Annotated in this window: 45 protein-coding genes and 2 pseudogenes (2 of these 47 only partly in view); 27 read left to right on the plus strand and 20 right to left on the minus strand. The window is 64.5% G+C overall.

Going from position 1 to position 57,671, the window contains the following annotated elements; translation table 11 throughout:
- A protein-coding gene (locus tag OUZ45_RS03240; RefSeq protein WP_266168478.1) for an SDR family oxidoreductase crosses the window boundary here: on the minus strand, nucleotides 1-523 show its 5' portion. It extends 185 nt beyond the left edge of the window; only the first 523 of its 708 coding nucleotides appear in the window; it begins with the start codon at nucleotides 521-523; the stop codon falls past the left edge of the window.
- 126 nt (nucleotides 524-649) lie between these two features.
- Between OUZ45_RS03240 and OUZ45_RS03245 the strand changes: the two genes are divergently transcribed.
- The 6 genes from OUZ45_RS03245 to OUZ45_RS03270 all read left to right on the plus strand — a co-directional run bounded on the left by OUZ45_RS03245 (nucleotide 650) and on the right by OUZ45_RS03270 (nucleotide 6,174).
- Entirely contained in the window at nucleotides 650-1,270 is a 621-nt protein-coding gene (locus tag OUZ45_RS03245; protein ID WP_266168479.1) for a TetR/AcrR family transcriptional regulator, read from the plus strand.
- A gap of 126 nt (nucleotides 1,271-1,396) precedes the next feature.
- Nucleotides 1,397-2,587, plus strand: coding sequence for an acetyl-CoA C-acyltransferase (locus tag OUZ45_RS03250; protein WP_266168480.1), 1,191 nt, complete (start codon nucleotides 1,397-1,399; stop codon nucleotides 2,585-2,587).
- Nucleotides 2,588-2,783: 196 nt separating this feature from the next.
- On the plus strand, nucleotides 2,784-3,656 hold the full coding sequence (locus tag OUZ45_RS03255) for a LysR substrate-binding domain-containing protein (RefSeq protein WP_266168567.1): 873 nt from the start codon (nucleotides 2,784-2,786) through the stop codon (nucleotides 3,654-3,656).
- A gap of 154 nt (nucleotides 3,657-3,810) precedes the next feature.
- Nucleotides 3,811-4,749, plus strand: coding sequence for a CmcJ/NvfI family oxidoreductase (locus OUZ45_RS03260; RefSeq protein WP_266168481.1), 939 nt, complete (start codon nucleotides 3,811-3,813; stop codon nucleotides 4,747-4,749).
- Nucleotides 4,750-4,790: 41 nt separating this feature from the next.
- The gene (locus OUZ45_RS03265) at nucleotides 4,791-5,375 is read left to right on the plus strand and encodes a 2-hydroxychromene-2-carboxylate isomerase (protein WP_266168568.1); all 585 of its coding nucleotides are present in this window, start codon (nucleotides 4,791-4,793) and stop codon (nucleotides 5,373-5,375) included.
- Nucleotides 5,356-6,174, plus strand: coding sequence for a GNAT family N-acetyltransferase (locus OUZ45_RS03270; protein WP_266168482.1), 819 nt, complete (start codon nucleotides 5,356-5,358; stop codon nucleotides 6,172-6,174). Before OUZ45_RS03265 ends, OUZ45_RS03270 begins: the two co-directional genes overlap by 20 nt.
- A gap of 111 nt (nucleotides 6,175-6,285) precedes the next feature.
- Here the strand turns inward: OUZ45_RS03270 and OUZ45_RS03275 are convergent, their stop codons facing one another.
- Nucleotides 6,286-7,197, minus strand: a complete 912-nt coding sequence (locus OUZ45_RS03275) for a LysR substrate-binding domain-containing protein (RefSeq protein WP_266168483.1) — start codon at nucleotides 7,195-7,197, stop codon at nucleotides 6,286-6,288.
- 125 nt (nucleotides 7,198-7,322) lie between these two features.
- Here OUZ45_RS03275 and OUZ45_RS03280 point away from each other — a divergent pair, with 125 nt between their 5' ends.
- Both OUZ45_RS03280 and OUZ45_RS03285 read left to right on the plus strand, forming a co-directional pair.
- A complete protein-coding gene (locus OUZ45_RS03280) occupies nucleotides 7,323-7,919 on the plus strand; it encodes a LysE family translocator (RefSeq protein ID WP_266168484.1) in 597 nt (198 codons plus the stop codon).
- 18 nt (nucleotides 7,920-7,937) lie between these two features.
- A complete protein-coding gene (locus tag OUZ45_RS03285; protein WP_266168485.1) occupies nucleotides 7,938-8,564 on the plus strand; it encodes an NADPH-dependent FMN reductase in 627 nt (208 codons plus the stop codon).
- 211 nt (nucleotides 8,565-8,775) lie between these two features.
- Here OUZ45_RS03285 and OUZ45_RS03290 read toward each other — a convergent pair whose 3' ends face one another.
- Together OUZ45_RS03290 and OUZ45_RS03295 are read right to left on the minus strand one after the other, a co-directional pair.
- Complete coding sequence (locus OUZ45_RS03290; RefSeq protein WP_266168486.1) at nucleotides 8,776-9,789, minus strand: YncE family protein; 1,014 nt, start codon at nucleotides 9,787-9,789, stop codon at nucleotides 8,776-8,778.
- Nucleotides 9,790-9,921: 132 nt separating this feature from the next.
- The gene (locus OUZ45_RS03295; protein WP_266168487.1) at nucleotides 9,922-11,232 is read right to left on the minus strand and encodes a sensor histidine kinase; all 1,311 of its coding nucleotides are present in this window, start codon (nucleotides 11,230-11,232) and stop codon (nucleotides 9,922-9,924) included.
- 355 nt (nucleotides 11,233-11,587) lie between these two features.
- Here OUZ45_RS03295 and OUZ45_RS03300 point away from each other — a divergent pair, with 355 nt between their 5' ends.
- Nucleotides 11,588-12,109, plus strand: a complete 522-nt coding sequence (locus OUZ45_RS03300; protein WP_266168488.1) for a DUF3617 domain-containing protein — start codon at nucleotides 11,588-11,590, stop codon at nucleotides 12,107-12,109.
- A gap of 12 nt (nucleotides 12,110-12,121) precedes the next feature.
- On the opposite strand, the gene OUZ45_RS03305 is transcribed toward OUZ45_RS03300, so the two are convergent.
- The 6 genes from OUZ45_RS03305 to OUZ45_RS03330 all read right to left on the minus strand — a co-directional run bounded on the left by OUZ45_RS03305 (nucleotide 12,122) and on the right by OUZ45_RS03330 (nucleotide 19,687).
- The gene (locus tag OUZ45_RS03305; protein WP_266168489.1) at nucleotides 12,122-12,796 is read right to left on the minus strand and encodes a LuxR C-terminal-related transcriptional regulator; all 675 of its coding nucleotides are present in this window, start codon (nucleotides 12,794-12,796) and stop codon (nucleotides 12,122-12,124) included.
- A 167-nt stretch (nucleotides 12,797-12,963) separates the two neighbouring features.
- The gene (locus OUZ45_RS03310; protein WP_266168490.1) at nucleotides 12,964-14,865 is read right to left on the minus strand and encodes an ATP-binding response regulator; all 1,902 of its coding nucleotides are present in this window, start codon (nucleotides 14,863-14,865) and stop codon (nucleotides 12,964-12,966) included.
- 649 nt (nucleotides 14,866-15,514) lie between these two features.
- Nucleotides 15,515-16,234, minus strand: coding sequence for a TVP38/TMEM64 family protein (locus OUZ45_RS03315; RefSeq protein ID WP_266168491.1), 720 nt, complete (start codon nucleotides 16,232-16,234; stop codon nucleotides 15,515-15,517).
- Nucleotides 16,231-16,788, minus strand: coding sequence for a nucleoside deaminase (locus tag OUZ45_RS03320; RefSeq protein WP_266168569.1), 558 nt, complete (start codon nucleotides 16,786-16,788; stop codon nucleotides 16,231-16,233). The genes OUZ45_RS03315 and OUZ45_RS03320 overlap by 4 nt, the downstream gene beginning before the upstream one ends.
- Before the next feature lie 7 nt (nucleotides 16,789-16,795).
- Nucleotides 16,796-18,559, minus strand: coding sequence for a glutamine--tRNA ligase/YqeY domain fusion protein (locus tag OUZ45_RS03325; RefSeq protein WP_266168492.1), 1,764 nt, complete (start codon nucleotides 18,557-18,559; stop codon nucleotides 16,796-16,798).
- A gap of 84 nt (nucleotides 18,560-18,643) precedes the next feature.
- A complete protein-coding gene (locus OUZ45_RS03330) occupies nucleotides 18,644-19,687 on the minus strand; it encodes a diguanylate cyclase (protein ID WP_266168493.1) in 1,044 nt (347 codons plus the stop codon).
- Between the two features lie 152 nt (nucleotides 19,688-19,839).
- Between OUZ45_RS03330 and OUZ45_RS03335 the strand changes: the two genes are divergently transcribed.
- The 3 genes from OUZ45_RS03335 to msrA all read left to right on the plus strand — a co-directional run bounded on the left by OUZ45_RS03335 (nucleotide 19,840) and on the right by msrA (nucleotide 21,471).
- Nucleotides 19,840-20,118 carry a putative signal transducing protein gene (locus OUZ45_RS03335; protein WP_266168494.1) on the plus strand — a complete coding sequence of 93 codons (279 nt, stop codon included), beginning with the start codon at nucleotides 19,840-19,842 and terminating at the stop codon, nucleotides 20,116-20,118.
- Between the two features lie 86 nt (nucleotides 20,119-20,204).
- Nucleotides 20,205-20,723, plus strand: a complete 519-nt coding sequence (locus OUZ45_RS03340) for an adenine phosphoribosyltransferase (protein WP_266168495.1) — start codon at nucleotides 20,205-20,207, stop codon at nucleotides 20,721-20,723.
- A 91-nt stretch (nucleotides 20,724-20,814) separates the two neighbouring features.
- The gene (gene msrA, locus OUZ45_RS03345) at nucleotides 20,815-21,471 is read left to right on the plus strand and encodes a peptide-methionine (S)-S-oxide reductase MsrA (RefSeq protein WP_266168496.1); all 657 of its coding nucleotides are present in this window, start codon (nucleotides 20,815-20,817) and stop codon (nucleotides 21,469-21,471) included.
- A gap of 33 nt (nucleotides 21,472-21,504) precedes the next feature.
- Here the strand turns inward: msrA and oxyR are convergent, their stop codons facing one another.
- Entirely contained in the window at nucleotides 21,505-22,455 is a 951-nt protein-coding gene (oxyR, locus tag OUZ45_RS03350; RefSeq protein ID WP_266168497.1) for a DNA-binding transcriptional regulator OxyR, read from the minus strand.
- Nucleotides 22,456-22,754: 299 nt separating this feature from the next.
- Here oxyR and OUZ45_RS03355 point away from each other — a divergent pair, with 299 nt between their 5' ends.
- From OUZ45_RS03355 to OUZ45_RS20810, 5 genes and pseudogenes are all read left to right on the plus strand, one after another.
- Nucleotides 22,755-25,439 (plus strand): M1 family metallopeptidase, encoded by a 2,685-nt coding sequence (locus tag OUZ45_RS03355; RefSeq protein WP_266168498.1) that lies wholly within the window; start codon nucleotides 22,755-22,757, stop codon nucleotides 25,437-25,439.
- A 361-nt stretch (nucleotides 25,440-25,800) separates the two neighbouring features.
- Nucleotides 25,801-29,991, plus strand: a complete 4,191-nt coding sequence (locus tag OUZ45_RS03360; RefSeq protein WP_266168499.1) for a hypothetical protein — start codon at nucleotides 25,801-25,803, stop codon at nucleotides 29,989-29,991.
- On the plus strand, nucleotides 29,984-30,826 hold the full coding sequence (prmC, locus tag OUZ45_RS03365) for a peptide chain release factor N(5)-glutamine methyltransferase (RefSeq protein WP_266168500.1): 843 nt from the start codon (nucleotides 29,984-29,986) through the stop codon (nucleotides 30,824-30,826). The genes OUZ45_RS03360 and prmC overlap by 8 nt, the downstream gene beginning before the upstream one ends.
- Nucleotides 30,827-31,306: 480 nt before the next feature.
- Nucleotides 31,307-31,915 (plus strand): annotated as a pseudogene (locus OUZ45_RS20805) (Ig-like domain-containing protein); the annotation flags it as partial.
- Between the two features lie 99 nt (nucleotides 31,916-32,014).
- Nucleotides 32,015-33,226, plus strand: a pseudogene (locus OUZ45_RS20810) (glycoside hydrolase family 18 protein); the annotation flags it as partial.
- Between the two features lie 130 nt (nucleotides 33,227-33,356).
- Here the strand turns inward: OUZ45_RS20810 and dxs are convergent.
- Together dxs and OUZ45_RS03380 are read right to left on the minus strand one after the other, a co-directional pair.
- A complete protein-coding gene (gene dxs / locus OUZ45_RS03375) occupies nucleotides 33,357-35,240 on the minus strand; it encodes a 1-deoxy-D-xylulose-5-phosphate synthase (protein WP_266168502.1) in 1,884 nt (627 codons plus the stop codon).
- 149 nt (nucleotides 35,241-35,389) lie between these two features.
- Nucleotides 35,390-36,013, minus strand: coding sequence for an HNH endonuclease (locus OUZ45_RS03380; protein WP_266168503.1), 624 nt, complete (start codon nucleotides 36,011-36,013; stop codon nucleotides 35,390-35,392).
- A gap of 254 nt (nucleotides 36,014-36,267) precedes the next feature.
- Between OUZ45_RS03380 and OUZ45_RS03385 the strand changes: the two genes are divergently transcribed.
- Nucleotides 36,268-37,023, plus strand: a complete 756-nt coding sequence (locus tag OUZ45_RS03385; RefSeq protein ID WP_266168504.1) for a SapC family protein — start codon at nucleotides 36,268-36,270, stop codon at nucleotides 37,021-37,023.
- Nucleotides 37,024-37,241: 218 nt separating this feature from the next.
- On the opposite strand, the gene OUZ45_RS03390 is transcribed toward OUZ45_RS03385, so the two are convergent.
- Nucleotides 37,242-37,739, minus strand: a complete 498-nt coding sequence (locus tag OUZ45_RS03390; RefSeq protein WP_266168505.1) for a RidA family protein — start codon at nucleotides 37,737-37,739, stop codon at nucleotides 37,242-37,244.
- A 229-nt stretch (nucleotides 37,740-37,968) separates the two neighbouring features.
- Between OUZ45_RS03390 and OUZ45_RS03395 the strand changes: the two genes are divergently transcribed.
- The 5 genes from OUZ45_RS03395 (at nucleotide 37,969) to OUZ45_RS03415 (ending at nucleotide 46,513) form a co-directional block, all read left to right on the plus strand.
- Nucleotides 37,969-39,402: a TolC family protein gene (locus OUZ45_RS03395; protein WP_266168506.1), complete on the plus strand. Its 1,434-nt coding sequence runs from the start codon at nucleotides 37,969-37,971 to the stop codon at nucleotides 39,400-39,402.
- Nucleotides 39,403-39,416: 14 nt separating this feature from the next.
- Nucleotides 39,417-40,340, plus strand: coding sequence for an efflux RND transporter periplasmic adaptor subunit (locus OUZ45_RS03400; RefSeq protein WP_266168507.1), 924 nt, complete (start codon nucleotides 39,417-39,419; stop codon nucleotides 40,338-40,340).
- A gap of 3 nt (nucleotides 40,341-40,343) precedes the next feature.
- Nucleotides 40,344-43,445 (plus strand): efflux RND transporter permease subunit, encoded by a 3,102-nt coding sequence (locus tag OUZ45_RS03405; RefSeq protein ID WP_266168508.1) that lies wholly within the window; start codon nucleotides 40,344-40,346, stop codon nucleotides 43,443-43,445.
- 490 nt (nucleotides 43,446-43,935) lie between these two features.
- Nucleotides 43,936-45,234, plus strand: coding sequence for a linear amide C-N hydrolase (locus tag OUZ45_RS03410; RefSeq protein ID WP_266168509.1), 1,299 nt, complete (start codon nucleotides 43,936-43,938; stop codon nucleotides 45,232-45,234).
- Between the two features lie 535 nt (nucleotides 45,235-45,769).
- The gene (locus tag OUZ45_RS03415; RefSeq protein WP_266168510.1) at nucleotides 45,770-46,513 is read left to right on the plus strand and encodes a DUF1906 domain-containing protein; all 744 of its coding nucleotides are present in this window, start codon (nucleotides 45,770-45,772) and stop codon (nucleotides 46,511-46,513) included.
- 94 nt (nucleotides 46,514-46,607) lie between these two features.
- Here the strand turns inward: OUZ45_RS03415 and OUZ45_RS03420 are convergent, their stop codons facing one another.
- From OUZ45_RS03420 to OUZ45_RS03435, 4 genes are all read right to left on the minus strand, one after another.
- Entirely contained in the window at nucleotides 46,608-46,940 is a 333-nt protein-coding gene (locus OUZ45_RS03420) for a hypothetical protein (RefSeq protein ID WP_266168511.1), read from the minus strand.
- A gap of 248 nt (nucleotides 46,941-47,188) precedes the next feature.
- Nucleotides 47,189-47,662: a GNAT family N-acetyltransferase gene (locus OUZ45_RS03425; RefSeq protein ID WP_266168512.1), complete on the minus strand. Its 474-nt coding sequence runs from the start codon at nucleotides 47,660-47,662 to the stop codon at nucleotides 47,189-47,191.
- A 128-nt stretch (nucleotides 47,663-47,790) separates the two neighbouring features.
- A complete protein-coding gene (locus OUZ45_RS03430; RefSeq protein ID WP_266168513.1) occupies nucleotides 47,791-49,566 on the minus strand; it encodes an acyl-CoA dehydrogenase C-terminal domain-containing protein in 1,776 nt (591 codons plus the stop codon).
- 69 nt (nucleotides 49,567-49,635) lie between these two features.
- Nucleotides 49,636-50,118 (minus strand): hypothetical protein, encoded by a 483-nt coding sequence (locus OUZ45_RS03435; RefSeq protein WP_266168514.1) that lies wholly within the window; start codon nucleotides 50,116-50,118, stop codon nucleotides 49,636-49,638.
- Between the two features lie 175 nt (nucleotides 50,119-50,293).
- On the opposite strand from OUZ45_RS03435, the gene OUZ45_RS03440 reads away from it, so the two are divergent.
- Nucleotides 50,294-50,767: an SET domain-containing protein gene (locus OUZ45_RS03440; protein WP_266168515.1), complete on the plus strand. Its 474-nt coding sequence runs from the start codon at nucleotides 50,294-50,296 to the stop codon at nucleotides 50,765-50,767.
- 524 nt (nucleotides 50,768-51,291) lie between these two features.
- Here OUZ45_RS03440 and OUZ45_RS03445 read toward each other — a convergent pair.
- Nucleotides 51,292-51,795, minus strand: a complete 504-nt coding sequence (locus OUZ45_RS03445; protein WP_266168516.1) for a GreA/GreB family elongation factor — start codon at nucleotides 51,793-51,795, stop codon at nucleotides 51,292-51,294.
- 150 nt (nucleotides 51,796-51,945) lie between these two features.
- A complete protein-coding gene (fusA, locus tag OUZ45_RS03450; protein ID WP_266168517.1) occupies nucleotides 51,946-53,985 on the minus strand; it encodes an elongation factor G in 2,040 nt (679 codons plus the stop codon).
- A gap of 241 nt (nucleotides 53,986-54,226) precedes the next feature.
- Here fusA and OUZ45_RS03455 point away from each other — a divergent pair, with 241 nt between their 5' ends.
- The 3 genes from OUZ45_RS03455 to OUZ45_RS03465 form a co-directional block, all read left to right on the plus strand.
- Nucleotides 54,227-55,261: a hypothetical protein gene (locus OUZ45_RS03455; protein WP_266168518.1), complete on the plus strand. Its 1,035-nt coding sequence runs from the start codon at nucleotides 54,227-54,229 to the stop codon at nucleotides 55,259-55,261.
- Nucleotides 55,239-56,108 carry a methanethiol S-methyltransferase gene (mddA, locus tag OUZ45_RS03460; RefSeq protein WP_266168519.1) on the plus strand — a complete coding sequence of 290 codons (870 nt, stop codon included), beginning with the start codon at nucleotides 55,239-55,241 and terminating at the stop codon, nucleotides 56,106-56,108. The genes OUZ45_RS03455 and mddA overlap by 23 nt, the downstream gene beginning before the upstream one ends.
- Nucleotides 56,109-56,196: 88 nt before the next feature.
- A protein-coding gene (locus OUZ45_RS03465; RefSeq protein ID WP_266168520.1) for a hypothetical protein crosses the window boundary here: on the plus strand, nucleotides 56,197-57,671 show its 5' portion. The gene runs 496 nt beyond the window's last position; the window shows 1,475 of its 1,971 coding nt (coding positions 1-1,475); the start codon lies at nucleotides 56,197-56,199; the stop codon falls past the right edge of the window.

The following is a 57,671-nucleotide window of genomic DNA, read 5'->3' on the forward strand; positions in this document are numbered from 1 at the left end:
ACCCCGCATGGACCGCGACGACTTTTGTCCCGTGCTCACGCAGTTCATTGCGAAGCCCGTTCGTAAGCGCCCAGGCGGCGGCCTTGGAGATCGAATAGGTTGCCGTGCTCGGAAGGCTGGCCCAGCTCAGCACCGAGAGCATGTTCACGAGTGCGCCGCCGCCATGGCCGCGCAGCACGGGCGCGAACGCCTGGCTGACGTTGAGCATGCCGAAGAGGTTAGTTTCCAGCTGCTTGCGAATGGCGTCGGCGCCTTGATCGGAAAGCAACATTGCACCGAGGGCAATGCCCGCGTTGTTGATCACGATGCTTACATCCTGCGCGATTTTCGCTGCTGCAAAGACATCGTCAGCGCGGGTGACGTCGAGCTTGATCGGGGTGGCACCGGCGAGCGTAACCGTGGATGGATCGCGGGCTGCCGCGTAGACCTTCGTTGCACCGGCTTCGAGCAGGGCCTTGGCAAAGGCTTGGCCGAGGCCGCGGTTGGCGCCCGTAACGAGGGCTGTCGTGCCTTGAATCTTCATGGCTTTGGGTCTCTTGAAGGTGGGTGCATGTGCCAGTCGCTGGCGGCATGGTGGATGATGGTTATGTTTTTACATGATGTAGGTAATACCATATGATGCGCATCATGTTGCGTCAACGATGCATGCATGAGCCAGACAACGCAGGAGTCCGTTATGCGCTATGACGCCGAACAGAAGAGCAAGACCCGCGAGCGTGTCCTCAAGCAAGCGGCGAGGGCCATTCGTGTCGAAGGTCCGCATTGCGTGAGCGTTGCGGCCGTCATGAGCAGCGCAGGACTGACCCATGGTGGTTTCTATGCGCACTTCGATTCGAAGGACGCCCTGATCGCCGCTGCCATCGAGCAAATGTTCGCCGAGAGCTGGGAGCACTGGCTGGCAGAGACGAAGCGCGTGCCGCCCGCCGAGGGTCTGGCCAGTTTCATTGATCTCTACCTTTCCACACGCCATCGGGACGCTGCCGGGCGCGGTTGCCCAATGGCCGCACTGGCGGCGGATATACCTCGGCTGACATCGGCGTCACGCCGAGCGTTCGCCGCTGGCGTCGGACGGCTGACAGCGTCGATGAAGGCGTTGTTGGAGCAACTCGGGATCGAGGACGCCGAGTCGATGGCCGCTTCGGTGCTGTCCGAGATGCTCAGGGCTTTGTCGCTGGCGCGTGCCGAGCCCCATCGCGCCAGCGCCGATGCTTTGCTCGGCGCATCGCGCCAGGCGCTGAAGCGCCGGCTAGGCCTGCCGCTCCAACACTAAGTTCCAGCGCGTGACGGGCGCCGTCACTTGCTTCGCGCGCCATGCAGGCAAGCGAAGCCAGCCGCCCGGGCTCGTGCTGATTTGCGTTCGCTGTTTCCCATCCCTACGTAGCTTCAAGGAGTCACCATGCAAGCTCTCGATCCCATCGTCATCGTATCCGCCGCACGCACGCCACTCGGACGCTTCCAGGGCGCGTTGGCGAGCCAGGCTGGGCATGCGCTGGGTGCCGCGGCCATCCGGGCCGCCATCGAGCGCGCCGGCATCGACCCTGCACGCGTCAGCGAAGTGTTCATGGGGTGCGTGCTGCCAGCGGGGCAAGGCCAGGCGCCTGCCCGCCGCGCGGCGCGTGGCGCCGGTCTCTCCGATGCCATCGGCGCAACCACCGTCAACAAGGTCTGCGGTTCCGGCATGAAGTCGGTGATGCTGGGCCATGACCTGCTACGCGCGGGCTCGGCCGAGGTGATCGTTGCTGGCGGCATGGAATCGATGTCCGGCGCGCCCTACCTGTTGGCCAAGGCACGTGATGGTTATCGCGCAGGCCACGACCGCATTTTCGACCACATGATGCTCGACGGCCTGGAAGACGCCTACGAGGCGGGACGTCCCATGGGCGACTTCGGCGAAATGGCGGTGCAGGCTTACGGCTTCAGTCGCGAAGACCAGGATGCCTGGGCCGCGGAAACGCTGACCCGCGCGCGCGCGGCCATTGCCTCGGGTGCGTTCGCCGAGGAGATCGTGCCGGTCGAGGTGCACGGCAAAAGTGGCGCGACGCTGGTTGAACACGATGAGCATCCGCTCAAGGTGTCGCCCGAAAAGATCCCCTTGCTCAAGCCGGCCTTTCGCGCCGACGGCACCATCACGGCCGCCAGCTCCTCCGCGAACGCGGACGGTGCCGCCGCGCTGGTGCTCACGCGGCGATCGGTGGCCGAGCGCGAAGGCTGGCCCGTCCTTGCCACGATCAAAGGCCATGCCACCCACTCGCAGGAACCCGCGTGGTACACCACGGCGCCGATACCCGCGATCCGCAAGCTGCTCGACCGCGTTGCGTGGAATGTCGAGAGCGTGGACCTGTTCGAGATCAACGAGGCTTTCGCCGTGGTGCCCATGGCGGCGGCAAAGGATCTGGGCATACCGCGCGACAAGATCAACGTGCACGGCGGTGCGTGTGCGCTGGGCCATCCCATCGGTGCCACCGGCGCACGCCTGATCGTCACCTTGTTGCATGCGATGCGCCGCAACGGTGTGCAGCGGGGCGTCGCGGCGCTGTGTATCGGTGGCGGCGAAGCCACCGCTGTTGCGATCGAGCGCGAGGGCTGAAAGCGCAGGCGCATGCTCGTCGAGCAGGTGGTGGGCAACGATCCGGTATCTTCCGAATAGCGGCGGCATTGATTTACGGGGCAAACGCTTCATGCTTGCCGGCGCGGCCTGGTGGGAGAGCGCCCAGCGACCGGATCGATTCGTTCAACCGCGAGTACAAAGCATGCCAGCGTCCCTTGTATCGCTATCGTCCCTGATGGATCCCCTTCGCGGATTTGTCGCCGTTGTGCGGCGGATGAGCATCACGCGCGCCGCCGCCGACCTTTGCTTGACGCAGTCCGCTGTCAGCCGGCAGATCCACACGCTGGAGTCGCGGCTGGGCGTCAAGTTGCTGGTGCGCGGACATCGCTCGATCGCATTGACCACCGATGGCGAACGACTGTTTCGGAGTGCGGACCAAGCCTTGCAGCAGTTGCAGGATGCGATCGGTGACATCGGCGGCAACACGGAACAACGCCCGGTCACTCTGACGGCGAGCATTGGTGTGACCGGGCTGTGGCTGCTGCCCCGGCTGGGGCGCTTCCAGCAATTGAACGCCGGTATCGATCTTCGCGTTGCCGCCAACAATCGGCTGGTCGATCTGCCGAGCGAAGATATCGATCTGGCGATTCGCTATTGCTCGAAAGCGGCGGCGCCGGCCGGGGCTACTCATCTCTTTGATGAAAGCATCGCGCCGGTAGCTCACCCGCTGCTCGGCCTGCATTCGCCTCTCGACCACGAGCAACTTGCAAAGCACGTTCTGCTCGAATTCGACGATCCGCATCGGCCCTGGCTGCAATGGAGCGAATGGTTGAAGGCCATGGGCTGGAGCCATGTGAAACCCAAGAGTGTGCTTCGCTTCAATCAATACGACCAAGTGGTGCAATCGGCCATGGCCGGGCAGGGCATAGCCCTGGGCCGGCTCGCCTTGCTCGGGCCGATGCTGGCCGAACATCGCCTGACGCAGCTGTCTTCTGCCCACACGCCTCGCGGGACGGACCACGGCTACTGGCTCCTCCAGGCGGACGAGTCGCCGCGCGCAAACGTGAAGGTAGTGATCGACTGGCTGATCGCCGAAGCCAACGCCTGACGTGATTCGTGTCGTGGAGTCTGGCCCGGTCGATGCACCTCATCCATGCGCCACGCTCATGCGTGGCATGCGCAAATCCCGTTTGAACCGGTGAGCTTTCGGGCGCCCAATGCGTCGCGTGGCGTTGCTCCGACGCCGACATCCGGTGGTATTCATGACCAACGAAAGCCAGCACCAACCGCCGCGGCACCGCGACGGTATTTCCGAGGTGAGCGACGTCTTCCTCGCGTCGTTCGACCGCGGCTATGCCCCTGCGGCACCCATAGCGCCCTTCGTCACGGCCAACCTCGGCTACCTGCTGCCGATGGACGAGCGGCCCTACCAATACGCGTACCCGCCGCCGGCCGGCACGCCTTGGGAAAATGGTGCCTACGACGTGCGTGATATCCGCATTGCCGATGCGCGGTATCGCTCGGAGCGAAGCTCCGTTCACCACGAAGGCTTCGAGCTGTGGGATGCCCCATCCGCACTGCGCGATTTCTCCGACAAGGAAGCCATCATCGGGCTCTACTACCCGGAGGTCGCCGAACTGGCCTGCGCGGCGACCGGGGCCACGCGCGCCTATGTCTTCGATCACCTAGTGCGCAAGCGCGAAGCCGACCGTGGCGCGCTTACCTTTGGGCGATCCGGCAAGGGTAGCCCTGCGGCAGCCAATGGCCGTATTCATAACGACTACACGGAAGAGTCCGGTCGCAGGCGGCTGGGGCTGGTGCTTGGCGAATGTGCCGCGCAAACGCCGGTCGAGCGCTACAGCATCGTCAACGTGTGGCGCTCCATCAAGGGGCCGGTGCTGGATACGCCGCTCGCGGTTTGCGACGCACGAACGATCGCGGCGACCGAGCTGGTTCATGCCGACGTGCACTATCCCAAGCGCAAGGGAGAGATTTACCTGGCACTTCACGCGTCCCGCCATCGCTGGTCGTACTACTCGGCGATGGATCGCCACGAGGCCCTGGTATTCAAACAATACGACTCGCAAATCAGCGGTGTCGCGCGATACACGCCCCACGCGGCGTTCGATCTCCCCGACGTGCCGGCGGATACGCCGCTGCGCGAAAGCATCGAGGCTCGTTGCCTCGTCATCTACGATTGAGCTGCGCACCGCGGCTGCTTCAACCTCTAGAGAGACCACCCATGATTGAGTTCTGGTTCGAGTTCGGCAGTAACTACAGCTATCTGAGCGTGATGCGCATCGAGGAGCTTGCTGCCAGCCGCGGCGTAGCGATCGCATGGCGGCCATTCCTGCTCGCCCCCATTTTCAAGTCGTTCGGGTGGGAAACGTCGCCGTTCGTGCTGCAAAAGGAAAAAGGGGAATACGTTTGGCGCGATATGGCACGCCGATGCGAAAAGTACGGGCTGCCCTGGCAGCGACCGACGACGTTTCCGCGGCGCGCACTTCTCCCGATACGCGTGGCGATGGTCGGTGCCGATCAGCCGTGGATCGGCGCCTATTGCAAACAGATCATGCTTATGAATTTTGCCCAGGACCGCGACATCGACAGCGTCGAGGCAGTGAGCGAAGCGCTCGATAAGCTCGGCCTGCCGGTGGCGGATATCATGGCTGCCGCGCAGTCGGAGGAGAACAAGCTCAACCTGCGCCGGCAAACGGAAGAGGCGCAAGCGCGAGGCATCTTCGGTGCACCGATGTTCTTTGTCGGGAGCGAAATGTTCTGGGGCGACGACCGCTTCGAAGATGCGCTTGCGTTTGCAACGCGGTGATGGAGAACACATCCGTTCGATATCGCTGATTTACAAGTACAGAGAGAGGCTCGTCATGGACCGGGAGAACGGTTTGGATTCAACCATCAACGAATTCATGCAGCCGGTTGGTACGCCGCTTCCTCACTGGCATGGCGCCAAGGAGCCGGCCCGCATCGCGCTGCATGGCGCGTATGTGCGCCTGGAACCCGTCGATGTGGACCGTCATGCCCGCGAGCTATACGAAGCCTACCGCGAGGCTCCGGATGCGAGCGCGTGGACATATCTCTTTGTGGGCCCCTTCGACACATTCGACGCCTACCGGGACTACTTGCAAGCAGCGGCGGCGTCAGACGATCCCATGCATTTTTCCGTCATCGACCTGGCAAGTGGCAGGGCCGTTGGCACGCTGGCTCTAATGCGGATCGATAGCAAGAACGGGGTTATCGAAGTAGGTCATGTGATCTATTCACCCCGACTGCAACGGACACGTCTTGCCACCGAAGCTATTTATCTGCTCGCCAGGTATGTGTTCGATGAGCTTGGCTATCGGCGTTTTGAATGGAAGTGCGATGCGCTCAACGCGCCTTCGCGGACGGCCGCGCTGCGCAACGGCTTCCGTTTTGAAGGCATTTTCCGCCAGGCCGTGATCTACAAAGGGCGGAGCCGCGATACCGCGTGGTACTCCATGATCGACATCGAGTGGCCGGCGCTTCGACGTTGTTACGAGCGATGGCTGGAGCCGCAGAACTTCGACGCGGATGGGGTGCAGACAGAGCGACTGTCCGAGCTGATTCAAGCCAGTCGTTGCGCCAGCTAGCCAGCGACACCAACGCACCCCGGAAAGCGGAACGGAGTTAGTTCATGGCGGTCTTGCGGTGACGCCAGTTCATTGCATGCTTCCATGCTTGCTCCCGCGAGCATTCGAGCCTTACCTCAGGCGGCTTCCCGTTGGTGCCTCAGCCTCGCGCCGCAACCACCGCATGACCGTCTTGGCCGACTCCCGCACGGCAACATGCTCCGGCGTCACCAGCCAGTAAGCCGTATCGAGTTCCACCGAAAGATCCCCGAACGGCTGTATCAACGCCCCGCTAGCCAGGTCGTCCTGCACCAGCCTGTCACGTGCGAGCGCCACGCCCATGCCCTGTGCCGCGGCGCGCAGTATCAGGTCGGTGGAGGCGAATCGCGGCCCGCTGCGTACATCCAGATCCGCAGGGCCATGCGTTTGCCGCCAAAGCTGCCAACTGGCGGAGGCGTCGCGATCGTGCAGCAGGCGGAGCCGTCGCAGTTGGTCGGGGTGCTTCGGCTTGCCCGAAGCCTCCCAGAAGGAGGGGCTCATCACGGGATACAGCGCGTCGCGCATCAATGGCTGCGCGACCACGCCAGCCCAGGGACCGGCGCCGGTGCGTATCGCGAAATCGCAGGGCATCGCGCGCGGATCGTCCAGGCGCTGGTCGATCACCAGCGACACTTCGAAGCGTGGATAGGCGCGTTCCAGCGCCGGCAGCCGCGGCAGCAGCCAGCGAGCCGCAAACGACGGCGTCGTCGAAATCGTCACCGCGTACGGCGAGCGCTGTTCACGCACGGCGTCCGCAGCGTGGTCGATCGCGCGTAGCGCCTCCAGTGTCGCGGCGGCCAGCTTCGCGCCTTGCGCCGTTACGGCCAGGTCGCGCTGACCTTCGCCGCGCTCGGTCACCGGTATGCCAAGCCAGCGTTCGAGCTCGGCCAGGTGGCGGCTGATCGCCGAGTGGGAAACCTCCAGCTCACGCGCGGCGGCGCGGACACCGCCGTGGTGGACAGTCAGGGCAAAGGCGCGCAAGGCATTCAAGGGCAGGGTGTTCATGGTGACTAAATTAGACCAAGTAACGACGAATCATCACCGCAATGGCCGGCCAGAATGTGTCTGATGGCCGGAGGCCTTCCGGCCATCGGTCACAAAACCTGATCCATAAACTCACGAGTGTCCCTATGCAAGCGCTACCTGCCGTCGCCATGTTGATCTTCGTCTCGGCGATCACGCCGGGTCCGAACAATCTGGTCGTGCTGCGCGCTGCGCTCGGCGGCGGCCTGCGCGCAGCGTGGCCGGCCATGGTGGGCATTTTGCTCGGCGGCGTGGCGATGATCGCGCTGGCGCAGTGGGGGCTGGCTTCCTTGCTGGAGGGACGTCCGTACCTGCGCACGGCTGTCGTCATGGGCGGCAGCGGCTATCTGGCATGGCTGGGGCTTGCCTTGGTGTGGCGTCGCGGCGGAGCGGACCGCGAGGTCGATGCAAATCAGCCGAACGGTGCAGCTGGCGTGTTCGTGTTCCAGTTCGCCAATCCCAAGTCGTGGACCCTGGTGCTCACGGCGGTCAGTGCCTTGCATGGCGACACTTACGGCATCCCCGCCACCATCCTGTTGATGCCTATCTTCGTGCTGATCTCGGCCGCTTGCCTCGCGGCGTGGGCCGCGCTGGGCCGCGTCGCCAAGCGCTGGCTGTCCGACGCCGTCGCCAGGCTGCGTTTCGACCGTGCCATGGGCGCACTGCTGCTTGTTTCCTCGGCCGCCTTGCTGGCCTCTCACTGATTCACCGGAGCAACGACCATGGCCGATTCGATCCCTTCTCGCACCCATTGCCCGCACCGCATCCTGGCCATCGCCGGCAGCCTGCGTCGCGATTCCATCAACCGCTTGTTGCTGCACGCCGCCGCGGCGTTGGCGCCGCAGGATGTGCAGGTCGAGGTCTACGACGGGCTGGGCACGATTCCGATGTTCGACGAGGACAACGAGGAGGCCGTGGCCATCGCCGGGCCGGTGCACACGCTGGCCAGGAAAGTGGCGGCGGCCGATGCCTTGCTCATCGCCACGCCGGAGTACAACCACTCGATGCCCGGCGTACTCAAGAACGCGATCGACTGGCTTTCGCGCGGCAGCGTCGGCGACGTGCTGGTCGGCAAGCCGGTGGCGGTGATCGGCGCCAGCACGGGGCGCTGGGGTACGCGCCTGGCTCAAGCGGCGCTGCGGCAGGTGCTGTTCGCTACCGAGTCGGTAGTGCTCAATGGTCCGGCCGTCTATCTGGCCAACGGAGGGGCTGCGTTCGATGCACAAGGCCGCCTGATCAACTCCGCCGCTCGCGCGTCGCTGGAACAGGTGCTGGGGATGCTGCGCCAGGTCCCGATGGCGCGACTTGCGGGATCGCAGCCCGAGCCGGTTCCGCTGGCCGATGCTTGATGGCGGTTGCTATAGCTGGATGTTCTGACGGCGTAACCGACGCGGCATCAAGAGGCGGCCTGACCCATTCGGGCCCGGCCGCCCACAACGTGACGTCCACAAATTCAAACCATGCGGTGACAGTTGGAATCTGTCACTGCCAGCTGATGCAACGCCCGCCTGGTTTGATCCAAGCGGGCTCTCTACGCCTGACGTGGTGCGATGTGTCTACTTAGTGCGCCCCGGCCACCAGCACGGTGAAGCCGGTCACCGGCGCACCCTTGGCGGCGGGGTTGGCGGCGACCAGGTAGATGCGGTGCTGTTGGGCATCGAGCGCCATGGTGCGGGCGCCCTTCTGCGTCGGTACGTTGGCGGCCACGGTGTAATGGTCGGCATCGGTCTGCTGTATCACGGTCAAGGTGCCGTCACTGTTGGAGCTGAAAGCCAGCTTCGCCTGCGGATCGAACTCCGCCGCATCCGGTCCCTTGCCGATCGGCAGCTTGGCCACTTGATGGCCGTCGCGTGCGTCGGTCACCACCATCAGCTGGTTGTCGCACACCGAGAACAGGCGCTGGTTAGCGGCGTCGTAGGCGAGGCCACTGGGTGAGTCGCAGGGCGCGAGTTTCCAGGTGTCAGCGACCTTGCCGGCCTTCAGGTCGACGTGCACCAGCTGGCTGGTGTCCTCGAGGTTCACGAAGAGATTCCCCTTGCCGTCGACGACGGCGAACTCCGGCTTACCGGAGAGCGCGATGGTGGCCACCTCCTTACCGGCGGCGGGATCGATCACACTGATGTTGTTGCTGCGGCCGTTCATGGTCAGCACGTGGCCGCTGTTTCCGTCGAACACGATGGCGTCGGGATTCTTGCCGCTCACCGGAATCTGGCCAACGACCTTCAGGGCGTCGAGATCGATCACGCTGACGTTGTCGCCCTTGCCGTTGCTGACGTAACCGCGATGTTGCGCGGCCGCCAAGGCCACGCCGTGCGCATGCTGCATGCCGGGAATCTCGCCGACCAGCTTGCCGGAGTTCGCATCCACCACCATCACGCGGTCGTTCCGGGCGATGAACAGGCGGTGCGAGGCGGAATCAAGGCTGAGGTAATCCCAGCCGCCTTCGCCGCCCAGCTCGTGGCGTTGCTGGATCGCGTAGCTCGGCGTGGCCGCGTGGGCCGGGATGGCGGCAGCGATGCCGATGGTCAACAAGGTGGCCGACAGGGCGGCCGATAGAACGGAAGATGTCGTCATCACAAGCTCCGGAACCAGGTGGTTGAATGAGCGCCCCCTTTGGCTAGATCAGAGGTGCGCGCCGGCACGGAGCATGGCCCCGGATCATTAGCGGTTGCTGTGGGTCGATGGCGGTGAAGGGCCTGAAGCCGCTCAGCTGGCTCGCCGCCAGACGGGTGCCTGCTTGTGTCCGCGCGGCGCATGGTTGCGTTCCGCCACCGGTGACTCGGGCAGGTCGAACCAGAAGGTGCTGCCGCGCCCCGGCTCGGAGCGCAGGCCGATGCGCGTGCCGAGCAGGCGCGCGAGCCGGTCGCCGATGGCCAGGCCAAGCCCGTAGCCGTCGCGGTGCAGTGCTTCGGCGGCCGGCAGCTGCACGAACTCCTCGAAAATGTGTTGCTGCTGATCGATCGCGATGCCGGGGCCGTTGTCGCGTACTTCGATGCGGATGGCATGGCCGCGCCGTCGTGCCGCGATCAGCACCCGTCCCAGCGGCGCATTGGCGATGGCGTTGCTGGCCAGCTGCAGCAGCAGGCTGGCAGCCAACTCCGCGTCGCCGTGCAGATGATGGTGACCGCCGCCCCACACCACGATCACACCGCGCCTGGAGGCTTCGTCGCTGAGCCACTTCCGATCGTGCAGAAACAATTCGGCGGCGCTGAAATCCACCGGTTTGACCGCGACCACGCCAGCGTCCAGTTGGGACATGACCAGCAGCGCATCAAGCAGCCGGGTCATCTCGGCGATGCTGTTGCGCATTTGCGCCAGCGACGCCTGCTGGTCGGGATCGGTGCCGGGATGAAGGTTGGCGGTGAACAGCTGCAATGCTTGCAGCGGCTGGCGGAAATGGTGATTCACCAGGGCGATGAAACGCGCCTTGGCGCGAGTGGCCACATGGCTTTGGCGCATCGTGTCAAACGTGTCGTATCCACCGGCTGCCATGGCTGGCGTCGAGTGGTCGAGTGCATCTTGCAAGGGTTGCGCGGCCTCGCGGCGCAGCATCCACGGCGCCATCCAGGCGAGCAGCACGATGCCTACCGCGCACAAGCTCCCGAGCAACCAAGTCACGATCTGCGCTCGATGCAGTGGCCGCAGATCCGCCTGCGCGATCAGCGAAAGGCGACCACCATCGATCGAAGGAAGGTCGCGCCGATAGTTGCCGGCACGTTGGCCGGGCGCCGCCACACCGCTGCTCCAGTGGCGGCCATCGGGACGTTGCAGTTCCACGTGCCGCAGCCCACCGTCGCGCAGCGCGCTATCGAGCAGGGGTTGCGGCGCGTCCACCCCGCCGGTGGCCAGGGCGCCAGCCAGCTGTTCGACGCGCAAAGCGACCTGGGCGTCCAGGCGTTCGCTCTGATTGTTCGCCACTTGGATGGTCAAGGCCAGAACGAGCGCCAGCGCGGCTAGGGTCACCGGCAGTACGGCGTCGAGGGACAGGTGGCGGAGGAGTTTGGCCTGTGGGTCCATGCGCTAGCCTCCGGCGATCGGGCATAGGCGTGTCTCCCCGGCAGGCACGATGGTGAGGGTCCGCTGGTGTGAGCTGACGGCACGAGTCTTCGGCATGTCGCTGCCATGGGTCGTTGTGGGTAAAGCGCGCAGGCGCCGTCTGCCGTCCTTGGCACGTTGTGGATTCACTTTAGGAGAGTCCGTACAGCCGTTCGATACGCTCTTCGAACTAGCTATCTCGGTTGTAGAGCGAACGGTCTATGTGTCTGTTCGAGCCACCACGCATGACGCCGTCATGATTTGTCGCTACCTTGCGCGGGCAGCAGCCCGGTGCGGGCTGCGCCACATCGCCGACCAGGCCCCAAGGGAGATCGCCATGTCCGTTCGTTTCCGCCCGTTGCTTGCCCTGTCCTTGCTGGGGCTTGCCGGTTCCGTGCTCGCTGTCGACCTTCCCTCGAACCTGCCGAAGCGAAAGCCCGGCCTGTGGGAGATGCAGATGGGTGCCGCGGGTGGGCAGCCGCAGATGATGAAGTTGTGCATCGACGAAGCGACCGATCAGGCCATGTACCAGATGGGCGCGCAGATGAGCGGTTCGATGTGCAGCAAATTCGAGCTCAGCGTGAAAGGCAATACGGTGATCGCGGACGGCGTGTGCTCGGTGCCGGGGCCGCAGGGCAACATCACCATGACCAGTCACAGCGAGACCCGCTTTGATGGCGATACCTCCTACCATACGGACGGCCATATCCAATACAGCCCGGCGCTGATGGGGCGCTCCGAAGCCACGGTAAGCAGCGGCGGCCGCTGGGTCGGTTCCTGTACGGCGGGACAGAAGCCTGGCGACATGACCCTGCCGAACGGCCAGGTGATGAACATCAAGGACATGGGCGGGCATTGAGCCCGTCCGTTCTCAAAGACCGCCGATGCGGCGCGACGCCACGACGGCTTCGACCCGGTTGCGCACGTTGAGCGCGCGAAAGATGGCGGCGAGGTGGATTTTCACCGTGCCTTCACTGATGCCCAAGTCGCGTGCGATCAATTTGTTGGGCTTGCCTTGCGAGAGCAGTCTCAGCACGTCGATCTGCCGCTCAGTGAGCAGTTTGCGCAGCCGTTCCTCCAGTGAGCGCGAGGCTTCTGCAAGCGTGCTGCCGATGCTGGATGGCGCCAGTGTGGCGACATGGTTTTCCTCCAGCATCATCGGCGGCACGTAGTTGCCGCCGGAAAGCACCAGACGCACAGCGGAGAGCATCACTTCGGGCGAGTAGGCTTTGGGAATGAAGCCGTGCGCGCCCATCGCAAGCAGTTCTTTCATCAGCGCCGGGTCTTCCGAGCCGGACAACACGATCACCCGAAGCCCGGGCAGGGTCTCGATGATGTCGGCGAGATGTGCCGCGCGCTGTCCGCCGGGCATGGCGAGGTCGATCAAGGCGAGGTCGAAGCGGCTGGCGCCGTCGCTGTGGATGATCTGGCGGAGCTGCTCCACGTCCATGGCCTCCACAAACTCAGTGTCCGGCCCGAGTTCGGCCAGCTTGAGCTTGACTCCCTCAACGATCAGTCGATGGTCGTCCGCGATCAGTATCCGCATGTCGCTCCCCAGGGCGTCCGCATAGATCCCCTGCTGCGGTATTACGCTCGGAAACATAGTCTTAGGCAGCGCCGACGGCAACAGGCCCGGGGCTCGCCATACGGCCTAGGCTCTAGGTGATAGGGGTAAGGGAGTGTGAAAAGCGCTGAGAGCCTTTGAACAGGCGCTCAGGCGGCGTGCTGTGCGGCCGTCCAAACCGACACCATCGCCTCCCGTAGCTGCTCCGGTGACACTGGTTTGTGCAGCACCGTAATTTTTGCAGCCATGATCTCGCGCAGGCTGTCGCTACGGGTCTCGCCGGTGATCAGCAGGCGGGGGAAGGGCGGGACGCCGTCGCGCAGAAAGTGCCGATCCAATGCGGCGAGCACATCCAGACCGCTTTCGTTGTCGCGCAGCCGAAGGTCGGAGATCACGATGTCCGGCGCTCGCGACCAGGACTCTACCGCCTCCAGCGCTTGAGTACGGTCCGCGGCCACCGCCACGTCGCAACCCCAGCTGCGCAGCAGGTAACGGATACCGGAAAGGATGGCCGGTTCGTCGTCGATCACCAGCACCCGCATGCCGGACACGTCCAGGGCGGCCTCGTCGATGGCCCTGTGCGGCAAGTGCTGCGCCGGTACCTCCGGCAAGTGGAAGCTGAATACGCTGCCGCGTCCCGGTGTGGATTTCAATTGCACGCGCGTATCCAGCAGCTCCGCCAGGCGCTGCACCGTCGCCAGGCCCAGGCCCAGGCCGCGGCGTGGGCCGGAGCTGTGCTCGCCGGTGCCGTTGCGGTCAACCCGGTAGAACTCGTCGAATACGCGCGCCTGGTGCTCGGGCTCGATGCCGCTGCCGGTGTCCCATACGTCTACCCGCACGGTGTTGTCCAGGCGACGGCGCGCCACCACCAGCACGCCGCCCTGGAGGGTATAGCGCAGCGCGTTGCTGACCAGGTTGTTGAGGATGCGCGCCAGCATGGTGCGGTCGCTGCGCACCCACAGATGCGTGGCGCGCATGATCAGCCGCAGGCCATGCTGCTCGGCGATCATGCGGAAGTTCCGGCTGACCTCCTCGAATACCTGGTCGAGCGAGAACTCGCTGATATCGATCTGCATGGCGCCGGTCTCCAGTCGCGACAGGTCGAGCAGTTCGCTGAAGAGATGATCCAGCGCCGCCACGCATTCCTGGATGTGGGCGATGCGTTCGAGTCGTACCGGATCGCGCTCGTCCACCGCCAGCGAGGAGGAGAACAGGGTGAGCGCGTAGAGCGGCTGGCGAAGGTCGTGCGAGGCCGCGGCGAGGAAGCGGGCTTTGGCTACGCTGGCCGCCTCCAGTGCCGCGTTCTTGCGCGCCAGCTCCACGGTGGCATGTTCGATCTCCTGTTCCATGCCTCGCTGCACGTCATAAAGCGTTGCGGCGGCGGCATTGAAGCCGCGTTGCAGCTCGCCGATTTCCCTCTGATCCGTCACCTCCACTTCCACTCGGCGGTCGCCGCGGCCGAGCCGTTGCATGGCGCTGGCGAGGTGGCGCAGCGGGGCGCTGATCCAGTGCGCGGCCCGCCAGCCGATCACGCCCGTGATAAACAACGCGAGTGCGAGCGCGATCAGCGCATTGCGCAGACTGGCGCGCTCTGTGGCGATGGCCTCCCGCATGCTGACGTCGACCACCACCGAGCCCAGCGTGGGCTGCAACGGTTGATCGCTACCCTTTACATCGCGTACCACCGTCAGTACGTCGTTCGGGCGCCCGCTGCCATTACCTTTGCTCTCGGCGAGGATCTCGCCGTCGCTGGCGCGAATCTGCACATGCGTTACGTGCGGCAGCTGGCCGATCGATTCGGCGATGCGCTTGAGGTCGCGCCGCTGCATATTGCGAATGGGGTCGGCCGAGATGGACGCCGCCTGGATGGCGATGGTGTCGGCGGTAATCTGCGCCAGGCTGCGCAGGTTGATCAGTTGGTACCGGGTGAGCATCACCACCAGTAGCACGGCGGTGACCAGGGTGGGCACGAGGGCGATGAAGGCAAGTCGCTGCATCAGCGACGTATGCCCCCACAAACGTACCGCCCAGGAGTTTGCCCCCGTACTCATCGGCCGAGTCCCCGTGCGGCGCGTCTCGCGCCTGCAGCGCGAGCCTAGCGCGAAAACGGATGGGTGGCAGCTAGGCCATAAGGTGATGGGGTTGTGATGGCGTGTTCGCGTTCTTGCTGTTTTGTTTTGGTCGTTAGTGCTGCGCGCAAGAACGCGCTGCGCTTTCTGCTCCCTCTCCCCTCAGGGGAGAGGGTTGAGGTGAGAGGCGGGTGCTCGCGATAACCTCACACTGTCGTCACCCCGGCGTAGGCCGGGGTCCAGTGTCTTTGCGCTTCGATTGTCGCGTCTGCGTGTTCGGGCTCGCCTGCCGCGGGCTTTCGAACCGCTGCCGCGGTCCGAGTCACTTTTCTCTGTTTGGCCAGAGAAAAGTAACCAAAAGAGAAGCCACCCCGGTTACGCGCCCTCCGGCTTCGCCTGCGGGTTCGTGAGGACTGGCCGGGCTTTTCGACACGACGTCCCTGTCGTGTCGAAAAGGCATCGACGTCCTGTCGATGCCCCCTTCGGGGCCTGATCGTCCAGCCCTCACCGCTGCACAGGGGACCCTTCACGGGCTCGCTTACGCATCGCCGCTGCATTGCTCCCTCTCCCCTCCGGGGAGAGGGTTGGGGTGAGGGGTGGGTGCTCGGTACGACGCTGCTATGCAGCGCCCTTATCTCGCTGCGTTGCCACCCGACCTGCGACGGCGGGTGATTCGCTCGATCACGATGGGGAGTAGTGCCAGCAGGCCGATGGCGCCCAGCGGCAGCAGGATTTCGCGCTGCATCAGCAGGGAGGCTTCGAAGTGGCCGCTGGTGCGGGCCAGGGCGTTGCTGAGGCCGGCGCCGATGGAGGTTTCGAAGAGCAGGGCTACGGTGCCGCCGAGCCAGCTGGCGCCAAGGAACAGCCATAGCGGGCAGCGTAGCCAGGCCAGGCAGATGGTGATGAGGCCGAACGGCGCCACCGGCACGAAGCGCAGGAACAGGGTGTAGCTGACGGGGTGGCGCTCGAAGCCGTGGTGCAGGCGTTTGACGAAGGCGGGCGGGTGTTTGCTGCCTGCGCCGAAGGCGTAGCGGCTGGCAAGGAACAGGATCAACGTACCCAGGGTCAGGCCGATCGAGGCATAGGCCGTGCCCTCGACGACGCCAAAGGCGAAGCCGCCGGCCAGGATAATCACCACGGTGCCGGGGATGCCGGTGGACATCGCCAGGGTGAGCAGGCCGATGTACGCGGCGCGGCTGAGCCAGGGGTAATCGGTGATTTGCGTGTGCAGCTGAGATTGATGCCGCACCAGCTGCTCGGGATGCAGCTGGTCGAGTGCGCCCGAGGCGAACAGTGCGATGCCGGCGAGTACCAGCAGCACCAGTGGCAGCACGGCGCGCAGGCGGCTCAATAGCTTTGTCCGCGTGCGCCATAGGTGGCCAGTACGCCGCGTGCCTGCTCACGCAGGATGTCCCTGCGCACAGCGATGCCGCGGCGTTCCAGCTCACCAATCCAGTCGGCCGGCAGTGGGCCTTCGTCGAACTCGGTGAGTTCCTCCACATCCTCGGCACGGGCGCCGATCAGCAGTTCGTCCACGCCGGCCCACACGGTGGCGCCGTAGCACTGGCAGCACGGCTGCGCGCTGGTGGCGAGCGTGTAACGGCCGCCGTCGGCGTTGATGCGGTAGCTGGCCAGGCGCTGCTGCGCGCTCATGTAAGCCATCATTTCCGCGTGGGCCACCGAGCACGTTTGCGGAACCACCCGATTCACGCCGACCGAAACGAGGCGCCCTTCGGCATTGAATACCGCCGCGCCGAACGGGCCGCCATGGCCGTGTTCGATGTTGTGACTGGATAGCGTGATGGCGAGGCCCACACGCTCTTCGTCAGTGACATAGCGCTTGCTGGTGTCGACGATCTCACCCAGCCACGGCGGCAGGGTGAGATGGATCTGCAGCGGCAGCAACATATGGTCAGCCTCCTTGCTTGGCCCAGGTGTCGCGCAGCGTGACGGTGCGGTTGAACACGGGTTTGTCGGCGTGATGCTCGAGGCGGTCTGCCACAAAATAGCCCAGGCGTTCGAACTGAAAGCGCTGCTCAGGCACCGCGATGGACGCAGCCGGCTCCAGCCAGGCCTGCACCACGCGCTTGGCGTCCGGATTGATGTGCTCGATCCAGCTCTTGCCGTCGCTTTCGTCGTCCGGCGCCGCCACGTTGAACAAGCGATCGTACACGCGCACTTCGGTCGCGACGCCGTGGCGCGCACTGACCCAGTGGATGGTGCCTTTCACCTTGCGGTCGGCGCCCGGCATGCCGTGGCGCGACTCCAGGTCGAGCGTGCAGCGCAGTTCGATCACCGCGCCGGCTGCATCCTTGACCAGTTCCTCGCATTTCACGATGCCGACACCGCGCAGGCGCACTTCGCCTTCCGGCTTGAGGCGATGGAAGCCCTTCGGCGGTACTTCGGCGAAGTCGTCGCGCTCGATCCACAGTTCGCGCGAAAACGGCACTTCGCGCGTGCCGAAGCTCTCGTCCTTCGGATGGTTGGAGAACACCAGCGATTCCTCGTGGTTCTCCGGCAGATTGGTGATGACCAGCTTGAGCGGATCGAGTACGGCCATGCGGCGCGCCGCGCTGGCGTCGAGATCCTCGCGCACGCAGTTCTCGAAGATGGCGTAGTCGATCACGCTGTTCTGCTTGCTCACGCCCAGGCGCTCGATCAGCAAGCGGATGGCGGCTGCCGTAAAGCCGCGGCGGCGCAGGCCGCGCAGCGTGTTCATGCGCGGATCGTCCCAGCCGTCCACCAGGCCTTCGTTCACCAGCTGAGCGAGCTTGCGCTTGCTGGTGATGGAATAGCTGAGGTTGAGGCGCGAGAACTCGATTTGTCGCGGCTTGGCCGGCTCGGTGCGGAAGCCGGCATCGTGCAGGTGCTTCCACAGCTCCGGATGGTTCGGCAGGTCCACCTTGTCGACGAACCAGTCGTACAGCGGGCGGTGATCCTCGAACTCCAGCGTGCACAGCGAATGCGTGATGCCTTCCAGTGCATCCGACAGGCAGTGCGCGTAGTCGTACATCGGATAGATCGGCCATGCGTCGCCGGTGTTCTGGTGGGCGATCTTGCGGATGCGGTAGATCGCCGGGTCGCGCATATTGATGTTGCCGGCGCTCATGTCGATCTTCGCGCGCAGCGTCTTGGCGCCGTCGGCGAACTCGCCCTCGCGCATACGGCGAAACAGGTCGAGGTTCTCTTCCACGCTGCGGTCGCGGTACGGCGAGTGGCGGCCCGGCGAGGTCAGTGTGCCGCGGTATTCGCGCATCTCGTCGGCGTTGAGGTCGTCGACGTAGGCGACGCCGTCCTCGATCAGCTTGACCGCGGCGCGGTAGAACACTTCGAAGTAGTCGGAAGCGTGGCGCAGGTCGTGCCAGTCATAGCCCAGCCAGCGCACGTCATCCTTGATGCCCTCGACGAACTCTGGGTCTTCCTTGCCCGGGTTGGTGTCGTCCAGGCGCAAGTTGCACCAGCCGGTGAATTCGGCAGCGATACCGAAGTTCAGGCAGATCGCTTTGGCATGGCCGATGTGCAGGTAGCCGTTCGGCTCGGGTGGAAAGCGCGTGCGGATGGCGTGGTGTTTGCCGGTGGCCAGGTCGTCGCGAATGATCTGGCGCACGAAGTCACGTTGCCCCTCGGCCGGCGCGACGGTGGTCGTGGATTCGGCAGTGGGATTTTCGGTCGACATCGGACGGGGCTCGCAAACGGTGGCTGAAACAGCCGAGTTTACCCTGTCGCCGCCCGCCGTCGCTGCAAGGCCGCTTGGGGCCTTTCAAACCGGCGTGGGTCGCTTGGCAGGGCCGCCGCGCCCGGACGCCACGCTGACCCGGTTGCGGCCTTGCGACTTGGCCCGGTACAGGGCCAGGTCGGCTTGATGCATCCAGGCCCGCACGTCCTGAATACCTTCGTCCACGGCGGCTACGCCCAGACTCACCGTCCACGGGATGCGCTGGCCGGAATGTTGGGGCTGGCTGTTCTCGGCCAACAGACGGATGCGTTCGGCCACCGCGCTGGCGCGTTCGAGGTCGGTTTCCGGCAGCACGATGCCGAATTCGTCGCCGCCGAGACGGCCTGGCGTATCCATCTCGCGCAGGCCGCGCTGCAGCAGGCGGGCGAGATCGCTCAGCAGCTGATCGCCAGCGGCGTGGCCGTAGCGGTCGTTGATCAGTTTGAAGCCATCGATATCGAGCATGATCAGTGCAGCCGGACGCTGGTTGCGCTGGTAGCGCGACCACTCGTTGTCGGCGGCTTCCAGCCAGTGGCTGCGGTTGCACAGGCCGGTCAGCACGTCGGTGCGGTTGAGCTGGTCGAGTTGACGGTTTTGCTGGCGCACGCGCTGGGCGAGCGCGTAGTTCACCAGGCTTAGCCACACCGGATAAATCGCCAGCATCGGCACGCAGGCGATCACGTTGAGCATGGTGGTGGTGGGTTGCAGGCGGAAGCCATTGAGCCACCAGGTGGCGAGGCATACGGCGATCAGCAGTGCGAGCGACTTGCTCATCAGTCGCCAGCCGCCAGCGCTGTTGCGGTCCATCGCCAACATCGCGATCAGCAGGGTGCTGGGCAGGAGGTTGAACTGCATCAACGCGACCCACATGCCGCCCAGAGCGGCATCGACGGCCAGGTTCACGTATTCCGTTTGGATGGGCTTGGCCGAGCGCATGGATTGGAGGTAAGCGACATGCGGCCATACGAAGGCGTTGAGGAGCAGTACCGCCCATAGCCACAGCCCTGCGTGCACCTGATACAGCACGCTGGCCACGGGCAAGGCGCCCAGTGCCAGTCCCAGCATGCGCAGGCGATAGACCCGCGTCACGAATCTCAGGTGTCCTTCCCGATCTTTCGTCGCCATCCCCGCCCCATCCCCAAGGAGAGCCGTTCTCCGGCAAGACCATAGTGCACGGCCCACAGGCTTGCCACTGCCTGCAACTACTTGCGGCGCACCTGGGGTGGGATTAGCGTGCAGCTATGCGCATCGTCTACCGTGCAGAAACCCTGATCGACGCCCATCTGATGAAGGATGCGCTGGAGCGCGTCGAGATTCCCGCCTTCATCTCCGGCGAATACCTCACTGGCGCCGTAGGCAACCTGCCGGCGCTGGACTATGTGGCCGTGTTGGTGCCCGAGGCGAGCCTCGCCACGGCCGAAGGCGTCGTGCGCGGCGTCGAGCGGCAATTGGCCGATGCGCGCCAGGCCATGGGCGAACTGGACGACGGCCCGGACACACCGGCCTTCATCTACGGCTGACTTCGCCGCGACATGGGGCGCTATCCTGCCCAACCTGCCGCGGTATGCGCGGCGATCCCGAGTTGTCTCCGCCGATGGAATCCACGATGAAACAGATCGCGGCGCTGATCCGCGCCGTACCGGACTTCCCCAAGCCCGGCGTCGTCTTTCGCGACATCACCCCGTTGCTGGCCGATGCCGGCGGTTTCGCGCGCTGCATCGATGCGTTGGCCGAGCCGTGGCAGGGCAGCGGCGTGCAGGCGGTTTGCGGTATCGAGTCGCGCGGTTTCATTTTCGGCGCGGCGCTGGCGCAGAAGCTGCACGCCGGCTTTGTACCGCTGCGCAAGCCGAACAAACTGCCGCCACCGGTGGTGTCGGTGGATTATGCGCTGGAATACGGCAACGACCGGCTGGAAGCACGTAACGACGCGCTGCGCCCAGGCGAAAGGGTGTTGATCGTCGACGACGTGCTCGCCACTGGGGGCACCCTGGATGCCGCCTGCCGGCTCATCGACACACTGGGTGCCCTGCGGGTGGGCGCCAGCGTGGTGATCGAGCTGGAGGCCCTGCAAGGCCGTCATCGCTTGCCCACCGGCACGCCGCTGCACGCCTTGTTGCGCTATTGAGGCCCCGGGTTCCAGGTCGACTGACGTTGACAAGGCAGCCACCCGGCGCCATGTCAGTCACCCATAGACAGCACACAGCAGGAGATAGGCCATGCTCGGTATTGGTGCCTGGAAACAACGTATGCCGCGTCGCGAAGATGCCTTGCCGGGACGCGAGCAGGCGATTGCGCCGGCCCATGCCCACCATGTGCATGGCCGTCCCTTGCAGGCGGAAGCGTTCCCCGGCAGCGAAGTGCTGCTGCTGGGTATGGGCTGCTTCTGGGGCGCGGAGCGCAAGTTCTGGAATCTACCCGGTGTACTGACCACCGCCGTCGGTTACGCCGGTGGCTACACGCCCAATCCCAGCTATCGCGAGGTGTGCTCCGGTCAGACGGGACACGCCGAAGTGGTGCAAGTGGTCTACGACCCGAAGCAGATCGATGTGGATGCCTTGCTGCGAACCTTCTGGGAAAGTCACGACCCGACCCAGGGCATGCGTCAGGGCAACGATGCCGGCACGCAATACCGTTCGGCCATCTATACGTCCCATAACGGACAGTTGGATGCGGCCAAGGCTACCGCGCGCCACTACCAGGCCGAACTCGACCGCGCCGGCTACGGCGCGATCACCACCGAGATCGCCGCAACGGGGCCGTTCTATTTCGCCGAGGACGAGCACCAGCAGTACCTCTCCAAACATCCGGATGGATACTGTGGCCTGGGCGGTACTGGCGTGAGTTGCCCGATCGGGCTCGGTTCGTCGAACTGACGGAAGGCGCTTTCGCAGCGCCTGTCTGCCGAATCAGGTCGTCGTGCGCTGGCGCGTTGCGGGTTTCGGCTCCGCGATGTCCGGGTGCAGCAGGTCGGCCGGCATGCTGCGGATCACCTCGGCGAAGCGCTTGAGGAAGTTGCCCATCGACGAACTCTTGCGCCACACCAGCGCAATGCGGCGGCTGGGCGCGTGGCCGGCGAATTCGATCAAGTGCACGTTGTCGGTGCGCGATACCGGCGGCTTGATCGCCAGTGTCGGCAGCAAAGTGATACCGACATTGGCCGCCACCATCTGCCGTAGCGTTTCCAGGCTGGTGGCGCGAAAGCCGGATCGCTCCCCGGCGCCGGCCAGATGGCAGACTTCCAGCGCCTGGTCGCGCATGCAGTGGCCGTCTTCCAGCAGCAACAGGCTTTCGTCCACGAGGTCGCTGAGCTTCAGCCGGCTTTTCTTGCGCGCGAGCGGGTGAGCCTCCGGCACGGCCAGCACGAAAGGCTCCTCGAACAGGAACTCGGCGTGCAGGCTGTCTTCGTGCAGAGGCAGGGCGAGCACGCCGACATCCAGCGAACCCTCACGCAGCATCCTGATGACCTGTTCGGTTTTCTCTTCGACCAACAGCAGCTCCAGTCGTGGAAACCGCTGACGCACCAGCGGCACCAGATGCGGCAACAGGTAGGGGCCGAGGGTGGGGAAAATGCCCAGGCGTAGCGTGCCCGATTCCGGGTCGCGGGTGCGTTGGGCGATCGCCTTGATCTCGTCGATCTCGGCCAGCACTCCGCGTGCGCGGCGAGCGATCTCGCGGCCGGTTTCGGTGAGCAGTACTTTGCGCGGCGTGCGTTCCACCAAGGGCACGCCCAGCTCGTCTTCCAGCTTCTTGATTTGGGTCGAAAGGGTGGGCTGGCTGACGAAGCTGGCTTCGGCCGCCCTGCCGAAGTGGCGGTGCTCAGCCAGGGCCACCAGGTATTGCAGGTCGCGCAGATTCATAGCGGGCGTCCAGGCACAATTGATAGTTACTATCTATGATTCCGATGATAACAATCAATTGGAGCAATCTTGTGGCGCGGCGTAGCCTCCTCGTCTGACACCTGATTGCACGAACCGCGCGCCATTGCCCCTCCCCCCGCCGGCGCGCGGTATTCCCAACGGTGGCGAAGCCCGCTTCGCCACCGTTTTTTTGTCTGCGACAACAGGAGGCGGCGAGCCCTGTATGCCTTCTGGCACTGTGACCAATGTCACGGCTCCGCCTAGGTTGGCTGCTCTATTTGTCCCCCGGGGAACTTTTCATGCGTCGTCTCGTCCGTCCGCTCGTGCTTACCGCGCTTGCCGCTTGCTGCAGTGCAGCCCTGGCTGTCACCCCCGCCTCCGATCAGCCGCAAGGCAAGCTGCCGCGCTGGGCGATGCCCGAGTCCTACCAGCTGGCTTTCAAGGTGGACCCGAAGCAGCAGGACTTCTCCGGCACCACCACCATCAAGCTGAAGCTGACCCAGGCCTCTGATCACATCTGGCTGCACGGTCGCGAGCTGAAGGTGTCGAAGGTGACCGTCACCGACGCCAAGGGCAAGGTGCACGCCGGCAAGTACGAGGATGTGGCGCCGAAGGAAGGCGTGGTGCGCATCGATTTCGGTGGCACGCTGCAGCCGCAGGAACTGAGCGTGGCGATCGACTACACGGCGCCGCTCAACCAGCAGCTGCAGGGTCTGTACAAGGTCAGCCACGAAGGCCAGCCGTATGCGATGACGCAGATGGAGCCGATCAGCGCGCGCTTCGCGTTCCCCGGCTTCGACGAGCCGTCGTTCAAGACGCCGTTCGACCTCACGCTGACCATCCCCAGCGATGAAGTCGGCATCGCCAACACCAAGCAGGTGAAGGAAGAAAAGGCCGGTGCTGGCTGGAAGACGCTGACCTTCGACACCACGCAGCCGCTGCCGACCTACCTGGTCGCGTTCGGCGTGGGTCCGTGGGATGTGGTGAATGGACCGACCATCCCGGCCTCGGAATACCGCGCACAGGCCACCGAGCTGCGCGGCATCGCCGCCAAGGGCGAAGGCCATCGCATGCAGCACGTGCTGAGCGAGACGCCGACCATCATCAAGACGCTCGAGGACTACTACGGCTTCGGCTATCCGTTCGGCAAGCTCGACCTGCTCGCCGCGCCGGACTTCTCCGCCGGTGCTATGGAGAACCCGGGCCTGGTCACCTTCCGCGATTGGCTGTTGCTGCTCGACAAGGATTCCGCGGCGCAGTACGTGCGCGGCTCGTTCAACGTCACCGCGCATGAGTTGGCCCACCAGTGGACCGGCGATACCGTGACCATGGGCTGGTGGGACGACCTGTGGCTCAACGAAGCATTTGCCACCTGGATGCAGCAGAAGGTGACGCAGAAGGTGCACCCGGAATACCGCGCCGATCTCGATCGCGTGCGCGGTGCGCAGGGCGCGATGAACGGCGACAGCCTGGTCACCACGCGCAAGATCCGCCAGCCGATCACCGGCAACGGCGACATCGAAACGGCGTTCGACGGCATCACCTATCAGAAGGGTGCGGCCGTGCTGGGCATGTTCGAAGGCTACGTGACCGAGCCGGTGTTCCAGAAGGGCATGCGCGCGTACATCCAGGATCACAAGTTCGGCAACGCCACCGCGGATGACCTGGTCGATTCCATCGCCAAGGCCGCCGACAAGGGCGCCGACTTCAAGGAGGCCTTCAAGAGCTTCCTCAATCAGCCGGGCGTTCCCTACCTGCAGACCAAGCTGGTGCAGGAAGGCGGCAAGACCGTGCTGCATCTGAGCCAGAGCCGCTACCTGCCGATCGGCAGCACCGGTGACGCGAACCATCTGTGGGGCGTGCCGGTATGCGTGCGTTATGGCACCGCCGACGGCAGCAAGGTCAGCTGCGAACTGTTGAACAAGGCGCAGGGCACCATGGTGCTGCCGGGCGCTACCGCACAGAGCTGGGTGATGCCGAATGCCAATGGCAGCGGCTACTACCGCTTCAGCATGGAGAAGGCCGACCTGGGCAATCTCGGCAAGCAGATCGGCAAGCTCGACGATGCCGAGCAGTTGGCCTACGCCGACGCGATCAACGCGTCGTTCAAGCGTGGCGATGTCGATGCCAGCACCGCGCTTGCCGCGTTGAAGCCGCTCACCGGTTCCAAAACCCGCGAAGTGTCGACCGCGCCGCTGGGCACGTTCAACTGGATCTACCACCACCTCGCCGACAACGATGCGCAGCGCGCGAAGCTGGTGGCTTGGGCGAAGTCGTCGTATCTGCCAAGCCTGCAGCAGCTGGGTTATCACCGTAAGGAAGGTGAGCCCGATGGCGATTCTCTGCAGCGCGCCACCTTGGCCGGCTTCCTGGGCACGGATGTGAAACTGCCGGAGGTCCGTGCCGAACTGCTCAAGCAGGGCGATGCCGTACTCAAGCCGAACGCCGATGGCCGCCTCAACTTCGCCGCCGCCGACTCCAACCTGCTCGGCGCCGCGCTCGGTGTGGCGGTGCAGGAGCGTGGGAAGGCCGCCGTCGACGCGCTGACCGCCGAGTTGCCCAAGACCAGCGATCCGGCGCAGCGCAACGCGATCCTGGCCGGCCTGTCGGAGACCGAGGATCAGGCATTGGCCGAGCAAGTGCGCAACCTCTCGCTGGACAAGCAGGTGAAGGTGGGTGAGATGGCCGCACTGCTGATGGGCAACCGCGATACCCAGGCCGGTCGTGACGCGGTGTGGAAGTGGTCGGTGGCGAACTACGACAAGATCGTGGCGCGTACCGGCAGCTTCTCCGGCGGCCGTCTGCCAAGCCTGATGGGTGGTGGCGGCTGCTCGCAGGCGGAAGCCGATCGTCTGCAGGCGTTCTTCAAAACGCACGCCAAAGACGTGACCGGCGCGGAGCGTGGTCTGGCTCAGACCAGCGAGTCGACCTTGCTGTGCTCCGCGCTCAAAGCCAAGCAGGGCTCGGCTGCGATCCTGCGCTGATTGCATAAGCTGTTGTGATGAGAGCCGGGCGGTGCGAACCGCCCGGCTTTTTTTGTGCTTCGCCTGTGTGGCGTTGTCGCAAGGGCTTACCCTCCTCCCAGCCTCCCCCTGTCCCACGGGACTAGCTTCGCGTCGCAAGCAAGGGGAGGAGCTAAAAGCTTGCGACACCGTGCCCCCTCCCTTGCTTGCAGGGGAGGGTTGGGGAGGGGTAAGCCCTTGAGCAAACCTTTCCAACCTCAAAGCTCTTTTCAACCCCATTCGCCTTCATACCCCGTTGCATCACCCAGCAGTGCCTTTTTCTAGAACCCGCCGATTCCACCTACACTGCATGGCGGCCACAGATGGCTACGGGGAGACAGGTATGCGTCGATGGGGATGGTTGTTCGGTCTGTTGCTTGCCGCCACACCGTTATGGGCGCAGGACGTGCCGCCGCCACTGCGCGATTGGAAGGACTGGGTGCTGCACGACGTGCCGCAACATGCCTGTCCCTTCTTCGCCAATCAGGGGCCGAACGCCGGCAGCTATCAATGCATTTGGCCCGGCCGGCTGACACTGGACGCCGGAAAGGATGGTGGCCGTTTCGGTCTGGACGTGCATGTCGATGCCCCCAGCTGGGTGAGTCTGCCCGGGGACGAGCGTAGCTGGCCGCAGCAGGTCACTGCGGGCGGCAAGCAACTGACTGTGCTTCATCGCAACGGGCAACCCATGTTGTGGCTAGAGCCCGGCGATTACGCCCTGCATGGCGTGCTGCCTTGGGAGACACGGCCGGCGCGTGTGCGTGTGCCGAATACCATCGGCCTGGTTTCGCTGAGCCTTGATGGTGCCGCCGTCAGCCGCGTAGAGCGCAACGGCGAACAACTGACGTTGGGTGAAGCGGCTGCCGCGCAGCGCGCCGCCGATGCCTTGTCGCTGCGGGTGTATCGCCGCCTGGAGGATGGCCAGCCGGCCACGTTGGAAACGCGATTGCAGTTGAACGTTACCGGCAGCGCGCGCGAACAGCTGCTCGGGCCGGCCTTGCCGAAGGGTTTTGTGGCGACGTCGCTGAGCAGCGATCTGCCGGCGCGCCTGGAAAGCGACGGACAGTTGCGCATTCAGCTGCGCCCCGGACAGTGGACCTTGAATCTGGCGTCGCGCAGCACCGATACCTTGCAGCAAGTCGCCCTCAAGCTGCCGGCCGAACCTTGGCCGCGCCAGGAAATCTGGAGCTATGCCGACGCGCCTGGTTTCCGCAGCACGCGTGTGCAAGGACGCGCGACGGACGCCGCTCAGGTGGGCGTACCTTCCGACTGGCAGGCATTGCCGGCCTTCGCACTGGACGACAACGATGGCCTGGCTATCGAGCAGGGCACGCGCGGCGGTGAAGGCGGGCAAGGCGATCAGGTGCAGGTACAGCGTCAGATCTGGCTGGATTTCGACGGTGCCGGCCTCAACGTCAGCGATCATCTGAGCGGCACGCTGCGGCAGCGCCAGCGTCTGGACGTCACGGCGCCGTGGTTACTGCAGCGCGCGGCGCAAGGCGATACGCCGCTGCTAGTCACCACAGCCGGCGATGGTCGCAGCGGTGTGGAACTGCGCGAGTCGGAGCTGGATCTGCAAGCGGGCCTGCGTCTTCCCACCCATGGCGGGCGCTTGCCGAGCGGCGGATGGCAAATGCCATTGGAAGGCATCGATGCCACCTTGCATCTTCCTTATGGCTATCGCCTGATCGGCGCCAGCGGTGCGGATCGCTCGCCGGATTCGTGGATCGCGCGCTGGAGTCTGCTCGATCTCTTTGTGGTGGCCTTGATTGCGCTGCTCGCCGGCCGTTTGCTGGGCTGGCCGTGGGCGTTGCTTGCTGTTGGTTTTCTCGCTTTGTCGCAACACGAACTCGGTGCGCCGCGCTGGACGCTGGGTATGGCGTTGGCGTTGGGTCTGCTGGCGCGTGCGTTGCCGGAGGGGCGGTTGCGTCTTGGTGCGCGGATCGGTGCCGGTGGTCTGCTTGCACTGGCCGTGTTGTGGTCGCTGCCGTTCGCTGCGACGCAGATGGACTATGCCTTGCATCCGCAGTTGGAAGGTCGGGAGATTGGCGCGATGCAAGTTGACGTCGTCGGCGGTCTGCGACAGCGCCAAGCAAAGAAGTCGATGGAAGCGGCAGAGACGGCCGGCGCCAACGCACCGACGCCAGCTGTTGAGGAGGCCTCGACCAATCCGATTTCCGAGCTTGCCAAGCAGCCGCCGCCAAAGATCATCGCGACAATGGCGCCGTCCCCCGCACCGCCTGCGCCACCGGCAGATATCGATAGCGCTAGTAGTGACGCCAACCGTTCACCACAGCTGCAAAGCGTCACCGTTACCGCAGCCGCGTTGCCGCCCAGCAACCGCTTCGCCCATGAAGCGGACAGCCATAGCGTGATCCAGGCGGGCCGCGGCGAACCTTCCTGGGATGTCGGCAACAACTATCGGCTTGGCTGGTCCGGTCCAATCACGGCGGAGCAGTTCACGCGACTGGTGATCGCGCCCGCGTGGCTGGTGCGTGTGCTGCGTGTGTTGATGCTTGGTCTGCTGGTGGCCTTGCTCGGCAAGATTGTGTTGCGCTTATTCCCACAGCCGGGTGGTGCATGGCGCAGCTGGCCGTTTGCTCGTGCTGGCGCGGCGCTGTTGTTGTTCGCGCTGCTGCCACACGTGGCACAGGCGCAGTCACTACCCAGCGACACGCTGCTGCAGCAGCTGCGGGGAAGACTTACCGAAGCGCCCAAGTGTGTGCCGGATTGCGCGGTGGTTGCGTCCGCGACGCTGCAAGCGAATGGCGAGCAGGTTGAGCTGGACATAGAGATTCATGCCGGCGCGCCAGTGGCCGTGCCGCTGCCACGCCCGGATGCAGCCCTGCAGTTGCTTAGCGCGAGTGTGGATGGCCATGCCGATGCGCCGGTGGCGCAGCGCGGTGAGCAGTCGATGGTGCGGCTGGATCGCGGTGTGCATCACGTGGCACTGCGCTATCGCATCGAAGCAGCCGACACGGCCAGCCTGCGCTTTACGCTGCGCGCTCAACGCGTCGCTTTCAGCGGGCAGGGTTGGGCGCTCGATGGTGTCGATGAAGGGCGTGCGCTGGGCGACAGCCTCGCCTTGCATCGCGTTCGCGCCGGCGCGGACGGCAAGGACGTGGCCACCAGCACGCAAGCGTTCCCGCCGTATGTGCGAGTGATTCGCGTGCTGGTGCTCGGTGTGGACTGGACGGTGGAAAACACGGTGGAGCGACTCGCGCCACACGACGGCGGTTTCAGTCTCGACCTGCCTTTGTTGCCCGGCGAACATCCTCTTGGCGACGACGCTCGTGTGCATGACGGCCGCATCGGCGTGACTTTCAACGCCGGGCAACAGCAAGTCAGCTGGACCAGCCGCCTCGACCGCGCCGACACGCTGGAGTTGAAGGCTCCGGCCCTCGGCGAACGGGCCGAGCAATGGCAGCTGCAGGCTGCGCCAACCTGGCATGTGGACAGCAGCGGCGTGCCTGTGACACAGAACGACGGCGGACAGCTGTTCCAGCCGCTGCCCGGCGAAACCTTGAAGCTGAGCTTGAGTCAACCCAAGGCGGCGGAGGGCGACAGCCTGGCTTTCGATGGCGTGCAGGTAAGTAGTGCGGTCGGCGATCGTGCCACCGAAACCACGCTGAGCTTGCTCGCACGCAGCACGCGTGGCGGTGAGCACGCGATTTCCTTGCCTGCCGGTGTCGAGTTGTTGGGTGCCGCGCGCGATGGAGAGACCCTGAGTCTGGCCGTGCGCGACGGCAAGCTCGGTCTGCCGATGTTGCCCGGGCAGCATCGCTTCGAACTGCGTCTGCGCGAGCCGCATGGCGTGTCCATGGGGACGCGCACTTCGGTACTCGCGCTGCAGGCGCCTGCGGCCAACATCGCGCTCGATCTGAACCTGCCGGAAGATCGCTGGGTGCTGTGGACCTGGGGACCGACTGCGGGTCCCGCGGTGTTGTACTGGTCGCAACTGGTCGTGCTGCTGCTTGCCGCGTTGCTGCTGGCACGCTTCGCACCGACGCCGCTGCGCTTCCATCATTGGCTGTTGCTGGGGCTGGGCTTCTCGGCCTTTGCATGGAGTGCGTATGCGCTGGTGGTGACGTGGCTGATCCTGCTGGGTCTGCGTGCGCGGCTTATGCCCTCGGCGCGTCTCGGTAACACCGGCTTCAATGTGCTGCAGGCCGGTCTGGCCGGATTTACGCTGGTGGCGCTGGCGGTGTTGATCTCGGCGGTGCCGAAGGGGTTGCTTGGCTTGCCTGACATGCATGTCGCAGGCAACGGCTCCACCGCATGGCAGTTGCGCTGGTTCGCCGATCAGGCGATGGATGTGTTGCCGCGCGCAGGTGTGTTCAGCGTGTCGCTATGGGTTTACAAGATCGCCATGCTGGTTTGGGCGCTGTGGCTGGCGAATGCCCTGATCGGTTGGCTGCGCTGGGGCTTCGAGGCGTGGACCCAAGGCGGCTACTGGCGCAAGCGCGAAGCGAAGCCGAGTGCGCCGCCGGAACTGCCACCACAAACGGCTGTGGAGCCTTCTCGCGATGTCTGATGTTCGTGGCTTGTTGGCCGCTGCCACGCAGCGCCTCGGTGAACGTGTCGATGCCGAGGCGCTGTTGCTGCATGTGTTGGAGAAGCCGCGCAGCTGGCTGATTGCCCACGACACCGACAGTCTCGATGCCGATATCGTCGCCAGCTTCGAAGCGCTGGTCGCGCGCCGCGCAGCGGGCGAGCCGGTGGCCTACATCACCGGTCATCGCGGCTTCTGGTCGCTGGATCTGCACGTGACGCCGGCCACGCTGATTCCGCGGCCGGAAACCGAATTGCTGGTCGAGTTGGCGTTGCAGCACCTGCCGGTCGGCCAGCGGCTCAAGGTGGCCGATCTGGGCACCGGTAGCGGTGCCATCGCCCTGGCCATTGCGCATGAGCGGCCCCAGGCGCAGGTGAGCGCGGTCGACGTCAGCACCGAGGCTTTGCAGGTGGCGCGCGGCAACGCGCACCGGCTCGGTATTGGCAACGTAAGGTTCCTAGAGGGGAACTGGATGACACCGTTGTCTGGCGAGCGCTTTGCCGTGATTGTTTCCAACCCACCCTATATCGAAGCCGGCGATCCACACCTGGCCCGGGGCGATCTGCGTTTCGAGCCGGCCGGTGCATTGGCCTCCGGCGACGACGGTCTTGATGCCATCCGCCACATTGTGAGTACGGCGCCGGGATACCTGGAACCGGGCGGCTGGCTGCTGATGGAGCATGGCTGGGATCAGGGGCCGGCAGTGCGCGCACTGCTGATAACGGCGGGCTATCTCGACGCCAGCACTGCGCAGGATCTGGAAGGCCGCGACCGCGTCAGCGGTGGCCGCCACCCCGGTCTGATCTTTCCCGGCTGATCGTTCTTCTCTCGATCCAATTCACGGATGCCGGGGGGCCACGGTGCCCTGAATGTGTTCGTGCGCGCAGCCTTCAAAACGTCTGATTGACAACGTTGTCAATCGAGAGTCAAGTGACGCGGCTGGCGCCGGGGGAAGCGCTGGCGGGAGCTGGGGAAGGGCGTCACATCGTTGGGGGAGGGCTCGGCAGGCCGTACCGGTGGGGACCGGAGCCGGGCGGTAGGGCAGGGATGTTCGAACCATGCGATCCAGATCCGGGTTGCATGGTGCAGGTGTATCCAGCGACTGCGTCGCGTCATCCGGCGGTTCGAAGTCTCATTCGATCACTGGAGTCATGTCATGCGCATCCTATTGAGAATGCTATTGCTGCTGGCCGTGGTGCCTGCAGTCCTGTGGGGCGGATCGGCTCAGGCGCAGAGCGCTACCTGTACCGGTGTGGCGGCCTGGAATGCCGCAACGATCTACAACGCGGGTGACCGCATGGTTTACAACAACCACCTGTATCAGGCGCTCACCCAGATATGGAACGCGGCACCCGATTACTGCCCTAGCTGTGGCTGGTATCAGGACCTTGGGCAGTGCGGCGCCGGCCCCAACCAACCGCCGACAGCCACGCTCACCGCACCGGCCAATGGCGCCACGTTTACCGCTGGCGCGAACATCGCGCTGACCGCTACGGCCGCCGACAGCGACGGCACGGTCACCAAGGTGGAATTCTTCAACGGCTCGACCTCGTTGGGTGTGGCGACGGCATCGCCTTACTCGGTGACCTGGAGCAACGTGCCAGCGGGCAGCTACACGTTGAAAGCCGTGGCCACGGATAACGGTGGCCTCACCGGCACCTCGGCGACGGCGAGCATCACGGTGAATGCCAGTGGTGGCGGCGACACGACGCCACCGAGCGTGCCCACGGGCCTCGCTTCCACCTCGCAAACGGCGACCACCATCTCGTTGTCGTGGACCGCTTCGACCGACGAAGCCGGCGGCAGTGGCATGGCGGGCTATGACGTGTATCGCGGCGGCACCCTGGTCGGCTCGACCAGCGCCACCAGCTACACCGACACCGGTCTCACCGCCAACACCAGCTACAGCTACACCGTGCGTGCGCGCGACAACGCCGGCAACGCGTCGGCGCAGAGCACAGCGATCAGTGTGAAGACAGCCGCCAGCGGCGGTGGTGGCGGTGGCAAGCGCGTGCTCGGTTACTTCACGCAGTGGGGTATCTATGGCCGCAACTATCAGGTGAAGAACATCGACACCAGCGGTTCCGCCGCGGTACTCACGCACATCAACTACGCATTCGGCAATGTGCGCAACAACATCTGCGAAGTGGGCGTGACGCAGGCATCCGATCCGAACACTGGCGTGGGCGGCGATGCCTATGCGGATTACACCAAGTCGTACGACGCCTCCAGCAGTGTGAGTGGCGTGGCCGACGTCTGGAACCAGCCGCTACGCGGCAACTGGAACCAGTTGAAGGAACTCAAGGCCAAGTACCCGGGCCTGAAGGTCATCATCTCGCTGGGCGGCTGGACCTGGTCGCGCGGTTTCGCCAGTGCGGCGACAGCCGCCAATCGCCAGTCCTTCGTGGCTTCCTGCATCGACGCCTATATCAAGGGCAACCTGCCGGTGACCGACAGTGCCGGTGGTCCGGGTGCGGCGGCCGGTGTGTTCGATGGCATCGACATCGATTGGGAGTATCCGGCGGCTTGCGGTCTGACCTGCGGCACCAGCGCCGACACGGCCAACTTCACCGCGCTGCTTGCCGAGTTCCGGCGCCAGCTGGATGCGGTGCGTCCGGGCCTGCTGCTGACCATTGCGGGCGGTGCGGGTGTCGACAAGATCCGTGTCACGCAGCCGAATCAGTACGCGCAGTACATCGACTTCGTGAACCTGATGACTTACGACTTCCACGGTGCGTGGGAAAGCCCGACCAATTTCCACTCCGCGTTGTACGCACCGTTCGGCGATCCCTCGACCGGCGATGCGGCGAAGTACAACACCAACGACGCCATCCAGGCATTGATCGCGGCGGGCATGCCCGCGGCCAAGATCAACCTTGGTATCGGCTTCTACGGCCGCGGCTGGACCAACGTGCCCAACGTCAATCACGGTCTGTTCCAGGCCAGCACCACCGCCGCGCCCGGCACCTACGAGGCCGGCATCGAGGATTACAAAGTGCTGAGTACCTTGGGCTATCCGGCCTATGACGACACCACCGCCGGTGCCCACTGGATCTTCAACGGCACCACCTTCTGGAGCTTCGACGATCCGGCCAACATCCAGCGCAAGATGACTTACGTGAAGTCGCAGTCGCTGGGCGGGGCTTTCTCGTGGGAGTTCAGTGGCGATGACGCCAGCGGCACGCTGATGAAGGCGATGGCGAATGGGCTGAAATAAAACAGCAAGGCCGCCCCGAATTCCGGGGCGGCCTTTCATTCTTGTAGGAGCGCACCCTGTGCGCGATGGGTGCTCGTAGATACGTTCCGCCAAAAGCATCGCGCACAGGGTGCGCTCCTACAGGGCAGCGTCAGCCGGTGGCGATAGATGCCAGTTGCGGAAACCGCGCGCGGATCGCGTTACGAATGCTTGGCAGATCGAGCCCCGCCATGGTCAGCACTTCCTCGCGACTGCCGTGTTCCAGATAGACGTCTGGAAGGCCGAGGTGAAGGATGGGCAAGGTCACGCCATGCGCGGCCAGGGATTCGGCGACACCGGAGCCGGCACCACCGGCGACGGCGTTGTCTTCCAGCGTGACGAAGGCTTCGTGCGTCTTCGCCAGTTCGAGGATCATCGCCTCGTCCAGCGGCTTCACGAAACGCATGTTGACCAGCGTTGCGTCCATTTCGGCGGCGATCTCGGCGGCTGGTGCCAGCATGGCGCCGAAGCTCAATAGGGCGAGGCGGCGACCGCGGCGGCGTAGTTCCGCTTTACCGATCGGGAACGTCGCCAGTTCCTTGCGCAGCGGCGCACCGGGGCCTGTGCCGCGTGGATAACGCACGGCGGCAGGGCCGTTATAGGCGAAGCCGGTGCTGAGCATGGTGCGGCATTCGTTCTCATCGGCCGGCGCCATGATCACCATGTTCGGCAAACAGCGCAGGAAGCTCAGATCGAAACTGCCTGAGTGCGTCGCGCCGTCCGGGCCGACCACGCCAGCGCGGTCGATGGCGAAGGTGACGTCCAGGTTCTGCAGCGCCACGTCGTGGATGGCCTGGTCGTAGGCGCGCTGCAGAAAGGTGGAGTAGATCGCCACCACCGGCTTGGCGCCCTCGCAGGCCATGCCCGCGGCCAGCGTCACGGCGTGCTGCTCGGCGATCGCCACATCGAAGTAGCGTTGCGGGTATTCCTTGGAGAAGCGCACCAGGCCCGAGCCTTCGCGCATCGCGGGCGTGATGGCAAGCAAGCGTTCGTCGGCGGCGGCTTGATCGCACAGCCAGTCGCCGAAGATGTCGGTGTAGCTCGGCTTGGCCGGGCCGGCCTTCTTCACCAGGCCGGCTTCCGGGTCGAACGGGCCGACGGCGTGGTACTCGATCTGTGCCTGTTCGGCTGGTGCGTAGCCCTTGCCCTTGGTGGTGATGACGTGCAGCAGCTGTGGGCCGGGTAAGCCCTTCACCGTGCGCAGCGCGGCGAGCAGCTGGTGGATGTTGTGGCCGTCGATCGGGCCGGTGTAGTGGAAGCCCAGCTCCTCGAACAGCGTGCTCGGCACGAACATGCCCTTGGCATGCTCTTCCCAGCGCTTGAAGAAGCGGCCGAAGAACGACTGCTTCGGGATCGCCCGCTTGGCGCGCTCGCGCCACACATTGAGCGTGTGGCTGGCCATGGCGCGGGCCATCATCTTGGTCAGTGCGCCGACGTTCTCGCTGATCGACATGCCGTTGTCGTTGAACACCACCAGCATGTTCGGCTCGACGTCGCCGCCATGGTTCAACGCTTCGAACGCCATGCCGGCGGTCATCGCGCCGTCACCGATCACCGCGACCACCTTGCGGTTGTCGCCTCTACGCTGCGCGGCGATGGCCATGCCCAGCGCGGCCGAAATCGAGGTGGAGGAGTGGCCGACGCCGAAGGTGTCGTACTCGCTTTCCTCGCGGCGCGGGAACGGCGCCAGGCCGTCCTTCTTCTTGATGCTGGTGATGCGGTCGCGGCGGCCGGTAAGAATCTTGTGCGGGTAGCACTGGTGCCCGACGTCCCAGACCAGACGGTCAGTGGGCGTGTCGAACACGTGATGCAGCGCCACGGTCAGTTCCACTACACCCAGGCCCGCGCCGAAGTGGCCGCCAGAGCTGGCGACGGCTTCGATCAGATAGCGGCGCAGCTCGTCGGCGACGGCGGGTAGCTGATCGTCGGGCACGCGGCGCAGGTCGGCCGGCGTCTCGATGGTCGCCAGATGAGGGTAGTGGGACAGATCATTCATCTGCGTATTGTTGAACCAGCGGCAGGGCGGAGCAAGGGCGAAACCATGAAAGGGCGATGTCCGATCCTGTTCAACGTCGCCACGCAGCCCTGGCAGGGCAGGCTGCAGGCCGATTCGCTTTGTTCGCTACAGGTGCAGGACCAGGGCGCTCAGGCCATCAGCGCCCGGCGGTCGCGGGGCAGGTGGCTGACCAGGAATTCCATCTGGTCGGCCAGGATGTTGCGGTTGGACAGGATCAGATGTTCCACCCAGCTCGGCCGATAAGGCACGGCCAGCAGCGGCATGTTGGCCTGCTGCGGCGTGCGATTGCTCTTCTTTAGGTTGCAGGCCAGGCAAGCGCTGACCACGTTCTCCCATTCGTCCTTGCCGCGTTTGGAAATCGGCAGCACGTGGTCACGGGTGAGCTCGCCACGGCTGAAATGCTCGCCGCAATACATGCACAGGTAGCGGTCCCGGCCGAACAGGGCGGTGTTGGTCAGGGCCGGCGCCGGGTCGATGGCGTGATCGCGGCAGTGCCCGGTGCTGGCGACGATGGGGTGCAGTTGAAGCTGGCTTTGCTGCCCCAGTGCGCGATTGTGGCCGCCATGCACGGTGAGGCAGGGATCGCCCAGGGTCCAGGCGACGACCTCGCGGACATAGAGACAGACCGCCTCCTGCCAGCTGATCCAATCGAGAATGCGGCCGGCGGCATCGAGCGATAGCACGCGGGTCGAGTGCAGGTCACCGACCCGGTTTGGCACGTCGATCAGCCGGACTGGGGCTTCCATCGGCATGTAGTCGTCCTTCAGGCGTAAGCGAAAGAGCGTTCAGACAATGCAGCGGCGCACGTAGTTTGACCCAGCATAGACCAAGATCGTTGCAGAACGCATGCAACTGCTTGTCAGGACTGAAAGATAGCCTTCCCCAGGGTGGCTCCCGCGATTGCCCGGGCGCTGATATAGTGGTTGTTCATCTGTAGACCCGACGCCGGGTTTGGGAGGGGAAGCCTGGGTGGCGACCCCGGCACGGCGGGGCAGAGGTAAGTGACGTGGCTGAAGTTCTTTTCTACGAGCGCCCTGTGCCGCTCAACCGTACCCAACACAAGGATCTGCGCCTCAAGGGCATTCCTAGCCTGAAGTTCGCCGCTGGCGTGCATTCGGTGCCGCTGACCGGCGTGGAATTCCCGGCCGCCGCGCGCGATCTGCCGATCCTGTTCGCTGGCCAGAGCATGGAAGACGCCGGCCCGATGGCTTTGCTTGGCCTGCGCCAGAACGAAAACCTGTTCGTCGACGCCAACGGCCAGTGGGCTGCCAACACCTATGTGCCGGCCTTCGTGCGCCGCTATCCGTTCGTGCTGGCTGAGAAGCCGGCCGATCAGGTAGAGGGCGACGACTTCACCGTGTTCCTCGACGAAGCCTATGAAGGTTTCGGCAGCGACGAAGGTGAGCGTTTGTTCAAGGAGGACGGCACGGACAGCGAGATGCTCTCCAACGCTGTGAACTTCCTCGGCGAATTCCAGCAGCACGTGGGCCGCACGCAGTGGTTCATGCAGCAGCTGCGCAAGCACGACCTTCTCGAGCCGCGCAACATCCGCCTCGAGAAGGACGGCAAGTCGATCAACCTCAATGGCCTGTACGTGGTCAGCGAAGAGAAGCTGCGCAACCTCGACGAGAAGACCTCGCATGAATTCCTGAAGGAAGGCGTGTTCGGTTGGATCTACGCGCACCTGCTGTCGCTCGCGAACATCGATCGCGTCGCCCAGCGCCTGGACTTGGTCGAGCAGGCCGAAGTCACCAAGAACTAAGTCGTTTCAAGCGGGATGGCATCTGCATCGATGCCATCCCGCCTCATGACGCGCCCTATGTGGGAGCCCACCCTGTGGGTGACTGGGCACACGTCACCGCTTCGTAGGTTTGTCATTCGGGCCATCCCTGGCCCTCACCCTGCGGGCGGCTTACGCCGTGCAAACCGGCAGTCCTGCCGGTTTGTCGCGCACAGGGTGCGCTCCTATCGACGGTCGGCTTACGGCCGGACCGCCATCACTTCGATTTCCACCCGATAACCCGGGTTGCCCAGCGCGGCGATCTGGAACGCCGAGCGCGCCGGCAGTTTCGGCTGCTCCTTGGTACCGAAGAACTGCGTGTAGCCCGCCATGAAACCGGCGAAGTCCATGCGGCCGCCCTGGCTTTCGTCGCCCACCAGGAACGCCTGCATCTTCACCACGTCGCCCATGCCCAGGTGCATGCTCTTGAGCTGCTTTTCGATAGCGATGAGCACGCCGATGGTTTGGGTCTTGGTGTCGCCATAGGCTGCCACGGAATCGTTGGGCGCCTTCGGATCGACCACCGGCGGCACGTTGCCGCTCACATAAACCATGGCCTTGCCGGCTGGCACCTCGACGGCCGCCGAGATGGGAAAGTCGCTATCGGGAATCTTGTAGCGCACTACGTCCTGCGCCGATGCCGCCGAAGCGACGGCGAGCAATACGAGTGGCAGGGCCTTGCGGACGATCTGGCGCATGTAGCGTTCCTCTGTGCGGATGGGTGAATAGCCGGTTCCCAAGGTCTGCAGAGCCCGCGCTGGGTTGCAATGGGCGCCAGGTGCTGGGGCGCGGCTTGGTCTGGCGCCGGGGTCCAGGCCAGGCCGTAACACCGCTGTATGACGCGTTCTGCGGTCCAGCACGGGCTATGTGGAGATCGTGAACAGACATCTAAAGGATGTCCTAAGCGCATCCGGTCACGATGGCAGCATGCGCCCTTCCTCCCCATTCCGACCGACGCCCCGATGGAGCGCACTGCTGTGCGCCTTGCTCGCCGGTTGCGCCAGCTATCAGCCCACGCCCATCGACACCGCCGCGACCAACACGCAGTGGCAGGCACGCCGACTCGACGATCCGGTGGTGGCCGAGCGCGTGCGATCCGCGCTTCCCCCCAGTGATCATGGGCAATGGCCGCCAGCAACGTATGGCCGCGCCGAATTGCTGCTTGCCGCCTTAGCGCTGAATCCCGATCTGGCCGAAGCGCGAGCGCATATGGCGGAATCGGATGCGGCGGTGCGAACGGCCAAGGCGTTGCCGAATCCCACCGTCAGTTTTGCCCTGGAGCGCTATACGCAATCGCAGGCGAACAGCAGCCCTTGGTTGTGGGGCATCACCACGGACATGCTGGTCGACACCATGCTTCGCCGCCACCTGCGTGCGGATCTGGCCGATGCGGGCGTGCGCGGTGCGCGCTTGGACTACGCCGAAAAGGTATGGGAAGTCCGTCGCAGCCTGCGCGCGGCGATGGCGGATTTGCTGCTGGGGCAGCGGCAACAGCAGCTGGCCGAACAATCCGTCACCGCGGCGACGGCGTTGCAGGCTGCACTGCAGCAGCGTCATGCCTTAGGCGAGTCCCTGCCGGCAGAAGCATTGCAGGCTGCGCAGACGCTGGCGCAGGCCCGCAACGAATCGGCGGCTGCCGCGCAACGCGTCGCCGACGCAAGAGCTCGGCTGGCGCGCGCCATCGGTGTGCCGGCGCAAGCGCTCGATGGCATCAAGCTCCAGTGGGATTCGCTCGACGCACCCGCGTTCGAATCCGCGCGGCTTGCCGATCTCAGCGATCGGGCGCGCTTGTCGCGCCCGGACCTTGAGCGCGCGCTGGTCGACTACAGCAGCCGCGAAACCGAACTGCATCAACAGGTGCGCGCGCAGTATCCGCAGATCTCGCTGGGCCCGGGCTACACCTACGATCATGGCGTGCGTAAGTTGCAGTTCAACCTGGGCACCACGCTACCCATCTTCAATCAGAACCAGGGGCCGATCGCCGAGGCCGAGGCACGTCGCGAAGCCGCCGGCAAGCATGTGGAAGCGGTGCAGGCGACGATCGACAGCGAGATCACCGGCGCCGGCGCAAAGCTCGACGCGGCGCGTCATGCGCTGGATGCGGCACGCAGCGGACAGCAAGCATCGCAGCGCCTGCAAAAGCAGACCGAGCTGGGCCATGCGCACGGAGAGGATGATCGAGTAGCTGTGTTGAATGCACAGCTCGCCGCCCTGACCTCCGCACAAACCGAACTCACCGCGCTGGATCAGGCGCAACTGGCTTTGGGCGCACTGGAAGATGCTGTGCGCGCGCCGCTAGAAGGCAACGAGGCCGAGTTGCTCCGTCCCAACGCCGACAAGACTTCTGGAGATTCCAAGTGATCGATCGCCTTCCGATGCGCACTCTAGTGCGATGCCTTGCCGCCATGCTGTTGGCCAGTACCGCAGTGAGTGCCGCGGCGACCGAGCTCGATGCTGACGGACAATCCAAGCTTGGGTTGACCACTGCTGTACTGCAAAGCACGCAGGCACCATCGTCGTTGACCGCCACCGCCGAGGTGCTCGATCCATCGACGCTGGCCAAATCGGTCGACGACATAGTGGCGGCGCAAGCGGCAGCGGATGCATCCAGTGCCGAGTACAAGCGCGTCCAGGCTTTGCTCGCAGCCGATGGCAACATGTCGCGCAAAGCGCTGGAAGCGGCACGCGCGCAAGCGCTCGCCGACCAGGCGAAGCTGCGTCAGCAGCAGGCGCAGTTGCGGGTGGAGTGGGGCAGCAGCATCGCTTCGCTCGATAGCGGTGCGTTGCGCACACGCGTGGATGCGTTGCTTGAGGGGCGCGATGTGTTGCTCAAGGCTGAGCCGTTGACGCAGCCACCCGCTGGTTTCACAGCCGGCACAGCAGCCCTGCGGTTGTCGGCGAAGCAAACGATCGACGCGCGTGTGCTGGGGCCGCTGCCGCGCAGCAGTGCCGGGCTCGCTGGCGGCTGGCTGCTGCAGGCACCGGCGTCTGGATTGGTTCCTGGCATGACGCTCACTGCACAGTTGCAAGGCAAGGGGCCGGCCGAGGCCGGTGTGTTGCTGCCGCGTAGCGCGGTGGTGCGTTGGAACGGTGTGGCCTGGGCCTACGTGGTCACCGATGCCACGCATTTCGAGCGCCGCGTAGTGCAGGTGTTGAACATGACGCCTGCGGGCTGGCTGGTCGGCGAGCCCTTCAAGGCGGGGGAGAAGGTGGTGACCCGTGGGGTCGAGGCGCTGATCGTGCTCGATGCCGCGCCGGTGCCGGCCGAGGCCGACAGCGCACCCAAGGGCGACGACTGAGCCATGCTTGCCACCATCATTCGCACCGCGCTGCGTCATCCCTATTGGGTGGCGCTGCTCGCCACCTTGCTGCTGGTTTTCGGCGTGCAGCACTTGCGCGTCGCCAGCTACGACGTGTTCCCCGAGTTCGTGCCGGCGCAGGTCACCATTCAGGTGGAATCGCCCGGCTTCACCGCGCTGCAGGTCGAGCAGCGCGTGACGCAACCGATCGAGAACGCCGTGAACGGCGGCACCGATGTGGATGTGGTGCGCTCGCAATCCATCCAGGGCCTGGCCGTGATCACCGCGGTGTTCAAGGAGGGCAGCGATCCGTTTCGTGATCGCCAATTGCTTGCCGAGCGTGTGACCGAGGCGGCCACGCGCCTGCCGCAAGGCGTGCAAACGCCAACGCTGAGTCCGATGGTTTCGTCGACCATGGATCTGCTGAAGATGGGTCTGGTCAGCGACAAGCTCGACCCGATCGCGCTGCGCTCGCTGGCCGACTGGACCATCAAACCGCGTCTGCTCGCCGTGCCAGGCGTGGCCGACGCCACCATCTTCGGCGGTGGCGTGCGCGAATGGCAGGTGCGTGTGCATCCCGACCGCCTCGCAGCCTTCGGTTTGACCTTGGAAGACGTGCGCCTTGCTGCCGCATCGGCCAGCGGTGTGCGCGGCGCCGGCTACATCGACACGCCCGCACAACGCGTGGTGCTCGAAGCCGACGGCACCTTGACCGACCCGGCGCAGCTGGGGCGCGCGATCATCACCCAGCACGCTGGTCGCAACGTTACGCTCGCCGATGTCGCGGATGTCGCCGAGCGCGCTGCTCCTGCCTTCGGCGATTCACGCATCATGGGCAAACCCGGTGTGCTGGTGGCGTTGAACAGCCAGTACGGCGCCAACACGCTGGAAGTCACCCATGCGGTGGAGGCTGCATTGGAAGACTTGAAGCCGATGCTGAAAGAGCAGGGCGTGACCCTGGTGCCTTCGCTGCATCGGCCCGCCACCTTCGTCGAGGTGGCGTTGAACAACATGCGCGATGCGCTGCTGCTCGGTGCCGCGCTGGTGTTGGTGGTGCTGGTGCTGTTTTTGCGCGACTGGCGCACCGCGCTGATCTCCTTCCTCAGCATCCCGCTGTCGCTCGCGGTGGCGGTGATGGCCTTCCAGTGGCTGGGCTGGACCATCAATACGATGACGCTCGGCGGCTTGGCAGTGGCGTTGGGCGTGGTGGTGGACGACGCCATCATTGACGTCGAGAACATCATGCGGCGCCTGCGTAGGGCAGGTCATGCCGCACCCCGCTTGCCGGTGGTTCTCGCCGCGTCGATCGAAGTGCGCCGGCCGGTGGTGCTGGCCACGCTGGTGGTGGGCCTGGTGTTTCTGCCGATCCTGCTGCTGCCGGGTCTGCAAGGCAGTTTCTTTGCGCCGTTGGCGGGCGCTTTCCTGCTTGCCACCTTCGCCTCGCTGTTGGTCGCACTGACGGTGACGCCAGCGTTGTGTCTGTTGCTGTTGCGCCCCGATCGGCATCATCGTGAGCCGCGTTGGCTGAAGCGCATGAAGCTCGCACAGCATCGCCTGCTGGAGCGCTCGCTGCCGCACGGCCGCGCGCTGCTGATCGGCGCGCTGCTGTTGGGCGCGCTGGCCGTGGCCGCGCTGCCGTTCTTCGGTGCTTCGCTGCTGCCGGAATTCCGCGAGGGGCATTTCGTCCTGCAGGTGATCGGGCCAACCGGCACGTCCATTGAGGAAATGACCCGTCTCGGCGAGCGCATCAGCAAGGACGTGCTGGCGATCCCGGGCGTGGCGACCGTATCGCAGCAGGTTGGTCGCGCGGAGGCGGTGCAGGACACCTGGCCGCCCAATCAGAGCGAGTTCCATGTCGAGCTCAAATCCGGTCTTGCCGCGAAGGATCAGATCCGTATCGAAAAAGCGTTGAAGAGCACGTTGGATGGTTATCCCGGCCTCAGTTCGGAAGTGGTGACCTTTCTCGGCGACCGCATTGGCGAATCGCTTTCCGGCGAAACCGCGCCGGTTTCGGTCAGCGTCTACGGCAGCGATCTGGAGACGCTGGACGACCTGGCTGCTCAAGTGAAGCAGACGCTTCAGCAGGTACCGGGCTCGGGCAACGTGCGTTTGTCCGAAGCGCCGACCGTGCCCACCTTGCGCATGGCGCCCAACCCCGATCGACTGGCGGCTTACGGCCTGCGCATGGCCGACGTGCTCGACACCGTCGCCGCAGCGCATCAGGGTGTCGTCGCGGGTCAAGTGTTCAGTGGCGTGCAGCCTATCCCCATTCGCGTCCAGCTCGATCCTGCCGCACAGCAGGACCCCGAAGCGGTGGGGCAGTTGCTGTTGCGCAATCCGGCAGGACGCAATGTGTTGCTCTCCTCCGTTGCAGAGACCGACCTGCTCGACGGTCGCGCCAACGTGTCGCATGAAAGCGGCCGGCGTCGCCTGGTGCTGGCGGTGAATCCCACTGCGACGGATGTGGTCGGTTTCGTCGCGCAGGCCCAGGCCGCGTTGGCGAAGAGCGTCAAGCTGCCTGCCGGTTACTACGTGGAATTCGGTGGTGCGGCCGAAGGTGCCGTACAAGCGCGGCACGATTTGATGTTGCATGGCGGCCTTGCCGGTGTCGGCATCCTTGCGCTGCTGATGATGGCCTTCCCCGATCGACGCAGCGTTGCGCTCATCCTCGCCAATGTGCCGTTCGCTCTGGTCGGTGGTGTCATCGCCGCGGCCGTTGCGGGCGGTGTGTTGTCGATCGGCGCGCTGGTCGGCTTCGTCACCCTGTTCGGTATTTCCGCCCGCAACACCATCATGCTGATCTCGCATTACGAGCATCTGGTGGAAGAAGAAGGTGTGCGCTGGAATCGCTTCACCGTGCTGCGCGGTGCGCGCGAACGCCTCACGCCGATCCTGATGACGGCCTTGGTGACCGCACTCGGCCTGCTGCCGCTGGCGTTGGGCAATGGCGAGCCGGGGCGCGAGGTGGAAGGGCCGATGGCTATCGTGATCCTTGGCGGCCTCGCGACGTCAACGCTGCTCAACCTGCTGGTGATGCCGGCGTTGGCGGGGCGGTATCTGCGCTTTACCGCAAGGACCGGTGCGGTGGAGCATCCTCTCGTTTGAGGTGACGCTTGGAATCCGTCTGCGTTGTCCGAGGGCAACGCAACGCTGCCTAAGAGTCTGTTCAAAGTCTCCGCGTAGCTCGTTGTAGGAGCGCACCCTGTGCGCGAAACGGCCCGCAAGGGTCGCGCTCTACAAAACACCGGCTCTGCTATGTAGTGCTCTCACTCGGGCTATCCATGGCCTTGCTCAGCGGGCGGTTTGCGTCGTGCAAACCGGCAGTCTTGCCGGTTTGTCATTCGGGCCATCCCTGGCCCTCACCCTGCGGGCGGCTTGCGCCGTGCAAATCGGCAATCCTGCCGGTTTGTCGCGCACAGGGTGCGCTCCTGCAAGCGTCTGCACGGCGCATCACCTTGGGAGACTTTGAACAGGCTTCTAGTGCACCTGCTGCCCCGGGCCTTCATGCAAGTCGGCAGATACAAGACGTGCACACGAAGTGCACGAGCCGATAGAGAGAATGCTTGCGCACGTCCATCATGGGGGAGGTATTTCTATGTGCACGAACATCCTGCTTAACGCGCCTGTCACGCCTGGCAAGGAAGAGCCTCGTCTGCACGTAAGCGCGCGTGTCATGGAGCTTCCAGGTTATCCGACATCCATGATCTACCAGGTTCCGAGAGGGCAGCAATTTCCACTGGCTCCCCCGCCTCTGAGAAATCCACTGATATGGAAGAACACATATGGCTTCGTCGGCATCGCCAAGACACGTCCGGAATTTGACGTGTTTCCTATCTTCGCGGATGGACTAAACGAAGAGGGTATGTCCTGTGGGGCACTGTGGTTAGCCGGAGCGGTGTACCCCAAGGACGAAGCAGGTGCTGCCATCAACCTTTTCTATTCTGATTTCGTCGCCTGGGTGCTTGGCAATTTCGCCAGCGTCATTGAACTGGAAGCTGCGCTCGATCTGGGGAGGATTCACGTCGTCAATCCTCTCCCGTCGAAAGACGATCCGCTGTATTTGCCGCTGCACTTCATCGCCATTGATAAGACCGGCGCAAGCCTGGTCGTGGAATTCATTGACGGAATCATGCGGAAGTATGGTCCCTCCTACGACAGCGCGCACAAGAACGGTTTGGGTGCCAGCGCCAACGGTGTGCTCACCAACGGCCCCGGTTATGACTGGCAACGTACCAACCTGGAGATTTACAGTAACCTCACGCCAACAGGCACCAAAACCTCAACCAGTTCGGTTTATCCCTTCGTCGGCAGCGGGTTGGTCGGGATGCCCGGTGATTCGACGCCGCCCGCGCGCTTTGTTCGCGGCGCGATGATCCAGCACAGCTTGAGCATGCTTGAAAAGAACGGCGACGGCTGGCTTCCCGCGCCGTGGCATCACACCTTGCCGGGGCGCGCCCACGGTTATGCCGACTCCGTGCAGGCCTTGGTGAACATTGCCTTGCAAGCGGTTCAGGTCGTCATGGCCACTCCATATGGCACGTTGCTGACACCGTCGTCGGCGAAGGGGGCCGGTGCGACGAAAGAGACATTGCACGTTGGCGATTATTCCGACTGGACGGTGGTGCGAGACCACACCCATGGCGTGCTGTACTACGTGAGTGCGTTCAACAACATCCCGCAGTCCATCGATCTGGCTGCGCTGGACTTCGCCAATGATGGTGACGCGCAGCACTTCCCGCATTTCCCGTCCATCGCTCTGCTCCCGCCACCGCCCGAACTGGGCTGGCATCAGGATGCGACGAAGTCCTTTACGCCACCAGCCTATCCTGGGAGTCCACTGACTCAGGCGCGTCAAGGTGCTGAAGCGGCGTCCAGGCCTGCTTCTCGGCAATAGCGAGTAGGGATGCCAGTATCGGGTAGGCAGCGGGTTTTCCTCGCTGTCCCGGTCGCGCCGTCCGTTCCCGCGGTAGTTTCAAGACTTTGTCTTGGGGCTTCCTGGCTAGTGTTGAAGCCCAGCTTGGCCGTCCAGTTATGGCTCGTCATTCCGGCGAAAGCGCCTCCGGCTTTCGCCGGAATGACGAGTGCGGTGAGTTCTTCGAGTCCCCCTGTTGTGTGATGCGCCGGGGTTTTCGTGCATGGTTCGCGGGCAATGCGGATTACGGAGACCGATGGTGAAGCATCACCATGTTTTCACGCTGGCGCAGCGAAGCTGATGAGGCAATGGGGGCGTGGGATAGCGCGGCTGCTCCATAAGCCCTTTTGGCCGCGCTTTTGGCCCTTGTCACACCAGGAGTTCGCGCCCCAGGCACTCATCGGGTATAGCCGGTATTTGGATCGATGCGGCTGGCTTCGCAAGCCATGCTCCGACCTTGCCGATTCGGGTAGTGACTCGATGGGTTTTTCGAGGTTACCAACAGGGGAGAACGAAAATGCCGACCGATCCTTATGGCACTCAGTCGCCTTCCACCTCGCCGTCCACCACTGCACAGGCCGTCGCCGCGCAAGCGGTCATGCCACTCCCTGGTACGGTGTGCAGCGCCCCGTCGGGTTTGCGCGGCTTCGATAGCGATACCGTGATATCCCACCGGACGGCCGGGCAATTCGTCGGTGAGGGCTACCGCTTCTGCTTGCGTTATCTGCCACACGCGGGAGGGGGTACCGCGGGGTGTCTGACGGCACAGGAAGCGAACGACATCCTCACGGCGGGGCTTGCCCTCATGCCGGTGCAGCACGTGCGGAAAGCGCCCTGGTCGCCGGACGGCCCGCTGGGGCAAAGCGATGGAGCCTATGCGGCAGCCTATGCGCGGAGCGTTGGCTTTCCAGTCGGGGTCAACGTGTGGTGCGATCTGGAAGGTGTCGACGGTCAGTCGAGCGCTCAGGATGTGATCGACTACTGCAACGAGTGGTACGACGCGGTGTCGCAGGCTGGCTACGTGCCTGGGCTGTATGTGGGCGCGAATGCCGGGTTGTCCGGGCAGCAGCTGTACTCGAACCTGCAGTTTCAGCACTATTGGAAGTCCTGCAGCGCAGTACCTGCGTTACCAGAACGTGGCTACCAGATGGTGCAGACACTGGTTCCGGGAACCGTGAACGGTATCGGCATAGATCGCGACATCACTCAGACGGACGGCGCGGGTGGGAAGGCACAGTGGCTTGCTGTCTCGGGCAGTTGACCTCGTCGTGATGTTTGTCCGTCACTACCGGCGCCAGAAACGACGAAGGAGCGCCATGCGCTCCTTCGTTGCTAGCTAAGAGTAGGTGCTGGGCTTACTTGCCGATGCTCTTGCTGACTTGGTTTTCCTGCTGGTTGAGGGTCTTCTGTTCTTGCTTGGTGATATGGCCGCCGTTCTGGCTCGCCATGTCGTGCTCTTCCTGGCGGATCTGGCGGTCGTCCTTGTGCAGCTGCGCCGCCTGGCCTTTGCTCAAGTCACCTTCCTTCACTTCCTGGTGGATGCGCTTGTTCTGGTTGTGCAGGCGGTTATTGACCTGCTCGCGGCGCGGATGATTCTTTTCCCACTTGGTATCCGTCGCCTGGGCCGTGCAGACGCCCGCACTGGCGACAATCAACGCACCGGCAATCATCATCGACTTGATCTTCATGGTGGACTCCCCGTTGTGGATGGTGGTGTGGCGAACAGTGCAAAAGTGCGCCGTCCGTGGTGCGCATCCTACGCAGACCCTTCGTCGTGGGAAGAGGGGGCGAAGAACGATTCAGGTGTGCGGTTCAGGTCTCCATCGCGCGAGTAAACGCAAGAAAAAATCCGCTGCTTCGGCGGTCAACCGAAGTACGGCCGATGCGTATGTCTTCCCCTTTGCGGGATCTCGAAACACGGGGCGAAACCATCGCCTCAACGCACCGGTTTCGCCAGGCGCAACAGATCCGCGCTGTACCCAGTGGCTTCGTACAGCGTCCGTGCCCGCTCGTTGTCTGGAAAGACGGCCAGCGTGATCAACTGGCAGCGATGCTCACGCGCCCAGTCCTCCGCATGCGCCAGCAGCGCCTTGCCCACGCCTTGCCCCTCATGCGATTGCGCCACCGCCAGATCGGAGATGTGACAGTTGGCGCGGCCGGTGAAGTAGTCCTGCGTTTTCTGCAGGTGGATGAAACCCACGCGAGCACCCTCGTCGTCCTCGGCCACGAACAGGAAGCTGTTGGCCGGCTGCTCCTCAAGGTGGCGTGACAAGTCTTTGCGGATGCCTTCGATGCACTCGTGGCGTCGTCGCCAGGGCGGCAGGGCGAAGTCCACGAAGCGGGGAACCAGGCCGAGAATGAAATCGTCGTCGTCTTCGGCCAGACGGATCAGGAAGCTCATGTCGTTCATGCGCTTGGCATTGGTGGAGAGGTGTTGCAGGTTCTACACCCGAGCGGCCCGTCGGCGGAAGTCCCAAACCTGCACATAACAAAAAGCCCGGCATCGCCGGGCTTCTTGTTATCCAGATGAGGATGGACTCAGGCAATCGCCGGCAACGTCTCCACGCCGGCTTCGATCGCCGCCTTGTGCATCAGGCAGCGTGGCAGGATGCGGGCGAAGTAGAAGCTGGCGGTGTCGCGCTTGGCCTGCTTGAAGGCGGCGGATTGGCTGCTGGTTTCGGCGGCGGCCACGCTGCGTGCCCACATATAGGCGAGGGTGACGTAGCCGGAGTAGTAGAGGTAATCCGTGGCGGCGGCACCGAGTTCCTCCGGGTTGGCCATTACGCGGGCGACCAGTTTCTGGGTGAGTTCGCTCCACTCCTTGGTGGCGGTGGAGAGCGGGCCGATCAGCGAGCGCAGCGAGGCATCCTGTGCGTGGCTCTGGCAGAACGCGCCGATCTCTTCGAGGAAATGCTTCGCGCCCGCGCCTTGCAGCTGGAGGATTTTGCGGCCGAGCAGGTCGGCGGCCTGGATGCCGGTGGTGCCTTCGTACAAGGTGATGATGCGGGCGTCGCGCACGAACTGCTCGATGCCGTTCTCGCCGATGTAGCCGTGGCCGCCGTAGACCTGCAGTGCTTCCTTGGTGCTTTCCTGCGCCAGCTCGGTGACTACGCCCTTGGCGATCGGGATCAGGAACGCGACCACGTCGCTGGCCTTCTTGCGAGCGGCTTCATCGGCGCCGCGCGCTTCGATGTCGGTTTGCAGCGAGGTGTACAGCAGCAGCGTGCGCGAGCCTTCGACGATGGCGCGCTGGGTCAGCAGCATGCGGCGCACGTCCGGCTGCACCAGCAGGTTGTCAGCCGCCTTATCCGGGAATTTCGGACCCGAGAGCGAACGCGACTGCAGTCGCTCGCGTGCGTAGTTGAGGCTGTTCTGCAGCGCGCGTTCGGACAGGGCCAGGCCCTGCACGCCGACGGCGAGGCGCGCGGCATTCATCATGGTGAACATCGCGGCCAGGCCCTTGTTCGGCTGGCCGATCAGGAAGCCTTCCGCCGCGTCGAAATTCATCACGCAGGTGGCCGAGCCCTTGATGCCCATCTTGTGTTCGATGGCGCCGGCGGCCACGGCGTTGCGGGCGCCTAGCGAGTCGTCAGCGTTCACCTTGAACTTGGGCACGATGAACATCGAAATGCCGCGGCTGCCGGTGGGCGCGTCGGGCAGGCGGGCCAACACCAGGTGCACGATGTTCTCAGCCAGGTCGTGGTCGCCCGCGCTGATGAAGATCTTGGTGCCGGTGATTTTGTAGCTGCCGTTGTCATTCGGCTCGGCGCGCGTCTTCAGCAGGCCGAGGTCGGAGCCGGCCTGCGGTTCGGTGAGGCACATGGTGCCGGTCCAGCGGCCTTCCACGATGGGCTTGAGGTAGGTGTGCTGCTGAGCCTCGGTGCCATGCAGCTCCAGCGCGTGGCAGGCGCCTTCGGACAGCAACGGGTACAGGCTCCACGACAGGTTGCCGGACTGGAACAGTTCCGTGGTGGCCGTGCCGAGCACCGCCGGCAGCGCCTGTCCACCGAACTCTTCGGCCATGGTCAGGCCAGCCCAACCGCCTTCGGCGAACTGCTTGAAGGCTTCCTTGAAACCCTTCGGCGTGGTCACCGTCTGGGTGGCCTTGTCGTAGTGGCAACCTTCCTCGTCGCCCGGACCATTGGTGGGCGCCAGCACCTGCTCACTGAGCTTGCCGGCTTCTTCCAGCACAGCGTCGAGCAAGTCGCGCGTATGGCCTTCGCCGCCCTGCAAAGCGGTCAGGGTCTTCTCCGCGCCCAGCACGTCATAGAGAGCGAAGCGCAGATCGTCGAGCGGAGCCTTGTAGATGGTCATGGCGAAGTTCCTACGGGGTGAAGGGGCGGACGGATAAAAGAGACGGATAAAAGAGAATGGGCGCGTCGATCAGCGCCAGGTGTTGGGAATGCCCGGCACCGGCGACAGCCAGTTGTTGCCGCGGAATTCGAAATCGCGCGCTTTGTCTTCCTGCTCAGGCTTGGCGCTGGCGCGGCCAGTGACGCTATAGGGCACGGAGCCGCTGCTGCCCTTGGTGGCAGCGGTCTTGAGCGCCTGGCTCATCTCGGCGGTGGGCAGCACGTTGATGCGGGTGATGTCGCCGGCGAAGGCGGGGATATCGAGATCGAAGCGGCTGTGCAGCCGCACCGGCACCAGCTCGGCCACCGTCAGCTCGCCGTCGACCGAGCGGAAATTCATGCCGCCGTAGCTGTTGTTCTGGATGCGCACGGTGAGCTGCCACTGACCGTCCGGCTGCACCGTCATTTCCTGGATGCTGATGGCGGGCGGGAACACGCTCTTGCGCGGCGGGCCGCAGGCGACCAAGCCAGTTGCCAAGGCACCCAAGGCGATACAGCGAAGCAGTCGTCTCATGGAATTCCCTCAAACGATTGTTTGAATATAGCAGGCGGTAAGGAGCGGGGAATAGGGAGTGGAGAACAGGGCCGGCAAGACAAGGCTGCGACGTTCCCCGTGCCCTAAAAACGATTCCCAATGCCACGCCAAGCAGGCATCATCGCGAGTTCCCTGCCGCTAGCCCTTGAAGCCCATGACTCGACGCATCATCGCCCGCCGCTCGCCGATCCACGGTAACGGTGTATTCGCTGCCGCCCCGATCAAGAAGGGCGAAGAAATCATCGAGTACAAGGGCACGCTGATGACCCATGCCGAAGCCGACGTGATGTACGGCGACGGCGGCGAAACGGGTCATACCTTCCTGTTTACGCTCAATGACGAATATCTGATCGACGCCAACCGCAAGGGCAATACGGCGCGCTGGATCAATCACAGCTGCGACCCGAACTGCCAGGCGCTGGTGGAAGAGAGCGAAAGCGGCAATCCGCGCAAGGACAGGGTGCTCATCGAGGCGATCCGCAACATCAAGCCGGGTGAGGAGCTCACTTACGATTACGGGATCACGCTGGATGTTCCGCATACGGCGCGGTTGAAGAAGTTGTGGGCCTGTTTGTGCGGGTCGCCGAAGTGCTGTGGGACTTTGCTCAAGCCTAAGCGCGGGCGTTGAGTTGGTTGGTTAGGTGGGTGACTCCAGCCTTGTGATGACGCTTCATCACTGATGCTTCCTTTCCCCTTCGGGGAGAGGATTGGGTGCTCGCGACATCGCCTCTACTTCGTCACCCCGGCGCAGGCCGGGGTCCAGTGTCTTTGCGCTTCGATTGTCGCGTCTGCGTGTTCTGGCTCGCCTGTCGCGGGCTTTCGAACCGCTGCCGCGGTCCGAGTCACTTTTCTCTGTTTGGCCAGAGAAAAGTAACCAAAAGAGAGGCCACCCCGGTTACGCGCCCTCCGGCTTCGCCTGCGGGTACGTGAGGTCTGGCCGGGCTTTTCGACACGACGTCCCTGTCGTGTCGAAAAGGCATCGACGTCCTGTCGATGCCCCCTTCGGGGCCTTGTCGTCCAGCCCTCACCGCTGCACAGGGGGCCCGGAGATCAAGAGCAACATCTAGAGCAAGAGCATGCGGGCTTCGCCCGCAATGGCGCTCATTTCGTGAAGGCAGTCTTCTCCCCGCTTCCGTTTCCTTTGATAGGCCGCTACGTGTCGTCGCCGTAGTCGATGGCGATGACCTCCACGGTCAGATCGCCGGCCGGGCGGTGCCAGATCACTTCCTCGCCGATGCGTGCGCCGATCAAGGCGCGGGCCAGGGGGGAGACGTAGCTGACCAGGCCGTGTTCGGCGTCGGCTTCGTCTTCGCCGACGATGCGGTAGCTCCGCTCGCCCTCGGCGGAATCCACGATGACGTGGGCGCCAAAGGCGACCCGGTCGCGTGGTTGCTGGGCGAGGTCGATTTCGATGGCGCTGGAGGTGCGCGTGGTCAGCCAGCGCAGTGCGCGTTCGACGGCGGCGAGTTCGCTTTGCTGGGACAAGGCGTCTTCGCCGGCTTTGAGTTCGTCTCGTCGCGCCTGCGCCGCGGCCAGCCGTTGTCGCAGCAGCTCAAGGCCATGCGGGGTGACGTAGTTGGGGTGCTCGCTCAGCGGGATCTCCGGCAAGGCGTTGCCGGGGTTCTCGTCCGCGTCCTTCACGAAGGCACGGCTCATGGATGTCCTCCTGCGTCATGGAAATTGACGCACGCTCTATCGGTGACATGGCGGTGTCGCGGGCCTGCATCAAGCGGCGCGACACCGGCTGGACGAGGCCGACGCGGAGGTGGAGAGCCGCATCGGCCAGAGGTATTCGGCAAGGGGTGTTCAATCTTCCTCGATCTTGGGTTTCCAGGCTTCGCTGAGTTGCTTCTGCACCGGCAGCGGTACCGGTTCGTAGTGGCTTAGATCCAGGCTGTAGCGGCCACGTCCGCCGGTCATGGCCTTCAGTTCGGTGGGGTAGTCGGTGAGTTCGGCCAACGGGGCCTGTGCTTTGATCACCAGCTCACCGCCACGATGGGTGTCGGTACCGAGAATGCGCGCCCGCTTGCCGGCGAGACCACCGGTGACATCGCCCACGTTCGATTCGGGAATGGCTACCTCGACGTCGACGATCGGTTCCAGCACGATCGGCCGCGCCTTACCCACCGCATCGAGAAACGCTTTCTTGCCGGCGCTGACGAAAGCCACCTCCTTGGAATCGACCGGGTGGTACTTGCCGTCGTACACGGTCACACGCAGGTCCTGCAGCGGGTAGCCGGCCACCGCGCCGCTCTCCATCGCCTGACGCACACCTTTCTCGATGGCCGGCAGGAACTGGCCGGGAATCACGCCACCCTTTACCGCATCGACAAACTCAAAACCGCTGCCACGCTCCAGCGGCTCCACCCGCAGGAATACCTCACCGAACTGGCCGGCACCGCCGGTCTGCTTCTTGTGCCGGTGATGGCCTTCGGCGCGGCCGGAGATGGTTTCGCGGTAAGCGATACGTGGCGGGTGGGTAATCACTTCAACGCCATAGCGTTCCTTCATGCGTTCCAGCATCACCTTCAGATGCAGGTCGGAGAGGCCGCGGATCACCGTTTCGTTGAGTTCCTTGTGGTGTTCCATGCGGAAGCAGGGATCTTCCTCGGATAAACGGGCGAGTGCCTGCGAGAGTTTCTGCTCCTGTCCCTTGTGCTTGGGCTCCAATGCCAGGCCAAACATCGGCTGCGGAAAATGCACCGGGTCGAGGTGGATGTGGTCTTCGTCGTGCGAGTCATGCAGCACGGCGTCGAAGTGGATTTCCTCCACCTTCGCGATGGCGGCAATGTCGCCCGGTACGACCTGCTCGATCTCCACATGCGTCTTTGCATTGAGTCGGAACAAGTGCCCGACCTTGAACGGTTTGCGTCCGTCGTCGATCAGCAGCTGTGTATCGCGGCGGATGGTGCCTTGCCACACGCGGAACACACCGAGCTTGCCCACGAACGGATCGTTGACGATCTTGAACACGTCGGCGATCACATGTTTCGACGAATCGGGGCTGACAGCAATCGGCTCGTTTTTCGCGTTGCGGAACGGCGGCGGGTTGCCTTCGGCCGGGTTGGGCAGCAGTTTGTCCATGACCTCCAGCAGTTCATTCACGCCGACGCCAGTGCGTGCGCTGACGAAGCAGATCGGCACCAGGTGACCTTCGCGCAGGCATTGCTCGAAGGCGTCGTGCAGCTGTTCGGGTGTGAGTGAGCCTTCGCCCGCATCGAGGTAGGAGTCCATCACCGTTTCGTTGATCTCCACCACCTGGTCGAGGATGCGCTGGTGCGCTTCCGCCAGGGAGGAGAAATCGGTGGTGCCTTCGCGATGGAAGAAACAGTCGAGCACCAATTTGCCGCCTTGGGCGGGCAGGTTCACCGGCAGACATTCGTTGCCGAACTCCTCGCGCAGCGCATTGACCAGCATGCCGAGCCGGGCACCTTCGAAGTCGATTTTGTTGACGATCAGCAGACGTGCCAGGCCGCGTTCTTTCGCGCGCTCCATCATGCGGCGGGTGGCGTGTTCGATGCCGTTGATGGCGTTCACCACTACGGCCACGGTTTCCACCGCGGCAAATGCGGACAGCGCGCCGCCGCGAAATTCCGCATAACCGGCGGTGTCGACCAGGTTGATATGGCAGTGGGGACGATCGATGCCGGCGATGCAGCTGTCGATGGAGTGGCCGCGCGCCTTTTCCTGGGTGTCGGTATCCGATTGCGTGGTGCCGCGCTCCACCGAGCCTTGGCTCTGGATGACGCCGCCAGCATGCAGCAAGGCCTCGAACAAAGTGGTCTTGCCGGAACCGGCGTGGCCGGCGAGCGCGATGTTGCGGATGTTTTCCGTGTTGTACGACACGATGCGACCCTCCTCTGCAGAGGCGCGGGATCGTGCCGGCGATGACCTGCGGCACCGCACGACGCCGCGCGAAACGGCTGACGATGGCGGGCCGTCATGGTCGTCCAGGCGTGCGGGACGCGGGGGCGGTCATGGCGGGGTGCGGCGCGTGGCGCCGTTTGCATAGACTTGAGCGATCGCGGGGCGGGGTCAAGCTGCACTGCGGGGCAGGGGAACCCCAGGGGCTTCGGACTTGTCTTGGATGGCTGACCCCGCGTGCTGCCAGGTAGGGCACACGCTTCCTCGCATCGAAGAATTCCCCATCGAACACGTATCGCAGGTCGAACATCACCGCTGGATCGCGCCCGCCCCCACGGAGCACGCTCGCGGCCTGACACCGCTGGACGGCCCCACCCGTGCCCTGCTGCACCAGTTGCGCTGGCGCAAGCCGCCGCGCGATCGTCGGCGGCTGTGGGTCGGTCTCGCGATCGCGCTCCTGCTGCACGTGATGTTCGTGGGCATCACCTGGTGGGAGATGCGTCCGCAACCGGTGCGCGAGGAGGTGCATGCACGATCCGGCGATGCGCTGCAGGTGCGGCTGATTCCGCGGCAGCGGGTAGCGCAGGCGCCGCCATTGCCAGAAGCGCCACCACCACCACCGACGCCTGCCGCGCCGCGCCCGGCGCCCGTGCATGAGGCTCCCTCGAAAAATGCTATGACGGCGAGCCTGCCGGCTTCAGCCGCGAGCAGCACCCCGCCGCCGCGACTGTTCGATCTCAACGGCCGGCCGCTGTTGCCGAACGAAACTCCGCCGCCGGCGCCGGAGACGTCGGGCTATGTGCAACGCGCGCCGCAGGGCGATACGCGCATGATGCAGCACGGCAGCCCAGTGAAGTACCAGGCAACGCGCTTCGACAAAGACTGGGACAAGAGCAAAGACATTGTCGACGGTGCTTTGCACAAGGCCGTCGAAAAGACCACGGTGAAGCACACCTTCCACCTCGCTCCGGGGTTGCGCATTCATTGCGCCATATCGTTCGCCGCACTGGCGGGCGGTTGCCTCGGCGACCCACCTTCGCCGCCGTCGGCCAAGGATGGCGACGAGCGCCTCAACATGGCGCCGTCCGCCTCGCTGGCACCGATGCCCAGCCTGCCCAAGCCACCCAGCGAGGCGGAATGCATCGCCATCTATCGTGATGGCAAGCCGCTGCCGCACGGGTGTCCGGTCGACACGCCGAACCGTGCAGTGGATGCCGAACTGCGCGAGCGCGAGAGTGCCGGCGTCGCTGGCAAGTGAAGCGTCGCTTCGCACGGCAGTGACGCCGTGTTCACCTGGCAGCTGTTCGGATCAAGGATCAGGTCAGGAGAGCGAAGATGCTGTTCAAGTGCGTCTGGAGTATGCCCCGGTGAGCCGGATACTTGCCTTGCTGTACGGCGCGGCATGCTATGTCGTTTTCCTCGCGACCTTTCTCTACGCGATAGGGTTCGTTGGGAACGTGATTGTGCCCAAGACGATCGATTCGGCAACATCCACGTCGCCCGCCATGGCGTTATTGATAGACGCGTTGCTGCTGGCGGTCTTCGCCATACAGCACAGCGTGATGGCGCGACCGGCTTTTAAGCGCTGGTGGACTCGGCTGGTGCCGCAGGCGGTCGAGCGCAGCACCTATGTTTTGTATGCGAGCCTGGCGTTGATATTGCTTTTCTGGCAATGGCGACAGCTGCCCGGCGTGCTATGGCAGGTCGAGGACGCTGTGGCGCTCCAAGTGGTATGGGCGATCTTTGCCTTGGGCTGGTTGCTGGTGCTTGCCAGCACCTTTTTCATCAATCATTTCGATTTGTTCGGTGTGCGCCAGGTCTATCTGAATTTCAAGCAAAAGATGGATGCGCCCGGGGAATTCAAAACGACCTGGCTTTACCGATTTGTGCGGCACCCGATCATGCTTGGCTTCATCATTGCCTTCTGGGCAACCCCGCGGATGACCGTGGGGCATCTGGTGTTCTCGGTGGGCACGACGGTTTATATCCTGATCGCCTTGCGGTTCGAGGAGCATGACCTCTCGGTGCAATACGGCAGTGTTTACGACGCCTATCGAAAGAGGGTTCCGATGTTGCTGCCGCGATTGAAGTCGCAGAAGGAATAACCCGTTGTGGTGGCAGGACGGCAGCGCCCGAACAACCGGGAGCCGCCACCTCGCTGCAGCATAAGCATGTGCCGCTACACTTGCGCGCATGCCCTTGCCGCCCACGGATCCCGCCCGCGTAGCCCGCACGCCCGTATCGCTGCCCTCACCGCGTGAGGCGGCGTTGAAGGCGGCCGTCTATCGGCGGCGCCGGCAGCAGAAGCCGCACGAACGCTGGTTGCGCATCCTCGGCATGGCCGGCGCCTTGCTGGTGCATTTGATGTTCCTGTTCGGCGTGATCCTCGGGCCGGCCTATGAACTGGAAGAGTTGCCCGAGTCGAGTGGCCCGGCACTGCAGGTGCGGTTGATCGAGAAGAAGCAGGAAGAGCCGCCACCGCCTCCGCCGGTGCGCGGCACGCCGCCGAAGGAAGTCGGCCCGGTCCATCGCGGCAGCAGCGCGCCCACCGTGGTGCGAACCACCCGCTCCAGCACCAGCTCGACGCGCACCGATGCTGAACTGGCTCCGGTGCCCGTTCCGGCTTTGGAAACCCCCGTGGTGGTCGTGAAGGCACATCCGAGCGCACCCGCGCCGGAAGCGGTTGCCGCGCCCCAGCCCAAGGTGGCCCTGCCCAAGCCAGCACCCGCGCCTGAATTGCAGCCGGTGCCCACCGCCACCGAACCGCCGCAAGTGACCCTGCAGACGCCGCCCGCACCGGTGCCGGTGCCGCCAAAATTCCAGCCTGAGCCTGTACGCAAGCTGCAGGTCGAAGGCAATCAGCCGGTGCCGCCGCCCGCTTCGCTGGCGATGCCCGAGGTACCACTCCAATCCGCACCCACCGTCACCGCGCCTACCATCGCGATGGAACGCGCCGTACCCAAACCCGCCACACCCAGCCTGCCGCAGTTAACGCATGCGGACGTGGCGGCCGCGCCGTCCGAGCCGGAAATGCAGGCCGTGCCGCTGCCTGCACAGGCGGCACCGACGGTGAACCTGCAAATCACCGCCAGCACGACGACGCCCGTGGTTCCGCGCGAGCAGCCGCGCATTCAAGCGCCGTCGATCCGCGTGGCCGAAGCGCAACTGGAAGCCGTGCCGTTGCCGGAGAACGCGCAGCCGAGTCTGGAGAAACCGCAGGCGCCGCGCCTGGAAACGGTGGCGCCCAAAGCGATCGCGCTGGATCGCAAACCCACGCTCGAACGTCCGCAGATCCAAGTCGAACCCGCGAGCGCGGAAGCCACCAAGTCGGCCAGTGCCGAAGCCGCGCAGACCGCAGCCGAGAGCAAGGCTGCCAGTGCCGCTGCCGGCCCGAAGAGCAGCGCCCCTTCCAGCGAAACGGCGCAGAGTTCCACCGATACCGGTAAGAGCACTGCACCCAACGCCACGCCGCAAGGCAGTGAAACGGGTACACCCGGCGTGCCCAACGGCGTGGCTTCCTCACCCAGCAACAGCGGCAAGAGCGGAGGCTTGAACCTCGCGCTGCCGCCGGGCCAGGGCAACGGTCAGAGCAGCGGGCAGGGTGGTGGCGCGCAAGGCGGCGAGAGCGGCCCCACCGGCACCTATGTGCAACTGCAGCCGCGCGGCAA

It is taken from the genome of Dyella subtropica, assembly GCF_026283965.1.
Taxonomy (GTDB): domain Bacteria; phylum Pseudomonadota; class Gammaproteobacteria; order Xanthomonadales; family Rhodanobacteraceae; genus Dyella_D; species Dyella_D subtropica.

Coding starts and splice junctions, on each gene's coding strand:
- OUZ45_RS03410 (WP_266168509.1), top strand. CDS start 43,936: ATGTGCACGAACATCCTGCTTAACGCGCCTGTCACGCCTGGCAAGGAA.
- OUZ45_RS03280 (WP_266168484.1), top strand. CDS start 7,323: ATGCAAGCGCTACCTGCCGTCGCCATGTTGATCTTCGTCTCGGCGATC.
- prmC (WP_266168500.1), top strand. CDS start 29,984: ATGTCTGATGTTCGTGGCTTGTTGGCCGCTGCCACGCAGCGCCTCGGT.
- OUZ45_RS03400 (WP_266168507.1), top strand. CDS start 39,417: ATGCGCACTCTAGTGCGATGCCTTGCCGCCATGCTGTTGGCCAGTACC.
- OUZ45_RS03435 (WP_266168514.1), bottom strand. CDS start 50,118: ATGAGACGACTGCTTCGCTGTATCGCCTTGGGTGCCTTGGCAACTGGC.
- msrA (WP_266168496.1), top strand. CDS start 20,815: ATGCTCGGTATTGGTGCCTGGAAACAACGTATGCCGCGTCGCGAAGAT.
- OUZ45_RS03255 (WP_266168567.1), top strand. CDS start 2,784: ATGGATCCCCTTCGCGGATTTGTCGCCGTTGTGCGGCGGATGAGCATC.
- OUZ45_RS03305 (WP_266168489.1), bottom strand. CDS start 12,796: ATGCGGATACTGATCGCGGACGACCATCGACTGATCGTTGAGGGAGTC.
- OUZ45_RS03430 (WP_266168513.1), bottom strand. CDS start 49,566: ATGACCATCTACAAGGCTCCGCTCGACGATCTGCGCTTCGCTCTCTAT.
- OUZ45_RS03250 (WP_266168480.1), top strand. CDS start 1,397: ATGCAAGCTCTCGATCCCATCGTCATCGTATCCGCCGCACGCACGCCA.
- OUZ45_RS03445 (WP_266168516.1), bottom strand. CDS start 51,795: ATGAGCCGTGCCTTCGTGAAGGACGCGGACGAGAACCCCGGCAACGCC.
- OUZ45_RS03355 (WP_266168498.1), top strand. CDS start 22,755: ATGCGTCGTCTCGTCCGTCCGCTCGTGCTTACCGCGCTTGCCGCTTGC.
- OUZ45_RS03325 (WP_266168492.1), bottom strand. CDS start 18,559: ATGTCGACCGAAAATCCCACTGCCGAATCCACGACCACCGTCGCGCCG.
- OUZ45_RS03265 (WP_266168568.1), top strand. CDS start 4,791: ATGATTGAGTTCTGGTTCGAGTTCGGCAGTAACTACAGCTATCTGAGC.
- OUZ45_RS03455 (WP_266168518.1), top strand. CDS start 54,227: ATGGCTGACCCCGCGTGCTGCCAGGTAGGGCACACGCTTCCTCGCATC.
- OUZ45_RS03275 (WP_266168483.1), bottom strand. CDS start 7,197: ATGAACACCCTGCCCTTGAATGCCTTGCGCGCCTTTGCCCTGACTGTC.
- OUZ45_RS03440 (WP_266168515.1), top strand. CDS start 50,294: ATGACTCGACGCATCATCGCCCGCCGCTCGCCGATCCACGGTAACGGT.
- OUZ45_RS03415 (WP_266168510.1), top strand. CDS start 45,770: ATGCCGACCGATCCTTATGGCACTCAGTCGCCTTCCACCTCGCCGTCC.
- OUZ45_RS03290 (WP_266168486.1), bottom strand. CDS start 9,789: ATGACGACATCTTCCGTTCTATCGGCCGCCCTGTCGGCCACCTTGTTG.
- OUZ45_RS03425 (WP_266168512.1), bottom strand. CDS start 47,662: ATGAACGACATGAGCTTCCTGATCCGTCTGGCCGAAGACGACGACGAT.
- dxs (WP_266168502.1), bottom strand. CDS start 35,240: ATGAATGATCTGTCCCACTACCCTCATCTGGCGACCATCGAGACGCCG.
- OUZ45_RS03420 (WP_266168511.1), bottom strand. CDS start 46,940: ATGAAGATCAAGTCGATGATGATTGCCGGTGCGTTGATTGTCGCCAGT.
- OUZ45_RS03405 (WP_266168508.1), top strand. CDS start 40,344: ATGCTTGCCACCATCATTCGCACCGCGCTGCGTCATCCCTATTGGGTG.
- oxyR (WP_266168497.1), bottom strand. CDS start 22,455: ATGAATCTGCGCGACCTGCAATACCTGGTGGCCCTGGCTGAGCACCGC.
- OUZ45_RS03260 (WP_266168481.1), top strand. CDS start 3,811: ATGACCAACGAAAGCCAGCACCAACCGCCGCGGCACCGCGACGGTATT.
- OUZ45_RS03300 (WP_266168488.1), top strand. CDS start 11,588: ATGTCCGTTCGTTTCCGCCCGTTGCTTGCCCTGTCCTTGCTGGGGCTT.
- OUZ45_RS03245 (WP_266168479.1), top strand. CDS start 650: ATGAGCCAGACAACGCAGGAGTCCGTTATGCGCTATGACGCCGAACAG.
- OUZ45_RS03395 (WP_266168506.1), top strand. CDS start 37,969: ATGCGCCCTTCCTCCCCATTCCGACCGACGCCCCGATGGAGCGCACTG.
- OUZ45_RS03390 (WP_266168505.1), bottom strand. CDS start 37,739: ATGCGCCAGATCGTCCGCAAGGCCCTGCCACTCGTATTGCTCGCCGTC.
- OUZ45_RS03335 (WP_266168494.1), top strand. CDS start 19,840: ATGCGCATCGTCTACCGTGCAGAAACCCTGATCGACGCCCATCTGATG.
- OUZ45_RS03295 (WP_266168487.1), bottom strand. CDS start 11,232: ATGGACCCACAGGCCAAACTCCTCCGCCACCTGTCCCTCGACGCCGTA.
- OUZ45_RS03360 (WP_266168499.1), top strand. CDS start 25,801: ATGCGTCGATGGGGATGGTTGTTCGGTCTGTTGCTTGCCGCCACACCG.
- OUZ45_RS03380 (WP_266168503.1), bottom strand. CDS start 36,013: ATGCCGATGGAAGCCCCAGTCCGGCTGATCGACGTGCCAAACCGGGTC.
- OUZ45_RS03285 (WP_266168485.1), top strand. CDS start 7,938: ATGGCCGATTCGATCCCTTCTCGCACCCATTGCCCGCACCGCATCCTG.
- OUZ45_RS03340 (WP_266168495.1), top strand. CDS start 20,205: ATGAAACAGATCGCGGCGCTGATCCGCGCCGTACCGGACTTCCCCAAG.
- OUZ45_RS03310 (WP_266168490.1), bottom strand. CDS start 14,865: ATGAGTACGGGGGCAAACTCCTGGGCGGTACGTTTGTGGGGGCATACG.